Annotated in this window: 47 protein-coding genes, 3 tRNA genes and 1 riboswitch (2 of these 51 cut by a window edge); of the genes, 23 read left to right on the forward strand and 27 right to left on the reverse strand. The window is 63.0% G+C overall.

Annotation, left to right across the window (positions count from 1 at the left end):
- From WIR04_RS04335 to WIR04_RS04345, 3 genes are all read left to right on the forward strand, one after another.
- Positions 1-88 carry the final stretch of a glycosyl hydrolase family 18 protein gene (locus tag WIR04_RS04335; RefSeq protein WP_338890747.1) on the forward strand. It extends 2510 nt beyond the left edge of the window, so 88 of the gene's 2598 nt are visible here — the last part of the coding sequence; the start codon falls outside the window, past its left edge; it ends in the stop codon at positions 86-88.
- Positions 89-397: 309 nt separating this feature from the next.
- A riboswitch (cyclic di-GMP riboswitch) is annotated at positions 398-483 on the forward strand.
- A 370-nt stretch (positions 484-853) separates the two neighbouring features.
- On the forward strand, positions 854-3541 hold the full coding sequence (locus tag WIR04_RS04340; RefSeq protein ID WP_338890749.1) for a PKD domain-containing protein: 2688 nt from the start codon (positions 854-856) through the stop codon (positions 3539-3541).
- A 190-nt stretch (positions 3542-3731) separates the two neighbouring features.
- Entirely contained in the window at positions 3732-6098 is a 2367-nt protein-coding gene (locus tag WIR04_RS04345; protein WP_420883442.1) for a M66 family metalloprotease, read from the forward strand.
- Between the two features lie 81 nt (positions 6099-6179).
- Here the strand turns inward: WIR04_RS04345 and WIR04_RS04350 are convergent, their stop codons facing one another.
- The gene (locus tag WIR04_RS04350; RefSeq protein WP_338890750.1) at positions 6180-6980 is read right to left on the reverse strand and encodes a putative RNA methyltransferase; all 801 of its coding nucleotides are present in this window, start codon (positions 6978-6980) and stop codon (positions 6180-6182) included.
- A gap of 122 nt (positions 6981-7102) precedes the next feature.
- Positions 7103-7741 (reverse strand): cAMP-activated global transcriptional regulator CRP, encoded by a 639-nt coding sequence (crp, locus tag WIR04_RS04355; protein ID WP_025328082.1) that lies wholly within the window; start codon positions 7739-7741, stop codon positions 7103-7105.
- 373 nt (positions 7742-8114) lie between these two features.
- Here crp and WIR04_RS04360 point away from each other — a divergent pair, with 373 nt between their 5' ends.
- Positions 8115-8519: an OsmC family protein gene (locus tag WIR04_RS04360; RefSeq protein WP_025328081.1), complete on the forward strand. Its 405-nt coding sequence runs from the start codon at positions 8115-8117 to the stop codon at positions 8517-8519.
- Positions 8520-8567: 48 nt separating this feature from the next.
- Positions 8568-8867, forward strand: a complete 300-nt coding sequence (locus tag WIR04_RS04365; protein WP_025328080.1) for a hypothetical protein — start codon at positions 8568-8570, stop codon at positions 8865-8867.
- 69 nt (positions 8868-8936) lie between these two features.
- Here the strand turns inward: WIR04_RS04365 and WIR04_RS04370 are convergent, their stop codons facing one another.
- The 3 genes from WIR04_RS04370 to WIR04_RS04380 all read right to left on the reverse strand — a co-directional run bounded on the left by WIR04_RS04370 (position 8937) and on the right by WIR04_RS04380 (position 10858).
- Positions 8937-9470: a DUF4136 domain-containing protein gene (locus WIR04_RS04370; RefSeq protein ID WP_338890752.1), complete on the reverse strand. Its 534-nt coding sequence runs from the start codon at positions 9468-9470 to the stop codon at positions 8937-8939.
- Positions 9471-9485: 15 nt separating this feature from the next.
- The gene (locus tag WIR04_RS04375) at positions 9486-10355 is read right to left on the reverse strand and encodes a phosphoribulokinase (protein WP_005330514.1); all 870 of its coding nucleotides are present in this window, start codon (positions 10353-10355) and stop codon (positions 9486-9488) included.
- Between the two features lie 257 nt (positions 10356-10612).
- Complete coding sequence (locus WIR04_RS04380) at positions 10613-10858, reverse strand: YheU family protein (protein ID WP_111909821.1); 246 nt, start codon at positions 10856-10858, stop codon at positions 10613-10615.
- Positions 10859-10947: 89 nt separating this feature from the next.
- On the opposite strand from WIR04_RS04380, the gene WIR04_RS04385 reads away from it, so the two are divergent.
- Positions 10948-12099: a GGDEF domain-containing protein gene (locus tag WIR04_RS04385; protein ID WP_338890755.1), complete on the forward strand. Its 1152-nt coding sequence runs from the start codon at positions 10948-10950 to the stop codon at positions 12097-12099.
- Here the strand turns inward: WIR04_RS04385 and WIR04_RS04390 are convergent.
- The 3 genes from WIR04_RS04390 to WIR04_RS04400 form a co-directional block, all read right to left on the reverse strand.
- A complete protein-coding gene (locus tag WIR04_RS04390) occupies positions 12081-13064 on the reverse strand; it encodes a hydrolase (protein WP_338890757.1) in 984 nt (327 codons plus the stop codon). The two genes, WIR04_RS04385 and WIR04_RS04390, sit on opposite strands and share 19 nt — an antisense overlap.
- 59 nt (positions 13065-13123) lie before the next feature.
- A complete protein-coding gene (locus WIR04_RS04395; RefSeq protein ID WP_307765867.1) occupies positions 13124-14023 on the reverse strand; it encodes a chemotaxis protein CheV in 900 nt (299 codons plus the stop codon).
- Positions 14024-14174: 151 nt separating this feature from the next.
- Complete coding sequence (locus WIR04_RS04400) at positions 14175-14864, reverse strand: hypothetical protein (RefSeq protein WP_338890759.1); 690 nt, start codon at positions 14862-14864, stop codon at positions 14175-14177.
- Between the two features lie 39 nt (positions 14865-14903).
- Between WIR04_RS04400 and WIR04_RS04405 the strand changes: the two genes are divergently transcribed.
- Together WIR04_RS04405 and WIR04_RS04410 are read left to right on the forward strand one after the other, a co-directional pair.
- Positions 14904-15110 carry a YheV family putative zinc ribbon protein gene (locus WIR04_RS04405; RefSeq protein ID WP_025328073.1) on the forward strand — a complete coding sequence of 69 codons (207 nt, stop codon included), beginning with the start codon at positions 14904-14906 and terminating at the stop codon, positions 15108-15110.
- A gap of 222 nt (positions 15111-15332) precedes the next feature.
- On the forward strand, positions 15333-15965 hold the full coding sequence (locus WIR04_RS04410) for an FKBP-type peptidyl-prolyl cis-trans isomerase (protein WP_005330502.1): 633 nt from the start codon (positions 15333-15335) through the stop codon (positions 15963-15965).
- A 59-nt stretch (positions 15966-16024) separates the two neighbouring features.
- On the opposite strand, the gene WIR04_RS04415 is transcribed toward WIR04_RS04410, so the two are convergent.
- Both WIR04_RS04415 and WIR04_RS04420 read right to left on the reverse strand, forming a co-directional pair.
- On the reverse strand, positions 16025-16240 hold the full coding sequence (locus WIR04_RS04415) for a SlyX family protein (RefSeq protein ID WP_025328072.1): 216 nt from the start codon (positions 16238-16240) through the stop codon (positions 16025-16027).
- 14 nt (positions 16241-16254) lie between these two features.
- Complete coding sequence (locus WIR04_RS04420) at positions 16255-17223, reverse strand: hypothetical protein (protein WP_338890763.1); 969 nt, start codon at positions 17221-17223, stop codon at positions 16255-16257.
- 119 nt (positions 17224-17342) lie between these two features.
- Between WIR04_RS04420 and fkpA the strand changes: the two genes are divergently transcribed.
- On the forward strand, positions 17343-18149 hold the full coding sequence (gene fkpA / locus WIR04_RS04425; RefSeq protein ID WP_202047062.1) for an FKBP-type peptidyl-prolyl cis-trans isomerase: 807 nt from the start codon (positions 17343-17345) through the stop codon (positions 18147-18149).
- 147 nt (positions 18150-18296) lie between these two features.
- Positions 18297-19703 carry a sigma-54-dependent transcriptional regulator gene (locus WIR04_RS04430; RefSeq protein ID WP_025328069.1) on the forward strand — a complete coding sequence of 469 codons (1407 nt, stop codon included), beginning with the start codon at positions 18297-18299 and terminating at the stop codon, positions 19701-19703.
- 80 nt (positions 19704-19783) lie between these two features.
- On the opposite strand, the gene WIR04_RS04435 is transcribed toward WIR04_RS04430, so the two are convergent.
- From WIR04_RS04435 to WIR04_RS04445, 3 genes are all read right to left on the reverse strand, one after another.
- Positions 19784-20647: a hypothetical protein gene (locus WIR04_RS04435; protein WP_338890769.1), complete on the reverse strand. Its 864-nt coding sequence runs from the start codon at positions 20645-20647 to the stop codon at positions 19784-19786.
- 113 nt (positions 20648-20760) lie between these two features.
- Positions 20761-21096: a hypothetical protein gene (locus WIR04_RS04440; RefSeq protein ID WP_338890771.1), complete on the reverse strand. Its 336-nt coding sequence runs from the start codon at positions 21094-21096 to the stop codon at positions 20761-20763.
- A gap of 116 nt (positions 21097-21212) precedes the next feature.
- A complete protein-coding gene (locus tag WIR04_RS04445) occupies positions 21213-21554 on the reverse strand; it encodes a DUF2956 domain-containing protein (protein ID WP_338890772.1) in 342 nt (113 codons plus the stop codon).
- A 254-nt stretch (positions 21555-21808) separates the two neighbouring features.
- On the opposite strand from WIR04_RS04445, the gene ushA reads away from it, so the two are divergent.
- Positions 21809-23479 (forward strand): bifunctional UDP-sugar hydrolase/5'-nucleotidase UshA, encoded by a 1671-nt coding sequence (ushA, locus tag WIR04_RS04450; protein WP_338890774.1) that lies wholly within the window; start codon positions 21809-21811, stop codon positions 23477-23479.
- Between the two features lie 207 nt (positions 23480-23686).
- Here the strand turns inward: ushA and WIR04_RS04455 are convergent, their stop codons facing one another.
- Positions 23687-24538, reverse strand: a complete 852-nt coding sequence (locus WIR04_RS04455) for a Tim44-like domain-containing protein (RefSeq protein WP_338890777.1) — start codon at positions 24536-24538, stop codon at positions 23687-23689.
- A gap of 425 nt (positions 24539-24963) precedes the next feature.
- On the opposite strand from WIR04_RS04455, the gene dnaB reads away from it, so the two are divergent.
- Positions 24964-26358 carry a replicative DNA helicase gene (gene dnaB, locus WIR04_RS04460; RefSeq protein ID WP_005330482.1) on the forward strand — a complete coding sequence of 465 codons (1395 nt, stop codon included), beginning with the start codon at positions 24964-24966 and terminating at the stop codon, positions 26356-26358.
- Positions 26359-26528: 170 nt separating this feature from the next.
- Entirely contained in the window at positions 26529-27602 is a 1074-nt protein-coding gene (alr, locus tag WIR04_RS04465; protein ID WP_338890780.1) for an alanine racemase, read from the forward strand.
- A 184-nt stretch (positions 27603-27786) separates the two neighbouring features.
- Here the strand turns inward: alr and putA are convergent, their stop codons facing one another.
- Positions 27787-31740: a trifunctional transcriptional regulator/proline dehydrogenase/L-glutamate gamma-semialdehyde dehydrogenase gene (gene putA, locus WIR04_RS04470; RefSeq protein ID WP_338890782.1), complete on the reverse strand. Its 3954-nt coding sequence runs from the start codon at positions 31738-31740 to the stop codon at positions 27787-27789.
- A gap of 408 nt (positions 31741-32148) precedes the next feature.
- On the opposite strand from putA, the gene WIR04_RS04475 reads away from it, so the two are divergent.
- The gene (locus WIR04_RS04475) at positions 32149-32586 is read left to right on the forward strand and encodes a VOC family protein (protein ID WP_338890784.1); all 438 of its coding nucleotides are present in this window, start codon (positions 32149-32151) and stop codon (positions 32584-32586) included.
- A gap of 65 nt (positions 32587-32651) precedes the next feature.
- Here WIR04_RS04475 and fumC read toward each other — a convergent pair whose 3' ends face one another.
- The 4 genes from fumC to WIR04_RS04495 form a co-directional block, all read right to left on the reverse strand.
- Complete coding sequence (gene fumC, locus WIR04_RS04480; RefSeq protein ID WP_338890786.1) at positions 32652-34043, reverse strand: class II fumarate hydratase; 1392 nt, start codon at positions 34041-34043, stop codon at positions 32652-32654.
- 98 nt (positions 34044-34141) lie between these two features.
- Positions 34142-34882, reverse strand: a complete 741-nt coding sequence (pepE, locus tag WIR04_RS04485) for a dipeptidase PepE (protein WP_338890787.1) — start codon at positions 34880-34882, stop codon at positions 34142-34144.
- Between the two features lie 136 nt (positions 34883-35018).
- Complete coding sequence (locus WIR04_RS04490; RefSeq protein WP_338890789.1) at positions 35019-35630, reverse strand: response regulator transcription factor; 612 nt, start codon at positions 35628-35630, stop codon at positions 35019-35021.
- Between the two features lies 1 nt (position 35631).
- Positions 35632-37467, reverse strand: a complete 1836-nt coding sequence (locus tag WIR04_RS04495; RefSeq protein WP_420883443.1) for a sensor histidine kinase — start codon at positions 37465-37467, stop codon at positions 35632-35634.
- Between the two features lie 308 nt (positions 37468-37775).
- Here WIR04_RS04495 and dsrO point away from each other — a divergent pair, with 308 nt between their 5' ends.
- The 3 genes from dsrO to WIR04_RS04510 are packed head-to-tail and all read left to right on the forward strand — an operon-like array spanning position 37776 to position 42794.
- On the forward strand, positions 37776-38570 hold the full coding sequence (dsrO, locus tag WIR04_RS04500) for a sulfate reduction electron transfer complex DsrMKJOP subunit DsrO (protein WP_338890791.1): 795 nt from the start codon (positions 37776-37778) through the stop codon (positions 38568-38570).
- The gene (gene nrfD, locus WIR04_RS04505; RefSeq protein ID WP_338890793.1) at positions 38560-39687 is read left to right on the forward strand and encodes an NrfD/PsrC family molybdoenzyme membrane anchor subunit; all 1128 of its coding nucleotides are present in this window, start codon (positions 38560-38562) and stop codon (positions 39685-39687) included. The genes dsrO and nrfD overlap by 11 nt, the downstream gene beginning before the upstream one ends.
- Positions 39687-42794, forward strand: a complete 3108-nt coding sequence (locus tag WIR04_RS04510; RefSeq protein WP_338890795.1) for a tetrathionate reductase subunit A — start codon at positions 39687-39689, stop codon at positions 42792-42794. Before nrfD ends, WIR04_RS04510 begins: the two co-directional genes overlap by 1 nt.
- 61 nt (positions 42795-42855) lie before the next feature.
- On the opposite strand, the gene WIR04_RS04515 is transcribed toward WIR04_RS04510, so the two are convergent.
- The gene (locus WIR04_RS04515; RefSeq protein ID WP_338890797.1) at positions 42856-44229 is read right to left on the reverse strand and encodes an endonuclease/exonuclease/phosphatase family protein; all 1374 of its coding nucleotides are present in this window, start codon (positions 44227-44229) and stop codon (positions 42856-42858) included.
- Between the two features lie 253 nt (positions 44230-44482).
- The gene (locus WIR04_RS04520) at positions 44483-45220 is read right to left on the reverse strand and encodes an EAL domain-containing protein (protein ID WP_338890799.1); all 738 of its coding nucleotides are present in this window, start codon (positions 45218-45220) and stop codon (positions 44483-44485) included.
- Between the two features lie 228 nt (positions 45221-45448).
- On the opposite strand from WIR04_RS04520, the gene WIR04_RS04525 reads away from it, so the two are divergent.
- The 4 genes from WIR04_RS04525 to WIR04_RS04540 all read left to right on the forward strand — a co-directional run bounded on the left by WIR04_RS04525 (position 45449) and on the right by WIR04_RS04540 (position 50401).
- Positions 45449-46168 carry a hypothetical protein gene (locus WIR04_RS04525; RefSeq protein WP_307765848.1) on the forward strand — a complete coding sequence of 240 codons (720 nt, stop codon included), beginning with the start codon at positions 45449-45451 and terminating at the stop codon, positions 46166-46168.
- A 30-nt stretch (positions 46169-46198) separates the two neighbouring features.
- Complete coding sequence (locus tag WIR04_RS04530) at positions 46199-46687, forward strand: CS1 type fimbrial major subunit (RefSeq protein ID WP_202047046.1); 489 nt, start codon at positions 46199-46201, stop codon at positions 46685-46687.
- An 81-nt stretch (positions 46688-46768) separates the two neighbouring features.
- Positions 46769-49216: a fimbrial biogenesis outer membrane usher protein gene (locus WIR04_RS04535; RefSeq protein WP_338890802.1), complete on the forward strand. Its 2448-nt coding sequence runs from the start codon at positions 46769-46771 to the stop codon at positions 49214-49216.
- A gap of 21 nt (positions 49217-49237) precedes the next feature.
- On the forward strand, positions 49238-50401 hold the full coding sequence (locus WIR04_RS04540; protein ID WP_338890803.1) for a hypothetical protein: 1164 nt from the start codon (positions 49238-49240) through the stop codon (positions 50399-50401).
- Positions 50402-50407: 6 nt separating this feature from the next.
- Here WIR04_RS04540 and WIR04_RS04545 read toward each other — a convergent pair whose 3' ends face one another.
- Positions 50408-51043, reverse strand: a complete 636-nt coding sequence (locus WIR04_RS04545; RefSeq protein WP_338890804.1) for a response regulator — start codon at positions 51041-51043, stop codon at positions 50408-50410.
- A 94-nt stretch (positions 51044-51137) separates the two neighbouring features.
- On the opposite strand from WIR04_RS04545, the gene WIR04_RS04550 reads away from it, so the two are divergent.
- A complete protein-coding gene (locus WIR04_RS04550) occupies positions 51138-54587 on the forward strand; it encodes a transporter substrate-binding domain-containing protein (RefSeq protein WP_420883444.1) in 3450 nt (1149 codons plus the stop codon).
- A gap of 7 nt (positions 54588-54594) precedes the next feature.
- Here WIR04_RS04550 and WIR04_RS04555 read toward each other — a convergent pair whose 3' ends face one another.
- The 5 genes from WIR04_RS04555 to WIR04_RS04575 form a co-directional block, all read right to left on the reverse strand.
- Positions 54595-54861, reverse strand: a complete 267-nt coding sequence (locus tag WIR04_RS04555; RefSeq protein ID WP_307765844.1) for a hypothetical protein — start codon at positions 54859-54861, stop codon at positions 54595-54597.
- Between the two features lie 135 nt (positions 54862-54996).
- Positions 54997-55081, reverse strand: a tRNA-Tyr gene (locus WIR04_RS04560).
- 45 nt (positions 55082-55126) lie between these two features.
- Positions 55127-55211, reverse strand: a tRNA-Tyr gene (locus tag WIR04_RS04565).
- Positions 55212-55243: 32 nt separating this feature from the next.
- A tRNA-Tyr gene (locus WIR04_RS04570) sits at positions 55244-55328 on the reverse strand.
- 229 nt (positions 55329-55557) lie between these two features.
- Positions 55558-56646 (reverse strand): ketoacyl-ACP synthase III, encoded by a 1089-nt coding sequence (locus WIR04_RS04575; protein WP_338890805.1) that lies wholly within the window; start codon positions 56644-56646, stop codon positions 55558-55560.
- A gap of 202 nt (positions 56647-56848) precedes the next feature.
- On the opposite strand from WIR04_RS04575, the gene WIR04_RS04580 reads away from it, so the two are divergent.
- On the forward strand, positions 56849-56894 hold the start of the coding sequence (locus WIR04_RS04580) for a LysR family transcriptional regulator (RefSeq protein ID WP_338890806.1). The gene runs 914 nt beyond the window's last position; only the first 46 of its 960 coding nucleotides appear in the window; the start codon lies at positions 56849-56851; its stop codon lies off the right edge, out of view.

Here is a 56894-nt window from a genome sequence, read left to right on the forward strand (position 1 = left end):
CAAGTGGAAGGCCCAGTACTGGACCAAGGGCGATGAGCCCGGCAAGGCCGCCGTCTGGGTGGATCAGGGGGCTGCCAGCTGCAACTGATGGCCATAGGGAATGGGGCCAAGGCCCCATTCCTTTTTCCTGTGGCGCTTTGCGGGCTGACCTCAGTTCGGGGTGGATAAACCGCGAGCCATTTCTAAGGAATTAATCATTTCACCTAAAGTTGAAAAAATATTTTCATCTTGAAATCGCTTTCAAGATAGTGAGTTGGATGGTTGACATCCGTTCTCACGCCGAGCTTAACCCTGCCTTCAGAGGCATTTCTTGATAGAACACCCAGTCAAGATCCCGCTCTGCCATTTGCAGTGACTGCGCCTATAGAGAATAATCGCCACGCACTACTGATTAATTTGTGTATAAGGGCAAACCGGTCAAAAGGCCGGGACGCAAAGCTTCCGGTCTAAGGATCCATGATCTAGGACAGCGGGGCCGCCACAGGTCGTATCGATCCTCTGCCAAGGGGAGATCTTGCACCGTCTGCTGGTTGCCTTGTCCTTATCGTATTGACTAATAACGAAAAAGGATTATTCGCCATGCAAAGTCCACCCCTTCTTACTGTCGACCTGTCTGGTTGGCTCCCTGCTTGCTTCCCCCCTTCGTGTCGCCGCCCCAGGCAAACTCCGCCTCGGCTGGGGTGAAACCCTGTTCGCCATCACCGGGCTCAACCCGCCCGCTCATGCCCTGCCGCTCAAGGTGATCGCTGTCGGTGGCGGCAGGAGAAGAGGGTTGAACCCTGTGCTCATGTCAACGCAATAACAACGACGCCCCTGCCACCGAAGCAGGCGCCAAAAATAGGGAAATCACGGAATGCAGATGAAAAAAAACAAGGTAAATCTGGCGGTGCAGGGGGGCATGCTCGCCCTGCTGGCCGCATGGGGGCCGCAGGCTCTGGCCCAGCAGAACGCCATCACCGGGGAGTGGCGCAAGGATCAGATCAAGCCACGCCTCTACAGCCAGGAGGCCTGGGTCGACGGCTTCGTCCTGCAACTGCCGCTCGGGGCGACCTTCGCCCCCCAGATGACGGCCTGGGACGAGAACGATGGGGATCTCAGTGGCCGCATCAAGCAGCTCAGCGGTGTGAACACCCAGCAGGTCGGCAGCTATCTGGCGAAGTACGAGGTGCGTGATAACGGATTGCCCGGTGGTAATGGATATCTGGGGATGAATGCAGGCACTACCACGTTTTCATTGCCCGTCACCATCTATGATCCCGCAGTGGCGGTGCCGAGTGAGCTCAACAAGCTGGGTAGCCTCTGGCAGGAGAGCCCAGCCACCACAGGTCTCTTGCGTTTTCTCCCCGGCCAGAGCCTGAGCCGAACGATCCGTATCGCCTCAACCGAGCATCCCCTGACTGGGGACGAGCTGGAGATCACGACCTTCAAGGTGCAGGAGGGGATCTGGGGTGGTAGCAACCGTCAGTTCAGCCTGCGCCTCATCGACATCGAGAGCGGCGAGTCTGCCTATGAAGGCAGCGTCCTGCTCGTATCAGGCAAACAGTTGACCCTGCCAGCTCCCATCAAGGTGCGGGTCGATCGGGACTACGAATTCATCCTGACCTATCTGACCGGCCAGTACGAACAGGGTTTTCGCACCAACGAGGAGGGGGAACTCTGGTTGATGGCAGATGGGCAGCAATCGCGCGAGGCAAATCCCTATGCCCAGGTGTTGCCCGATCCTGCCAACCAGCTGGCCTTCGATCCCGGTTTCAACTCTGCCCTGAAACAGAAACTGCTCAGCAGCCGGGGGGAGCAAGAGGCGCTGCTGATCGCCAAGGTACCGGGCCCGCAGCCGGTGGCGCTGAGCTATCGCATCGCCAACCCCGAGCTGGTCAGTCTGCAACTGGTACCCGGAGCGACCCAGGATCGGCTGGTGCTCCAGGGGCTGGCAGAGGGCGAGACCACCCTCGAAATCCTGGCCGATGATCGGCAGGTGGATCAGGTGCGACTGTTTGTTACCGCCCCCAAGGCGGTCAGCCTCTCCTATAGCTACATCGCCTTCCCCGGTGAGCGTCAGAGCCACCTGTGGGACGACGGTGCCATCATCATGGCGGACATGAGCCGACGTTTTGCCCCCTACAACATCCGCCTCAGCTGGGTGGACAACGGCATCTTGGTGCACGAATGGGACAAGAATGGCGATGGTCAGGCCTACGAACCCAGTACTGTTGAGCTAACGGCGCCGCTGCGGGAGGGCTGGATCCCAAACGCGGAACAGGTCTTCTCCAATATCTATGTGCTGCGCGGCTACAAGGATGACAGCAGGACATGCAGCTACCAGGGGAATGGTCTCTCTGTCGGTTTGGGGGCCAAAGACGGGGCGCCGCGCGCGGGCTATCGATACGCCTGCCCCGGCAACGTCACCGTCCATGGGCAGTCGTTGACCCTGAGCCATGAGCTGGGCCACAACCTGGGGCTGTCGCACACGGGAGACGAGCCTTACCGGATGAGCAACATCATGACGGGAGGGCGGCTTGAGGGGGTCTTCTTCGGTTACCAGTGGCGCATCATGCACCAAACCATAGACGCGCGGATCGCGGCCGGTGATGCGGGAGTCAGCGAGGTGGGTACCGAGCCAGAACCACCCCAGCCTGCCATCAATCAGCCCCCCCTGGCCAACGCCGGCGGCGATATGAGTACCACTGGCCCGGCCGAACTGGTACTCGACGGTGCCGCCTCCCGGGATCCGGAGAACGGTGCCCTGCGCTACCAATGGCGCCAGGTCGGCGGTCCGCAGGCATCCCTGAGGGATGCCGAGCAGGCGCGAGCCAGGCTGAGTCTGGGGACCGTCTCTCAGGATACCCAGTTGACATTCGAGCTGACCGTGACCGATGAGCAGGGACTGGCGGGCGCGGATCGTATGGTAGTGACCCACCAGGCACCACCGCCCAACCAGCCACCCGTGCTGACCGCGCTGGCTCCCGCCTCTGTGCAGGCGGGCATGCAGGTGAGCATTACCGCCAGCGCCACAGATCCCGATGGGGATGCGCTCAGCTACCAGTGGACTGTGCCGGCCGGTCTGACCGCCAGCGGCCAGAGCAGCAAGACCCTGGTGCTGGCGGCCCCGAGTGTGGCGGTCAACACGGATTACGATCTGACCGTCACCGTGACAGATGGCGCCCTGGATGTGCAGGGCCAGACCCGGCTCACAGTCACCCCGGCAAGCGGTGGTGGTGAATGCAGTGCCTCCGATCCGGATGCGGCCAGCTGGCCGGCCTGGAGCGCCAGCACCGTCTACAACGCCGATACCAAAGTGAGCCACAACCAGCTGGTGTGGCAGGCCAAGTACTGGACCCAAGGTAACGAGCCGAGCCAGACGGCGGATCAGTGGAAGCTGGTGAGCCAGGTGCAGCTCGGCTGGAATGCCGGTGTGGCCTACAGCGGCGGTGATGTCACCACCCACAATGGCCGCAAGTGGCAGGCCCAGTACTGGACCAGGGGCAACGAGCCAGGCAAGCACGATGTCTGGCTGGATCAGGGAGCAGCCAACTGCAACTGATGACCATCAGGAATGGGGCCTTGGCGTCCCATTCCTTTTTCCACTCCTGTTTCAGGCTGCGGCTATGCCGCTGCGCGACAACCAGACCTTATTCTCAGACCGGGTGTTGGAGCGAGCCTCTGGCGTCCATTTTGTAATGATTCCTGCAACAGGGCATGTGGACATGCCCATCACAATGAGAACCATAACAATGAAAAAAACACAGTTAGCCAGCCTCATCATGGCCGCCCTGGCGAGCGGCCCTCTGTTGGCTGCCGTTCAGGCTCCCACCTCCTTGCCCTTCAACACCCAGCCACCGACCAACGATCTGCAAGGATCCCTGGCGGCGCAGGTTCAATTCGCCCAGAGCCAGATCCTGCCGGCCCATGTCGCAGAAGGGGACCGCCAGCCCAGGTTGACCGCCCTGCGCAAGAGCCTGCTGCTGGTCAGGCCCTTGCAAACCGAGACCGGCGCGACCATGACGGTGACGGCGCGAGATGGCGCCGGACAGACGCTCGGGACGCTCAGCCTCAACCCCCCCGAGCAGTTGCCGAAGACGGCCTATTACCTCGATGGCTCACCGGAGGAGGGGGTCGACTTCACGCCGGGGCCGGGCACCAGTGGCCTCATCAACAGCAGCAGCGAGCTGGCCAAACTGAGCGATCCTGCCGGCGCCTTCCTGCTTGGCAAGTTGCAGCCTCATGCTTTGGTGACCATTCAGACTGCCGACGGACGCTGGGTGCGCGATATTCATCTGCCGGGCGGAGCGGAGTTGGAAGGCAAGATGGTGCGGCTGGCCTCCAACGCCGGCTACAACTCGACCCTTTATTACAGTGGCCGCCAGGTGACCCTCTCCCGCGGTCAGAGCCTGCAGTTCAAGTTCGTGGGCGGTCAGTGGATCCGTGACGGGGAGCTCGAGAACAACGGTATCCGCTATGCGACCGACGCCTGGAGCGCCGTGCTGCCGGCGGACTGGATCCGGCCAGGCCTGGCGCTGCAACTCAGCCAGGGCGGGCTCAGCGGCGAGCTGACGGATCTCGCGATCGGTGCCCCGAGCGAGCTGCTCATCCACACCATAGACCTTGGCATGCTGACCACTCCCCGGGATCAGTTTGCCTTCGCCAGGGATCCCGAAGCTCATCGCGAATATTTCCAGACGGTGCCGACCAGCCGGTTGATCGTCAGCCAGTATGCTCCCCTGTCGCTGCCGGAGGTGATGCTGCCAAACGGCACCCTGCTCACCGATTTCGATCCCGGCCAGGGGGGCTGGCACGAGGGCACCATGCGCCAGCGCATCGGCAAGGAGCTGATCTCCCACGGGATAGACAATGCGAACTACGGCATCAACAGCACGGCTGGCGAGGGGGAGAGCAGCCATCCCTATGTGGTGGCCCAGCTGGCGGCCCACAACAGCCGTGGCAAGTACGCCAACGGCATCCAGGTGCACGGTGGTTCGGGCGGCGGCGGCATAGTCACGCTCGACGCCTCTCTGGGTAACGAATTCAGCCACGAGGTGGGCCACAACTATGGTCTTGGCCACTATGTCGGCGGCTTCCAGGGCTCGGTGCACCGCAGCGCCGAGGCGGTCAATTCGAGCTGGGGCTGGGATGGCGACAAGAACCGCTTCATCCCGAACTTTGGCGCCGCCCGCAGCGGCCAGAGCGCCTGCCTCGACGGCCAGTGCCAGCCGCCTTTCGAGGGACATTCGTTCGGTTTCGATGCCATGGCGGGTGGATCGCCCTTCTCCGGCTTCAACCGCTTTACCCTCTACACCCCGAACTCGGCCGCCATCATCCAGCGTTTCCTCGAGAGCAAGGCGGTGTTCGACGCCGCTTCCCCGACCGGATTCAGCAAATGGGATGCCGCCACCGCCACCATGGTGCCCTACCAGCACAGGGTCGAGCGGCTGGAGCAGATCAGCGCGCCCATCGGCGATCTGAGCGAGGCGAAGCTGGTGGCTCTGCTGGCGGAGTATGATCTGGTCAAGGTAGCCATGTGGGACGGCAACTGGACGCGCAACATCCAGGCGCCGGCTGCCGGAGCCGGGAATGCGGGGCGCATCCTGACTGTGGAGCACGGTGCCGGCTACAACAGCACCCTCTTCATCAATGGCCAGCAGATCACCGTCTCCCGCGGTTTCAAGAAGAGCTATACCTCGGACGGCAGCCGCTGGAACGAAGGGCCTGTGGTGGATACTCGGGTGGCGCGCAAGCCGCAGGCATTCGGGGTGCCGGTGACGACCCTGGTGGGCTATTACGATCCTCGCGGATTGTTGCCGAGCTACCTCTATCCGGCTCTGCACGGCGCTTACGGCTTCAGCTATGGGGATGACGGCGAGGGGATCGGGGCAGAGGATTGCCAGCTGCAGGTGGAGACCCGGGAGGGCTTGCTGCACTTCCGGCTGGCCAATCACCGGCTAAATGCCAACCTGATGAACAAGTTCCATGTCAATGTGCCCACGGCCAGCGAGCCACGGGCCGCCACCGTGATCTGCGCCGCCGGGACCCTGGATCAGAGGCCCGTCTCGGCGCCGGAAGTGGATCTCTCCTTCACCGTCAACGGGCGGCCGCTCGAGTAAGGGGGTCGCTCCTTCATTACCGGGGGAGAGCAGTGGATACGCCAAATAAAAAAGGCCCGAACGGGCCTTTTTTCATGGGGTTCAGAGCGGCTTCTGCCACAGGCTCAGCAGCAGATCCTGTTCAAGTTCGTCCGGCCCCTGGTGGGTGAAGGCGTGACGCTGTTCACCGCCGGCACGCCAGCCGAGGCGACTGGTTTCCAGCACATGGGCACGCAGCCCCTGATCCATGGCCATGGAGAACTGGCAGCGTTGCCGCTCGACGGGGACGAGCCCGGCCAGGGCTGGCCAGCTGAGGGGGTGCTCCATGCTCACCGGGTTGAGGCTGACCCTCAGCTGCCACTGGTGGCGCGGGCCCGGTTGCAGGTGGAGCAGGTAGCCGCCCGGGGTCAGCTGGCTGACCAGCAGCTCTGTCTTGATCTTGAGGTCGTTGACCAGCAGTACCTGGGCTGAGCCGGCCAGCAGCGGCGCCTTGGCCGGATCGGCGATGACGAAATGGCCGTCGGGCTGCGCTTTGTTGGCGGCGAAGATGGCGTTCTTGGCGAGATCGAGGCCGCCAAATTGCCAGCCCGGCAGGCGCTCTGCCAGGGCGCGGCAGTAGTACCCCTCACCACAGCCGAGATGGATCAGCTCGCGCTCGCCGAGTGGAGCCAGCAGGGTCGCCATGGCCTCCACCAGGGGCAGCTGGTGCCCCTGCTCCAGGAAGCGGCGCTTGGCGCGCAGCAGGGCACGGCTGTCGCTGTCCTTGGGATCCTTCTTGCCCGGGATGAGATCCAGATAACCTTCCGGGGCCGGATCGAAATGGTGCTTGTTGTCGCAATAGACCCCGCGGGAGGCTTCATGAAGATGCAGGGGGCTGCGGCACAGGGGACATTGAAGATGCATACACACTCGCTTGGTTGAGGCCGGGGAAGGGCGTGCGGGATTATAGGGGAGGAGATCAGAAAAGGCTGCCGTGGCAGCCTTTTTTATCCAACGGCCCTGTGCTGAGCCGTCGGGGAACCCGGTCAGCGGGTGCCAAACACCACTATGGTCTTGCCGTGGGCCGAGATGAGCTCCTGCTCTTCCAGCATCTTGAGGATGCGGCCGACGGTTTCGCGGGAGCAGCCGACGATCTGGCCTATCTCCTGGCGGGTGATCTTGATCTGCATGCCATCCGGGTGGGTCATGGCGTCCGGCTGCTTGGCCAGGTTCAGCAGGGTCTGGGCAATCCGGCCGGTCACGTCCAGGAAGGCGAGGTTGCCGACCTTCTGGCTGGTGTGCTGCAGGCGCTTGGCCATCTGGCCGGAGAGGCGCAACAGGATGTCCGGGTTGACCTGGATCAGCTGGCGGAACTTCTTGTAGGAGATCTCGGCGACTTCACAGGCGCCTTTGGCACGTACCCAGGCGGAACGCTCCGGATTCTCGTTCTCTTCGAACATCCCCATCTCGCCCAGGAAATCCCCCTGATTCAGGTAGGAGAGGATCATCTCCTTGCCTTCGTCATCCTTGATCAGGACGGCGACTGTACCCTTGACGATGTAGTAGAGGGTTTCCGCTTTTTCACCGGCGTGAATAAGGGTGCTCTTGGCGGGATACTTATGAATGTGGCAATGCGACAAGAACCACTCGAGGGTGGGATCGCTTTGCGGTTTGCCAATGATCATGAGACTTCCTCTGTAGTGTCATTTTTATGGACTGTGCGTCCAGGCAAGTTGCCAAGCTTGCCATTCCTTAGTCTTTGGTCGCAGTAGAATAAGAGCCTTTGTCTGTGCTGACAAGGCTTTGGGACTTTGGTGTCCATCTGTGTGCATCGATCTGCTGCGCCATCTGGGCCATTCTAGGCAAGAAGGGGGGGAGATATGTTGATTTCGATCTATTTCCTTCAGGGTCTGCTGCGGTTTCGGAACAAGTCGCGGCGCCGGGACTCGGCGGTCATGAAACCGGGAGTGGCGCAACGTGACGGGGCATGTGCCACTCGACCCCTGCTTGAGGTATGCTATGGGCGTCAGAACCGTCGTCATTGAGAGGAAATGTGAGATGAAAGCCAAGGTCAGCTGGGTGGAAGGCATGAAGTTTGTGGGCGAGAGCGAGTCCGGTCATCAGGTGACGCTGGACGGCGCCAACCCGGGCGAAGGTGCCAGCCCGATGGAGATGATCCTGCTGGCTGTCGGTGGGTGCAGCTCCATCGACGTGGTCTCCATTCTGGAGAAGGCGCGCCAGAACGTGACCGCCTGTCATGTGGAGCTGGAAGGGGAGCGCGCAGACTCAGTGCCCCGGGTGTTCGAGAAGATCCACCTCAAGTTCGTCGTGACCGGCAAGGGGCTGGCCGAGAAACAGGTTGCCCGCGCGGTCGACTTGTCGATGGAGAAGTATTGTTCGGTTTCCCTGATGTTGGAAAAAGCGGTAGAAATTACCCATAGTTATCAAATCGTTGAAGCTTGATAGTTGTAGTTTGTCCCGTCGATAACGCCATGACATAAGGAAAGTGCGATGAAAAAGATAATGATGTTGCTTCCCCTGTTCGGGCTGGCTGCCTGCAGCATGCCGCAGCCCACTCAGTATCAATACAGCCAGTATCAGTGCGGGGAAGAGTTGTTGGCCATCACCTATGATGCTCAGGCCGACATGGTGCAGTTCCCTTATGCCGGGGTCTATCACAAGCTGGGTCGCATCGAGTCACCCAAAGAGACCGCCAGCTATTCCGATGGGGTGACCACCTTCTCCCACCAGGAAAAACAGGCCACCCTGGTCAAAAACGGCGTGACTCTGCTGACCTGCGAACTGAAGTAATCCTCATGCCGTGCAACGGCGTGTATCCACAACGGCCTGCTTGAAGCAGGCCGTTGTGTTATGGGGCGCTCATTGAGCGGGCAGGGAGTCCAGGAGTTGAGCGGCGAGCTGCTGACTCAGCTGGCTGCGCTCGTCCTCGGCGATGGGCACGTCGCTGGCGAGCTGGATGGCACTGCTCCAGACGCTTTGCTGGGTGCGCCTGTCGATCAGCAGTATGGCCAGGGTGCCCTTGCGGGCATCGGCGGCGGCATTCAGCCCAGGGGTCATGCCGATGCGGGAGAATATCTCCCCATCGCTCATGTCCTGGCTGCCCGCCACCCCGATGGCGACCCAGACGTCGGCCTCATCGAGGGGCACGCTGCGCCAGCCCTTGCCATCGAGCGCCCGGGTGACGGCCTGCTGCACCGGCTCCAGCCAGGGCGCGGCGCTGTTGCCTGCGTACTGGAACTGCTCCGCCAGCGCGTAGCGCGGCGTCGCCCCGTAGGCCCAGTTTTCTGCCGGGCGGACCACCATGGTGCCCGTCTCGACCGTGGGGGCGGCGGGGCCTGTGCTGCAACCGCCCAGCAGGGCTGCCAGTGAGAAAGAGAGAAGTGCACCGCGCATCATAAGCTCCTTGGCTCAGGTGATCTTGCCGGTTTCTAACAGTTGCTGGATCAGGGGACGCAAGATCAGCTCCATCGCGAAACCCATCTTGCCCCCCGGCACCACTATGGTGTTCATCCTGGACATGAAGGCCCCGTCTATCATCGACAGCAGGTAGGGGAAGTCCACCTGCTTGATGCCCCGAAACCGGATCACCAGCATACTCTCGTCCAGGCTGGGTATCACCTTGGCACTGAAGGGGTTGGAGGTGTCCACCGTCGGCACCCGCTGGAAGTTGATGTGGGTGCGGGAGAACTGCGGGGTGATGAAGTTGATGTAGTCATCCATGGAGCGAACGATGGAGTCGGTCACCGCCTCGCGCGAATGCCCGCGCTCCGAGGTGTCGCGAATGAGCTTCTGGATCCACTCCAGGTTGACGATGGGCACCACGCCGATGAGAAAGTCCACGTGCCGGGCCACATTGTGTTCGCCGGTCACCACGCCGCCATGCAGCCCTTCGTAGAACAGCAGGTCCGTCTCCCCCGGCAACGCCTGCCAGGGGGTGAAGGTGCCCGGCATCTGGTTGAAGGGGACTGCCTCGTCGAAGCTGTGCAGGTAGCGTCTGTACTGGCCGCTGCCGCTCTGGCCGTACTCCTGGAAAAAGGATTCCAGCAGGCCGAAGTCGTTGGCCTCGGGGCCGAAGTAGCTGATATGGCGCCCCTGCTCGCGCGCCTTGCGGATCGCCACATCCATCTCGGGCCTTGTATAGCGGTGAAAACTGTCCCCCTCGACCACGGCCGCCTTGTATCCGAGCTGGTGGAACATGGAGCGGAAGGCGTTGGTGGAGGTGGAGGTGCCGGCACCGGACGAACCGGTAACCGCAATGATGGGATGCTTGGCCGACATAGAATTCTCTCTTCCTTGGGAGTTCCGTTATAAAGGCAGGTTCAAAGTGCGGTCAAGTGCGCCTTGCCGCGCGGGCGCCATCATGAGCTCCCCATGGCCCCCGGCGGCAGGTCTCCATCGGCGCCGCGACAGTCGGCGACGGAGGCACAAATAAGCCTGTTTGAAGCACCAGCTTCATCGGACGGACCGCCCATCCCCCCCTGAACCGAACGCCTTTCGTGCTCGGCGGGCCCTGGCCGGACGTTGTTCAGCTTGTGTCATTCTGCCGGAAAGTCGTCGCTCGGCGCATTGCTCAAATGCGTCTTTGGCACGACGTTGACACTCTCGTGCAACTCGCTGTAGACGAGCACGGCACTACCTTGTAGTAATTGTTGTCTGACCTCTTCAACCTTGTCGGCCAGGCTGACATCCTGTTCGCCGTATTCGGTGCCCTCTTGCAGGACGAAATGCTCGAGCAGGTTGTTGAGGGTATCTGGATCCAGTTCTTGCCAGGGGATAATCATGATTTCATCTTCAGTCATAGCGATGCGGATATTGTCGGTGTCTGACCGGCAAGCGCAAGGAGTTTATCTCGGCCTGGGAGAGGGTTCCCATGGCATCAGCTGAACAGCGTCGCCCAAGCAGTGAGTTCGATCAGCACCTTCAGGATGCGCGCCAGCGCGCCCTGAGCGCGGGGTTGCGCTGGTTCTGGGCCATCAATCAGCTGGCGATCCTCTATCTGCTGGCGCGTTTCTATCTCTATCAGGATGCCCGGCCGGTGGCGATCGAGGGGTTGCCCTGGCGCTATGAGTGGCAGATAGGCCTGGTGCTGCTGGCGAGCGTGCTGCCTCCTCTGGGTTGGCGCTGGTTCTCTCGCCAGGGCAGGCCAGGGTGGCAGCCCTGGCTCTGGTGCTGCGTCCTGCTGTGGGGTCTGGCCTGGGCGATGACGGCCTATGCCATTGCCACCATAGAACTCAGAGGGGGGTTCAGCCTGGCATTCAACATCGTCAGCCTGTTGCTGCTGACGGCCCTGATCGCCTTCTACTGCGAGTGGCGCATCTTCTATGGCCTGAGTGCCCCACCCCTGATCTTCCTGCTGTTCGAGGAGCACTGGGTGATGGTGCCATCCGTCACAGTGCACTGGCTGGCGGCCGGGAGCTTGTTGATTGTCCTGGAGACGGGTCGGCGGATGCTCAACGGCTGGTTCGAGCTGGCGGTGTCGCGCGAGTATGACAACCTGATGCTGGCACGCAAGATGGATGCGATGGCTAATAAGGATCCCTTGACCGGGCTCGCCAACCGCCGGCACTTCGATCAGGTCTGCAAGCGCGCCATCGCACAGGGCACGACGCTGGAGACACCGCTCACCCTGATCCTGCTGGATGTGGATTTCTTCAAGCGATACAACGACCACTACGGCCATCAGGCGGGGGATGAGTGCCTGATCCTGGTGGCCGAGTGTCTGGAAGAGGGGGTCCGGGAGCCCGGTGATCTGGTGGCCCGTTACGGTGGGGAGGAGTTCGTGGTGTTGCTGCAGGAGACGGACCTGGCCGCTGGCGAGCGGGTCGCGCAGCGCATTCGCACAACCCTGGCCGCCCGGGCGCTGCCCCACGAAGCCTCAGACGTGGCTCCCCATCTCACCCTGAGCCAGGGGATTGCCCAGTGGCGTCCGGGGGAGAGCCTGGTCATGCTGCTCGAGCGGGTGGACGGCGCCCTCTATGAAGCCAAGGGCGCAGGGCGCAACTGCTACCGCCTGGCGTCCTGAGTCTGCTCCCGCAGCCACTGGCTGATGCGCTCCTCCAGCCAGAAGCGGGGGCGCCAGGGAGTGCCGTGCAGGAAGCCCACGTGGCCACCACGGCGGCTCAGCTCGTAGCGCACCATGGGTGAGAGCTGCTCCGGCCTGGGGATCACGGCCCCGGTCATGAAGGGATCGTCGGCGGCGTGGATGATCAGGGTCGGGATGGTGATGCGGGCCAGGAGATCAAGGCCGGAGCAGGTTTGATAGTAGTGATCGGCGCTGTCGAAGCCATGGAGCGGGGCTGTGACCTGCTCGTCGAAGTCGCGCAGGGTGGCGATGCGGCTCACCTGCTCCGGTTGCCAGCGTGCCCGGGCCGCGGCCTGATGACGGATCTTGCTCTGCAGGTTGGCGCGCATGGTGCGCAGCAGGTAGCTCTGATAGACCCGTGAAAATCCCTGATTGACCCGATCGGCGCAGCTGGCCAGTTGCAGCGGCGCCGAGATCACCACGGCGGCGCTCAATTCGGCAGGGCAGCCGCGCGCCAGCAGATTCACCAGCATGTTGCCCCCCAGGGAGTAGCCGATGGCGACCAGTGGCTTGCCGGGAAAACGGCGGCCCAGCTCGGCGATCAGCGCCTGGGCATCTTCGATGGCGCCGGAGTGATAGGCCCGCAGCAGCCGGTTCGGCTCGCCGCTGCAACCGCGAAAATGCATCAGTACCGCCTCGTTCCCCTGTTGCTGCAGGTGGGCAAACAGCCCCTTGGCATAGTGGGAGTGGATGCTGCCCTCCAGACCGTGAAACAGCACCAGCAGCGGCCGCTCATCCGGGCTGATGTCCCCGCTCCAGGCGAGGTCGACGAAGTCCCCGTCTGCCAGTTCGAACCGTTCCGGGATGAAGCGGGCCGGCGTCCGGCGCAGCCATTTGGGCAAGATGGTTTGCAGGTGGGCATTGCGGGCCCACCAGGGGGCGTGGAAGTGGCTTTCTGTCAGCATGCAACGACTCGGGACAGCAGAAGAGGAAAGGGGCGGCGAGCCCATGGCCCGCCGCGGTATCAGGCGGGCAGGCGGTCGTGGTGTTCGGCGCCGCGCAGCATGGCCTGGATCAGCTCGTTGGCTTCAAACTTGGTCAGTGCCTCGTGGGCGCCGACCTGATGGGCCCGCTCCACGCTGATCTCGCTGGAGAGGGAGGTGTGCAGAATGATGTAGGCCTCCGCCAACCTGGGATCGCTCTGCACCTCGAAGGCCAGCTCGTAACCGTCCAGCCCCGGCATCTCTATGTCGCTCACCAGTATGTCTATCCGGCTGCCCTGAGCGACCCTGGCCTGCATCAGGCTGAGGGCATCGCGCCCGTTGGTGCACACCTCGTAGGGAATGTTGATGTAATCGAGGGCCGCCATCAGCTGGCGGCGGGCGACGGAGGAGTCGTCCACCAGCAGGATCCGCATCGGCTTGAGCCGCTCGCGCTGCACATCTGTCAGCACGGGGTAGAGGTGGCTGGGATCGTCCGGATAGACCCGGGACAGGATCAGCTCCACGTCCAGCAGCTGGATCAGCTGATCACCGACCTTGGTCACCCCGGTGACGAAGACGTTCTGACCGAGGGAAGGGGGCGGCGGCTCTATGTCACGCCAGTTGCACTCGGTGATCTTGTCGATGCCCCGTACCAGGAAGCCCACCAGGGTGCGGCGGCAATCCGTGATGATGATGAAGCAGTTGGGCATCTCCTCCCGGCTGATCGGGCGATAGCCCACCGCCATCGCCATGTCGATCACGGGGATGGTGGTGCCTCTCATGCTGGCCGCCCCGAGTACGGTCGGGTGCGAATGGGGCAGGGCGGTGAGCTGGGTGTAGGGGACTATCTCCTTCACCTTGAGGGTGCCGATGGCGAAGGATTGCCTGGCAGAGAGGTGAAACAGCAACATGCCCTGGGATTGGTTGGCCTTGCTCGTCATGGCGGATGTCCTGTTGATCTAATCGGTGACGGTCAATCTGGTGTTCAGCATAGAGGATGGTGACCAGGATGAGCCCTTGTTATTAACGGTTATTAACGACCGCGAGCCGCAAAACTGGACCCTGTCACCATCATTTATTTTCTCGCCCGGTTCATTGGGTGGAGGCCACCGCCTCCAGCGTCAGCCCGAGCCAGTGCTGGCACGCCTGCGCCAAAGCCTGTTCATCCCGGTAACCGAGCTTTGCCACCACCTGGGCCGGCTTGCTGCCACTTCTGAGCAGGCGAACCCCCTGCAGCAGCTGCCACTGGGCACCGAGCGCATCGGGCGCCAGGGCGGGATCCTCGATGCCCCGCTGGGTGAGGCAAGCCTGCCAGGCCGCGGCGCTGCCTTCAGACTGACCGGCCAGGGCACGCCAGGCGGCTTGTAGCGGCTGATCTGCCTGCGCCAGGATGGCACAAGCCTGCAACTCGTCCCCCATGACCCGCAGACGGTGGCCATAGGCCTCCTGCCAGTCACGGGGCCGGGACCAGCTGGCCAGGCTGTCCAGCAGGGCGTCCATCAGCGGTGTTGGTTGCAACCAGCCTGCCTGGGCCGGTTGCACCACCCGCACCGAGCAGGTCAGCCGATCATGCTGACAACCCGCCAGGGGAGTGAAGGCGGCGAGGGCATCGGCACACAGCCAGAAGTGGCTGCCCGCCGTCAGCAACAGCTCATGGGAGCCGAGTCTCAGCAGTGCCGCACCCCGGGTGACGCGCAGCAGCTGACCCAGAGGGGAGCGTTTGCGGGGGCCGACCTGCAGGCAAGGAGTGGAAAAATGCTGATATTCGATGGCGTGATGCATGTAAAAACCCTGATATGATGCTGCCTGGAGGTAACAAAAATGGAAACCAGACGTAAAAAGCGCTTCATTGCCGGTGCGGTTTGCCCGGCGTGCGGCAAGATGGACACCATGATGCTGTATATGGAGCATGGAGTCGAGAAGGTGACCTGTGTCGACTGCGGGGATACCCAGGTGCAGACCCAGGCCGAGGTGGACAAGGCGACCCGCGAGGCCGAACAGGTCATAGGAGTCTTCAGTCCCGAATGACGTACCGCCGGATGGCCTGGGTGGACCAGACCATCCGCGAGGTCGCACCGCTTATAAAGGTGTTTCGCCTCGAGTGAGAGGCCTCTTGATAATACCCGGGTGAGACGAGGCTCGTTCTGGACTGCCGGCTTTTTCGGCATGGCGGAGCGGGGCAGATCATATGCTTGGCCACCTTTTTAAGGTATTCTGGGCCCGTTTTTTTCTATCCGCAGGATCCCTGACATGAAAGTAGCTCCCCTGAGCGTGGTTACGCTGGAATACACGGTCACCGACGAACACGGTGAAGTCATCGACACCACTGTCGGTAAAGAGCCTCTGGTGTATCTGCACGGTACCCGTTATCTGGTCTCCGGCCTCGAAGCCGAACTGGAAGGCCGCAGCGTGGGCGAGGCGTTCGACGTCACCCTGACGCCGAGCCAGGCCTATGGCGAGTATGACGAGAACCTGGTGCAAGAAGTGCCCGGCGAGCTGTTCGATGGCATGGAAGTGTCTGAAGGGGATACTTTTGTGGCCGAGACCGACGATGGCCACCGTCCGGTGACCGTCATCGAAGTCTCCGAAGAGTTCATCAAGGTGGATGGCAACCATCCCCTGGCTGGTGTGACCCTGGGCTTCAAGGTCGAGATCAAGGACGTGCGTGCCGCCACCGCCGAAGAGCTGGCTCACGGCCACGTGCACGGTGCTGGTGGTTGCGGTCACGATCATGGTCATGACCACGGTCACGATCACGACCATGACCACGGCGGTTGCTGCGGCGGTCACGGCCACGATCACGGTCATGACCACGGCGACGAGCAGGGTCACGGCGGTTGCTGTGGCGGCGGTGGTTGCGGTGGCAAGGGCCATCACCACTGATCTGCCGACTGGCAAGATGAAAAAACCCGCTGCGTGCGGGTTTTTTTATGGCGGCGCACTCAGTAGTGCGGGGGGGGCGTCTCTTCGGCCATGCTGGCGATCTGGCTTGGCTGCACGCTCTGCAGCTTGTCCACCAGCAGCTGGATCTGATGCTTGAGCCGGTCGAGTTCGCGGCCCTGGGTGGTCACCTCTTCGTTGAGCTGCTCCACCGTGTATTCGGCATAGGCGAGACGGCTTTCCAGGGTCTCGAGACGATCGTTAAGTTGCTGACTCATGGGCCTCTTGGTCCTTACTTGATAGTCCAGATTTCGGCCAGGCCACTGGAGCTGGCGCTGACGAGGTGGCCATTGTCGCGCAAAGCCACGCCATAGACCACTGCGCTCGGTGGTTTCACCTTGGGATGGGGAGAGACGCGCCAGCTTTGCAGCAGGCTGCCATCGCTCACCCGCCACAGGGAGAGCTGACGGGAGGGGGCGCCGGTGACGAGCCAGTCGCCATCCTTGACGAACCGGGCGCTGGTGTAGACCTCGAAGCGGTGATCGAACTGCAGCCGGCTCATCTCCTTGCCGGTCTTGAGATCCCAGATGCTGGCCTGACGGCTGTCGGCGGTGAAGGCGAAGCGCCCCGCCGGATCCAGTCTCGCCATCACCACCCGGCCACCATGGTTGAAACGCCACACCACCTGTCCGCTGCGGGTATCCCACAGATAGGCGCTGTAGTCGTTGCCGCCGGTGAGGGCGTAGCGGCCATTGGCGGAGAGATCCACCGTATTGACCTGCTCGGTATGGCCGAGGAACTGCAGCCTTCGCCCGGTGAGGGTGTCCACCAGCTCCGCCTTGCCATCTTCGCGGCCGATCAGCACCAGGCGACCATCGGCCGAGAGTGCCGCATCCCTCAGGCTGGATTCAGGAAGTGAATAGTAGCCTTGGGAGCGACCATCTTGCAGGCGCCAGATGGCAAAGGTGCGCTGGGTGGCCGTGATGGCGTGGCTGTCGCCCGGGGAGAAGCGGGTGAGGGTGACGAACTCTTCCTGGTCCTCGCTCTGGCGCCAGCGCCAGCGCTCCTTGCCCTGTTCCAGATCCCAGACCACTGTGCCCTGGCTCAGGCTGGAGACGATGGCCTGTTTGCCGGAGCTGGCGAGATCCGCACTCAGCAAGCCCTGGTTGGCGAGGCGGATCTGCTGGCCGGGAAGTGAGCTCTGTTCGCACCCTGTCAGCATCAGGCAAATACCGATGAGATAAATGGCACTTTTGATCATTTTTCCTGTCTCATGCTTTCGTTACCTGCGATCACGGCGTTAGTATAAGGCGCTTATCACGATAAACCTCTCATTTCACGAAGGAACCGAGAGCGGTATTTAGAGTTTTGGAGAAACTGATGAACAATTTTCTGAAGGTGTCCCTGTTGGCTGCGGCCGTTGCCGTGAGTCTGACTGCTTGCCAAAAAGATGAGAAGCCTGCTGCCAATACCGCAGAGGTCAAGGCAGAAGCCAGCAAGCCGGCAGAGGCCCCCAAGGCAGCAGCCAAGAGCTTTGAAGAGCAATCCGGCTATGCGATCGGCCTCTCCATGGGTCGTTATATCGCCAATACCCTGGAACGTCAGCAGGAACTCGGCATCAAGCTGGACAACAGCGTCATCCTCAAGGGTGTGACCGACGGTCTGGGCAAGGAAGCCAGCATGACTGACGAGGAGATCCAGAAAGTTCTGCAGGAATACGACGCCAAGATCAACGAGTTGACCAAGGCCAAGGCTGACAAGGATGCGGTGGAAAACCTGAAGAAGGGTGAAGAGTACCTGGCCGCCAACGCCAAGAAAGAGGGCGTGAAGAGCACCGAATCCGGCCTGCAGTATCAGGTCGAGAAGCTGGGTGACGGCGCCAAGCCCAAGGCCACCGACATCGTCAAGGTACACTACACCGGCACCCTGACCGATGGCACCAAGTTCGACAGCTCCGTCGATCGCGGCGAGCCGGCTACCTTCCCGCTCAACCAGGTGATCCCGGGCTGGACCGAAGGCGTGCAGCTGATGCCGGTCGGTTCCAAGTTCAAGTTCTTCCTGCCGTCCAAGCTGGCCTATGGCGAGCACGGTGCAGGCTCCATCCCGGCCAACGCCGTGCTGGTATTTGACGTCGAGCTGCTGGCCATCGAAAAGCCGGCTGCCGATGGCGCCGATGCGAAGAAATAAGCAGTCAATGCGATAAAAACGGCTCCTCAGGGAGCCGTTTTTACTGGTGTCGCGCCAGGATAGGCCGGAGAAAGCAGGGGCCCGTCTTGAGTGTGTGGCGGCTAGCCCCCAGAATAGACAACAAAATCAATCGCAAGGATGGATCTCGTGGCTGAAAGCAAACCCCGTGTCCTGCTGGTGGAAGATACCCGCAGTCTGGCCGTCGTCTATGAGCAGTACCTGGTTCAGGATGGCTATGAGGTGCTGCTGGCCGATTGCGGCCAGCAGGCACTGGCGCAGTTGCTGGCCAGCCCGCCCCCCGTGGTGCTGCTCGACCTCGAACTGCCCGACATGTCCGGCATGGCCATATTGCAGCAGATCACCGAGCAGCAACTGCCCTGCTCAGTGGTGGTGATCACCGCCCACGGCTCGGTGGACGTGGCGGTGGAGGCGATGCGCTGCGGTGCCTTCGACTTCCTGACCAAGCCGTTCGACGGCAAGCGGCTGTGCGCCACCGCCCGCAACGCCTTCAAGCATCAGCAGCTCAGCTCGCTGGTGGCCCAGTACAGGGAGAACTTCGAGCGTAGCTCCTTTGCGGGCTTCATCGGCGCCTCCATGGCGATGCAGGCGGTCTATCGCATCATAGAGAGCGCGGCACCGAGCAAGGCGACCGTCTTCATCACGGGGGAGAGCGGCACCGGCAAGGAGGTCTGTGCCGAGGCCATCCACCAGTGCAGCCCGCGCCGGGATCAGCCCTTCATCGCGCTCAACTGCGCCGCCATTCCCCACGATCTGATGGAGAGCGAGATCTTCGGCCATGTGAAGGGATCCTTTACCGGTGCTCAGGGGGATCGCAAGGGGGCAGCCAGCCTGGCGGACGGCGGCACCCTCTTCCTCGACGAGATCTGCGAGATGGATCTCGACCTGCAAAGCAAGCTGCTGCGCTTCATCCAGACCGGCACCCTGCAGCGGGTCGGCAGCGGCAAGGTGGAGACGGTGGACGTGCGTTTCGTCTGCGCCACCAACCGGGATCCCCTGGCGGAGGTGAAGGCGGGGCGCTTTCGCGAGGATCTTTACTACCGGCTGCACGTGATCCCGCTCCCCCTGCCCCCCCTGCGCGAGCGCGGTGAAGACATACTGCTGCTGGCGCGCGACCTCTTGCTGCGATATGCCAAGGAGGAGCACAAGCGCTTCCGGGATTTCGATGCCGACACAGTGCGGGTGCTGCTCGATTACCCCTGGCCCGGCAACGTGCGCGAGCTGCAGAACGTGGTGCGCAACATAGTGGTGCTCAACGATCGCGAGCTGGTGAGCAAGGATATACTGCCGCCGCCACTCAACGGCGGCCGTGCGCTCCCGATGCCTGCCCCTGCCGAGGAAACCCCCGAGATCCTGGCCGATCCCATGTCGACCCCGCTGCCGGTACGCCCGCTCTGGCTGGTGGAGAAGGAGGCCATCGAGCAGGCCATCGCCAGCTGTGACGGCAACATCCCCAAGGCGGCGGCACTGCTGGAGATCAGCCCCTCGACCATTTATCGCAAGAAGCAGGGTTGGGAAGAGGCGAGCCTAGCCTGACGTGGGGGGATGGCATCCATCATCCTGGGCAGATGCGTTGGTGAGCGGGGCGGCCAATTGGCCGCCCCGCTCTGTTATGGCTAGAGCTTGGCGAGGCGTTTGAGCCTGGCCAGCCGCTCCGCCTCGTTGGCCTGCAGCCAGCCATCCCGCGAGAGCAGGAACCAGGCCCGGGCGAAGTATTCTGGGGCGGCCGGATCGTCCAGCATCAGGCCGTTCTCCCCCAGCTCCTCGAACAGGTAGCCATCTTCCGGCGCGCTGGCCTCGGCCATGTCGGCTTTCAGCTGGATCAGCTCGGCCATCGCCTGTTCGTGCAATCCCTGGGCCCGGCTCAGCCGTGCCAGGCTCCAGCGGGCGATAAAGGCCTTGCCCTGATTGTTGTGCCGCTGGTGCCAGGCCAGGCACTTCTGCTGGCAGGCCCTGGCCTCCTCCAGGCGTCCCAGTTCGAACAGGGTCCAGCCCTGATTGTTGTAGAGGCTGGGCAGCCAGCCACGCACCTTATCATCGGCACTGCGCTCGGCCAGGGTCATCGCCAGCTGATGCCAGCGGCTCTGCTCCTCCAGCGGGGCGGCGATGGCTACCATGTGGGCCGCGTCTATGGCGAGCCCTGTCTCCCCCAGCTTGAGCCCGAGTTGCCACCCCTGCTCGAACAGCGTCCTGGCGCTGGCCTTGTCGCCGGCCGAGTTGAACGTCCGCCCCCGCTCCAGCAAGGCGCGCAGCCGTGCTCGCGGGGTGGCGTCGGTGAGGCGGGGTTCTATCTCGTCGAGCAACTGGTGGGCCTCGACAAACTGGCGCTGCAGTGAGTGGGTGCGGGCCAGCTGCGTCAGCAGCTCCAGCTCGTATTGCAGGTCGTGGTGCGCCTCTTCGAGCAGGCGTCGAAAACGCAGGGCAGTGGCGGCGGGATCCTGATAATCCCACTGCGCCATGAAATCGGGCTGATTGTCCATCTGGCCTCCTGGCTGGTTACCCTCTCACCAAGATGCCTATCGCCCATTGTTTGTACAAGGGGCGCCCGTCACAGGGCGCCCCTCAGGTCATGAAAAAGCCCGTGCAAACGCAATCAATAGACCATGGCCAGGCTCATCAGCATCAGGCCCAGGGCGGCGAAGGCACCCTCCTTGATGGCCAGGCGCGGCACCAGCGCCTTGGGCAGTGCCGGGAACAGGCAGAGCGCGAAGCCAAGCCCCGGCATCAGCCAGTGAAAGCCGGGACTGCGCAGGCTAGGGTCTGCCGCCCCGTTGATGATGATCAGCAGGATAAACAGGGTGAAGGCGGGCAGGATAAACCAGCGGGCGTTGCCGACGGCGACTGCTCGCAGGGGCGAGATGCGATAGAGCACCAGGGTCACGATAAAGAGTACGAGGGGAGCCAGCAGATAGAGAGGGGCCGGATTCATGATGGGGGTCTCCAGACAACGGGGGGAAGAGTGTAAGCAGCAGGGGCGAGGGATGACCAGCACCCCGGCCCCGGGCTGTGAGGCCGATCCCAGGGCAAAGGTTTGCCAGGCAAGGGTCAGCGCAGCCAGATCCAGGCACAGCCAAATGCCAGCCAGCTCAGCACCAGCAATGCCCAGGGCAACGGGTGCTGGCGGCTGATCTCGACAAGCTCTATCTCCTGGGCCTCTTCCTCCTGCCCGCCCTGCTGTGGCTGTTTGGTCCTGGCTTGCTGCTTCTTCTGGCGGCTCGCCTCCCGGGCCCGCGCCTTCATCTGTTTCTTGTACTCGTCTATGCCCTTCTGGATCCCCTGGGCGATCAGCTGGGTCTGCTCCTTGGTCTGCCCCGGCTTCTGGTTGGCGCGGGCTACCTTCATCGCCTCCTGCTGGGTCTCGGGGGAAATCTTGTCGTACTTTGCCATTCACGGCTCTCCTTGGCATCGATTGGCGGGAAGTATGCCATAACTGTTTCCGGCAGGCTGCCATCCCTGGGGTGGAAATCAGGTGGCAGGAGATTGGCTAGTGATGGAAATATGAGGAGAGAGGTTGCGTTGGTGATCACATTTGGCGGAATTTGTGAGTCACCGATGAAAAAGCGTCACATGTTGTTTGTTATATTAACGCCCGACCTAATGGCTTGGGTCGTCCAATAACAAAATAACAAGGTGATATGGAAATGAATTATAAATTTGTCAAAGGAAGTATCGCGCTGGCTGTGCTCGCCGCGCTGAGTGGCTGTAATACCTCACAAAATGAAAGTGTCGCCCCCTGCAGCGAAAATGTCTGCAAGCTGACCATTTTGCACACCAATGATACCCACGGTCGTTTCTGGCACAACGACAAGGGTGAATATGGCATGGCCGCCCAGAAGACCCTGGTCGAGCGCCTGCGTGGGGAAGCCAAGGCGGCGGGCAGCGAGGTGCTGGTGCTCTCCGGTGGCGACGTGAACACAGGGGTGCCGGAGTCGGATCTGCAGGATGCCGAGCCGGACTTCATGGCCATGAACAGCATCCGCTACGATGCCATGGCGGTGGGCAACCACGAATTTGACAACCCTTTGACTATCTTGGAAAAACAGCGTGAGTGGGCCAAGTTCCCCATGATCTCCGCCAACATCTACGACAAGGCCAGCGGCAAGCGCTACTTCGACCCCTACAAGGTGTTCAAGCTGGAGAGCGGCCTCAAGGTCGCGGTGCTGGGCCTGACCACCGAAGACACCGCCCAGCTGGTGGATCCCAACAACGTCCAGACCCTGGAGTTCCGCGATCCGACCACGGAAGCGGCCAAGCTCGGCAAGCAGATCCGCGACAGCAAGGAGGCAAACCTGGTCCTGGCCATCACCCACATGGGTCACTACGAGAATGGCCAGCACGGCAGCAATGCCCCGGGGGATGTGGAGATGGCGCGCGCGCTGCCGGCCGGCACCCTGGACGCCATCATTGGCGGTCACTCCCAGAACCCGGTCTGCATGGAGCCGGGCACGCCCGACAAATACGCCGACTTCAAGCCGGGTGACGACTGCCTGCCGGATCAGCAGAACGGCACCTGGATCATGCAGGCCCACGAGTGGGGCAAGTATGTGGGCCGCGCCCAGTTTGATTACCAGAACGGCAAGCTGACCCTGACCCAGTACGACCTGATCCCGGTCAATCTGAAAGACAGCAAGGGGGCCTTCATTCAGGAAGAGATCACCAAGGATCCCGAGCTCTACAACACCCTGCTCACCTATCAGGAGAAGGGGCAGCAGGAGCTGGGCGTAGTGATAGGCTCCACCGACGGCGTGCTGGACGGCGAGCGTGCCAACGTGCGCAACAAGCAGACCAACCTGGGTCGCCTGATCACCACGGCCACCGCCGAGAAGCTGAGCACCGACTTCGGCATCGTCAACTCCGGCGGTGTGCGTGCCTCCATCGCGGCTGGCGACATCAGCTATCGTGACGTGCTGACCGTGCATCCGTTCGGCAACACCGTCAACAAGGCGACCATGAGCGGCAGCGAGCTGGAGACCTATCTGGGCCAGGTAGCGACCAAGACGGTCAACACCGGCGGCTATGCCCAGTTTGGTGGCATCAACATGGCGGTGGACTGCCAGGCCAAGAGCGTGACCATCACCAGCGTGGGCGGCAAGGCCTTCGATCCGGCGGCCAGCTACAGCTTCTCCATCCCGAGCTTCAGCGCGGCCGGTGGCGACGGTTATCCGAAGATCAACACCATCAACGCCGGTCTGGTGGATGCCGGGGTGTTGAAGGATTATATAGCGGCGAAGAAGACCATACAGGTGGCCGATTATCAGCCGGCCGGCGAGGTCAGCTATGTTAATTCCGCCTCGACTGATGGCTGCAAATAATCCAGCGGCCTTGGGCCAATAACAAAAGAGAGGCAGCCATGGCTGCCTCTCTTTTTTATTTTCGAGATCATCAACAGGGGCTGATGGCGATTATTCTCGGCCCCTCACAAGGAGCAGGGAATATTCCATGGCCAGCTGTGATGAGTGTGATGGCAATAAAAAGGCGACCCTGGGGTCGCCTTTATCATGCTTGCCGGACGGGCGTGCTTAGAGCTGCTCGATACCGACGATGTGCCAGGGGGCATTGTCCTTGGCCAGGTTGCGCTCGAGGTGCCACACCTCCTTGATGTCCTCCTCGACCTGCTCCTGACGGTCCATGTAGCGACCGCTGAAGCGCACGCTGACCTGGGCCCAGTCGCTGCCGTAGTCGGCACGCACCAGCTGGGTGTCCACATACATCACTTCGGTGTGCTGCTCGCCGGTCAGTTCGGCGCGCTCGGTCTGGAGGTGCTGGAACAGTTCCGGGCTCACGTACTCGCGTACCTTCTCCAGATCGTTCTTGTTCCAGGCTTCTTGCAGGGTGCGATAGTGATCGCGGGCACCGGACAGGAAACCGTTCATGTCAAAGCCTGGCGGCAGGCGGAAGGGGACGTCGCTGTCGGCAAAGCCGGTCGCCTGCGGGGCGCCGTTGCTCTGCTCGAACTGCTGCGGCGCCGACGGTGGCTGATAGCCCGCATAGGCCGTCTGTGGCGGGGTCGCAGCCGCCTTGTTCTTGCGCAGGGCGCGGATCAGGAACACGGCACCGAGCGCCAGCAGGGCGATCAGCAGGAAGTCCATGCCCTGCAGACCTTCGAAGGCGCCGCTGCCCAGCAGGTAGGCGAACAGGCCACCGGCCAGCAGGCCGCCCAGCAGGCCACCCATCATGCCGCTCTTCTTGGGTGCCGCAGCCAGGGTCGGGTTCTTGCCATTCACGGGAGCAGCAGTAGGTGCCGGTTGGGCCGGTGCCGTCTTGTAGCTCTTGCCAAAGGATTTGCCGCCACCAAATTTCTTGGCCTCGGCGATGGGTGCCCCAAGGCCAATGGCCAGGATCACGGCAAACAGGGTCAGCATCTTTTTCATTTTGACTCTTTCACTCTCATGTAGGTGGGGGCATGCTCTGCTTGTGCAAGCTCAGCGAGGCGCATGGCAGGCTGCCGGTCCCTTTTTGTGTTGCAGCTTGCGGGTATGATTAACATGTCTGGCATGAATTATTCATGAACAGATTGCCCTCCCGGGGGCGCCAAGGAGGATGCCCATGAGAAACAGACGACCGAGTCGTTCGGTGCGCAGGCTGCGCAACAAGCTCAAATCCAAGGCGAAGGATCAGACCCTGGTCTGGCCCTTCCTCGTGCTGTGAGGGGCAAGGAGGGCCCCAAGACCCGATGAGCCGGCCACCTGGGAGGAGGCAGGCCACCGGATGAGGTGAATAGCGCGCATTAGCGCTCGCGATGGCGGGGTTTCTTTTGTAAAATTCCCGTCCCCTTCCCGCTGCGGTTTTTATGTGTATGGCAGAGCAAGTGACGGCGAAAAAAGACGCCAAGACACAACAGCTGAAAGTTCCCCCCCACTCTTTTGAGGCCGAGCAGTCCGTACTGGGCGGCCTGATGCTGGATAACGAGGCCTGGGATCGGGTGGCCGAGCGGGTGATCGACAAGGATTTCTACAGCCGTCCCCACCGCCTGATCTTCCAGGCCATGACCCGCCTCTCCAACGCGGGCAACCCCATCGATCTCATCACCCTGCAGGAGGAGCTGGAGCGCTCCGAGCAGTTGGAAGAGTCCGGTGGCTTCGCCTATCTGGTGGAGATCGCCAAGAACACCCCGAGCGCCGCCAACATCAATGCCTACGCCGAGATAGTGCGTGAGCGGGCCGTGGTGCGAGAGATGATCTCGGTCGCCAACGAGATAGTCGAAGCGGGTTACGAGCCCCAGGGCCGCACCTCAGGCGATCTGCTGGATCTTGCCGAGAGCAAGGTGTTCCAGATTGCCGAGCAGCGCTCCAGCGCCAACGAGGGCCCGCAGCCCCTGAAGCTGATCCTGGAGCAGACGGTCGACAAGATTGAGGAGCTGTTCAAGACCCCCCACAACGGGGTGACCGGGGTCTCAAGCGGTTACGGGGATCTCGACAAGATGACCGCCGGTCTGCAGCGCTCGGACCTCATCATAGTCGCGGCCCGTCCCTCCATGGGCAAGACCACCTTTGCCATGAACCTGTGCGAGCACGCGGCCCTCACCGCCGACAAGCCGGTGCTTATCTTCTCCCTGGAGATGCCCTCCGAGCAGATCATCATGCGTATGCTCGCCTCGGTGGGACGCATCGACCAGACCAAGGTGCGGACCGGCCAGCTCGACGACGAAGATTGGGCGCGCCTCTCCTCCACCATGGGACTCTTGCTGGAGAAGGGCAAGATGTACATAGATGACGCCTCCGGCCTGACCCCGACCGACGTGCGCTCCCGTGCCCGGCGCATCGCCCGCGAGCACGGCGGCCTCTCGATGATCATGATCGACTACCTGCAGCTGATGCGGGTGCCGGCGCTGTCTGACAACAGAACCCTGGAAATCGGTGAAATCTCCCGCTCCCTCAAGGCCTTGGCGAAAGAGCTGCAATGCCCGGTAGTGGCGCTCTCCCAGCTGAACCGAAGCCTGGAGCAGCGGGCCGACAAGCGCCCGGTCAACTCGGATCTTCGTGAATCCGGCTCCATCGAGCAGGACGCGGATTTGATCATGTTCATCTACCGTGACGAGGTGTATCACGACGACAGTCCCGACAAGGGGATTGCCGAGATCATCATCGGCAAGCAGCGTAACGGCCCTATCGGAAGAGTACGGCTTACCTTCCAGGGTCAGTTCTCCCGGTTCGACAACTATGCCGGTCCGGCGTTTGATGACGATTACTAAGTAGGGGCCGGTCTGCGCACTCATATCTGTGCGTAAGACCCCCAGATTCCAGACACAGTTTTCCCGGTTCGACAATTCTGCCGGTCCGGCCTTAGACGATGACTACCAAGGGATGACACCACTCGGTGCCTGGCGCAGGTGCGCCATCATGCCCTCGTAAGGGAAAACAGATGAAAGCGGCTATTGCCCAAATCGATACCTCGGCCCTGCGCCACAACCTCGCCGTGGTCAAGCGCCACGCCCCTTCCTGCAAGATCATCGCCGTGGTCAAGGCCAACGCCTATGGCCATGGCCTGCTGCCGGTGGCCCGCACCCTGGTGGATGCGGACGCCTATGCGGTGGCCCGCATCGAGGAGGCGCTGATGCTGCGCTCCTGCGCCGTGGTCAAACCCATAGTGCTGCTGGAAGGCTTCTTCTCGAGCGCCGATCTGCCGGTGCTGGCGGCCAACAACCTGCAGACGGCGGTGCACACCTGGGAGCAGCTCGAGGCCCTGGAGCAGGCCGAGTTGCCGGCTCCCGTGGTGGCCTGGCTCAAGCTCGACACCGGCATGCACCGGCTCGGGGTGCGCGCCGATGAGATGCCCGCCTTTATCGCGCGCCTCGCCAAGTGCAAGAACGTGGTGCAGCCGTTCAACATCATGACCCACTTCAGCCGCTCCGATGAGCTCGAACAAGCCACCACTCGCGAGCAGATCGAGCTGTTCAGCAAATTGACCGCCCCGCTGGCGGGCGAGCGGGCCATGGCGAACTCGGCGGGGATCCTGGCCTGGCCCGATTCGCATTGCGACTGGGTGCGCCCCGGCGTCATCCTGTATGGCGTATCCCCCTTCCCCAATACGGTGGCGGCGGATTACGACCTGCAACCCGTGATGACCTTGAAGACCCAGCTCATCGCGGTGCGGGATCACAAGGCGGGCGAACCTGTGGGCTACGGTGCCAACTGGGTGTCTGACCGGGATACCCGGCTCGGCGTCATCGCCATCGGCTACGGCGATGGCTACCCGCGCATGGCGCCCAACGGCACCTCTGTGCTGGTCAATGGCCGCATAGTCCCCCTGGTGGGCCGGGTCTCCATGGACATGACCACAGTGGATCTCGGCCCAGGTGCCACCGACAAGGCCGGCGACGAGGCCGTGCTCTGGGGCGAGGGGCTGCCGGTGGAACGAGTCGCCGAGGAGATTGGCACCATTCCCTATGAGCTGATCACCAAGCTCACTTCCCGCGTCTTCATGGAATATGTGTAGGTTCGAATAGCGAAGCGTATTCGGACATTCGAGTGACGCGGCGTCATCAGACGGCAAGCCTCACCGAATCAACAAAAAGGCCGTTCGTGCGATGTCACGAACGGCCTTTTTGTTTCTGTGCGCAAGGCTCTGCAAAAACAAGCCCCGCGTCAGCGGGGCTTGAGTCTCTGTCACGGCGGGACGCTTAGCCTATGGTCATCAGGCTGGCGTTGCCACCGGCGGCGGCGGTGTTGACCGAGAGGGCGTGCTCGATCAGCAGGCGCTCCAGGGGGATGTCAGTCTCGCCACGGTGCAGGCCGTGCACACCGACGATGGCGCCAGCACGGGCGGCGGCAAGTTTGGCCACTTCCCGCAGCTGATCCGAGTCGCCGTGGTGCAGCAGGGCATCGAAGCCGATGTCGCTGTTGGCCCAGTCTGCCACCAGCTGGATACGCCCTTGTACCTCGCTGGGCAGGCTGCTCAGCAGGGTGCGGTTCTGGGCATTGTCCTGCCACAGCACCTCTGTCCCGACGGCCAGACAGGCCGCCAGCTGGGCCAGCAGATCTGTTTTGGCTTCTTGATCGTCGGCGGCCAGACAGAGCACCCGCTCCCGGGGCAGCAGGCTGTAGCTGTTGCGCTCGCCGGTGGGGCCGACCAGCAGCTGGGTCAGGCCGCTCAGCGCCAGCTCGCCGTAGCGATCGCACAGGGTCACCAGTGCCGGGGCCTGCTTGCTCGCCCAGCCGCGCAAGGCCAGCAGTGCCGGTTTGGCGGCTTCGGCTTGCGAGGTTGACCCCTGCTCCTGGCGAAGCTGGCTGGTCACCGCCTCCTGAGGACGAGCCCCGAGCAGACGGTACATGTAGAGCGGACCACCCGCCTTGGGACCTGTGCCGGAGAGACCTTCGCCGCCGAACGGCTGCACCCCGACCACGGCGCCCACTATGTTGCGGTTGACGTAGAGGTTGCCGACCTTGGCGGTGTTGACCACCTGGGCTATGGTCTCGTCGATGCGGGTATGGACCCCCAGGGTCAGGCCGTAGCCGCTGTCGTTGATCTGCGCGAGCAGCTCGCCGAGCTTGGCGCGGGGGTAGCGCACCAGGTGCAGCACCGGGCCGAACACCTCCGGGCCCAGCTCATCCAGGCTGTCGAGTTCGATCAGGGTCGGCAGCACGAAGGTGCCGCGGTTGCAGGCGCCCTCCTGCGTGCGGGCAATCTGGTGCACCCGACGACCCTTGTCTCCCATCGCCTTGATATGGCGCTCTATGTTGGCCTTGGCCTCGGCGTCGATGACAGGGCCTATGTCGGTGGAGAGGTGCTCGGGGCTGCCGACCTTGTACTCGGCCATGGCCCCCTTGAGCATGCGGATCACCCGCTCGGCCACATCGTCCTGCACGCACAGCACCCGCAGGGCGGAGCAGCGCTGACCGGCGCTGTCGAATGCCGAGGAGATGACGTCCATCACCACCTGTTCGGTCAGGGCGGAGGAGTCGACGATCATGGCGTTCTGGCCGCCGGTCTCGGCGATGAGCGGTATGGTGCGGCCCTGGGCGTCGAGGCGACCGGCCAGGTTGCGGGAGATGATGCCCGCCACCTCGGTGGAGCCGGTGAACATGACGCCACGGACCCGCTCGTCGCTGATCAGCGCCGCGCCCACTGTTTCACCGCGGCCCGGCAGCAGTTGCACCGCACCGGCGGGGACGCCGGCCTCACGCAGGATGCGCACCGCCTGGGCGGCGATGAGCGGGGTCTGCTCCGCCGGTTTCGCCAGCACAGTGTTGCCGGCGGCCAGGGCCGCGCAGACCTGGCCGCTGAAGATGGCCAGCGGGAAGTTCCAGGGGCTGATGCAGACCACGGGGCCGAGCGGTCTGTGGCTCTCGTTGGCGAAGTGGTTGCGCGCCTGGGCGGCGTAGTAGCGCAGGAAGTCCACCGCCTCGCGCACCTCGGCGATGGCGTTGGCGAAGGTCTTGCCGGATTCGCGCACCAGCAGGCCCATCAGGGGTTGCAGCTCGGATTCCATCAGATCGGCGGCGCGCTCCAGCACGGCGGCCCGTTCGGCCGGCGGGGTCGATTGCCAGATCTGGCCGCTGGAGAGAGCACAGGCGAGGGCCTTGTCCACCAGCTCTACCGTGGCTTCGCTCACCTGACCGACGACGTCGCGGTGATCCGCCGGGTTGACGACGTGCTGGAACTGGGTCGGCGCCTCGGTGTCGCAGCCCAGCATGGGCAGGGCCTGATAGGCGGTGTTGGTGCTGGCGAGCAGGGCGGCTGACAGCGACCCCAGACGGTGCTCGTTCGCGAGATCCAGGCCGGCGGAGTTCGGGCGGGCTTCGCCGTACAGCTCACGGGGCAGGGGGATGCGCGGGTGGGGCAGACCCAGGCTGCCTTCACGGGCGGCCATCTGCTCGATCTGCTGTACCGGATCCTGCACCAGATCCTGCAGGGAGATGCTGTTGTCCGCGATGCGGTTGACGAAGGAGGTGTTGGCCCCGTTCTCCAGCAGGCGGCGCACTAGGTAGGCGAGCAGGGTCTCGTGGCTGCCGACCGGCGCATAGATGCGGCAGGGGCGACCCAGCTTGCCGTCGGCGACCTTGCCGACCACCTGTTCGTAGAGCGGCTCACCCATGCCGTGCAGGCACTGGAACTCGTACTGGCCCGGGTAGTAGTTCTGCCCCGCCAGCTGGTAGATGGCCGACAGGGAATGGGCGTTGTGGGTGGCGAACTGGGGATAGATGGACTCGGGCACCGCCAGCAGCTTGCGGGCGCAGGCCAGATAGGAGACATCAGTGTAGGGCTTGCGGGTATAGACGGGGTAACCCTCCAGGCCATCCTGCTGGGCGCGCTTGATCTCGCTGTCCCAGTAGGCGCCCTTCACCAGCCGGATCATCAGGCGGTGACGGCTGCGCTTGGCGAGATCGATGACGTAGTCGATCACATAGGGGCAGCGCTTCTGATAGGCCTGGATGACGAAGCCGATGCCGTTCCAGTCCGCGAGAGACGGGTCGAAGCAGAGCTTCTCCAGCAGGTCGAGGGAGATCTCCAGCCGATCGGCCTCCTCGGCGTCGATGTTGATGCCGATGTCGTACTGCCTGGCGAGCAGGGTCAGGCCCAGCAGGGTGGGGTAGAGCTCTTCCATGACGCGATCGTACTGGGCGCGGCTGTAGCGCGGGTGCAGGGCGGAGAGCTTGATGGAGATGCCCGGGCCCTCATAGATGCCACGGCCGTGGGAGGCCTTGCCGATGGCGTGGATGGCCTGCTCGTAGGAGGCGAGATAGCGCTTGGCATCCTCCTCGGTGAGGGCCGCTTCCCCCAGCATGTCGTAGGAGTAGCGGAAGCCCCTGTTTTCCATGTTGCCCGCATTTGCCAGCGCCTCGGCGATGGTCTCGCCGGTGACGAACTGCTCCCCCATCAGGCGCATCGCCATGTCCACACTCTTGCGGATCAGCGGCTCGCCGCCCTTGCCGATCAGCCCCTTGAGGGAGCTGTTGAGGCCAGCCTCGTTGTGGGTGGCCACCAGTTTGCCGGTGATGAGCAGGCCCCAGGAGGCGGCGTTGACGAACAGGGAGGCGCTCTGGCCCAGGTGCTGGCTCCAGTTGCCACCGCTTATCTTGTCGCGGATCAGGGCATCGCGGGTCGCCTTGTCGGGGATGCGCAGCAGCGCCTCCGCCAGACACATCAGGGCCACCCCTTCCTGGGAGGAGAGGGAGAACTCCTGCAGCAGACCCTGCACCAGGCCCTGACGGCCGCTGGCGCTCTTCTGGTTGCGCAGCTTCTCGGCGATGCTTAAGGCGAGCTTCTGGGTCGCCTCGGCCTTCTCCTTGGGCAGGCGGGCCTGCTCCAGCAGCATGGGCACGGCCTCTGTCTCGGGGCGGCGATAGGCGGAGGTGATGGCGGCGCGCAGCACGGACTGCGGCAAGATGCTCTCGGCAAACTCGAGGAAGACCTGGATCCCCTGCTCGGTCAGGGTCTCGATGGCCTCTTCCCCGGCGGCAGCGGCCAAACCGGACTGCTCGGGTGGGGTCAGGCCCCGCTCCAGCTGCTCCAGATAGGTGAAGATCGCCTGCTTGATCAGCCAGTGGGGAGTGCGATCCAGGGTTTGGGCGGCCTGCTTGAGACGGTCGCGGGTCGCTTCATCGAGTTTAACGCCGAGGGTGGTAGTGGCCATGGGACTTCCTGTGTCTAGAAGGTAACAATATTACCGGACGGTTAAATTTTGCCGAGAATGGCGCAACCAGGTGCAACCTTCAAGCAAGAAATTTTAATGTCCTGGCTACATTGTTGAATTTTCCTATGGCAAATGACTCGGTGGATTGATCCCGTAAATAGGACTCGATACAGCTTTTCACCGAAATATTAATGGGTTGTATACATGTTCTCGGGATGGGTAACGAGGTGCAACCCTCGGCGGGGTCGGGTTGCTCTTTTTTCATGAAATATCAGCCAGGTACTCATGGGGAAACGAGGGAAACCACCACTTAGGACTCACTGGTGTAGTGAACGACAGGGGTGGCGTTGGCTCTTCTATGCTGATAGCTGGCCTCGAAATCCGCTATCAATGACCAAGGAGCTCATCATGGCGCGTGTCAGTACCTATCTCAATTTTGCCCGGGAGACGGAGGCGGCCTTCCTCTTCTACCGCGAGGTGTTCGGCGGCGAGTTCAACGGCCCCATCCACAGATTCAAGGAGTCCCCCGGCTGCCCGGGTCAGCCGCCCCTGTCACAGGAAGATGGCGATCTGGTGATGCATGTGGAGCTGGCGATCCTGGGCGGCCACGTGCTGATGGGCACGGACGCCCCCGCTAGCATGGGATTCACCCTGGTGCAGGGCAACAACAGCTACCTCAACCTGGAGCCGGACAGCCGGGCCGAGACCGACCGCCTGTTTGCGGCCCTGGGGGAGGGCGGCCAGGTGGAGATGCCGTTGCAGGAGATGTTCTGGGGTGACTATTTCGGCTCTCTGGTGGACAAGTTCGGCACCCGCTGGATGTTCAACTGCCAGAGCAAGACATGATCTCGGGTTTGTCATGAAAAAGGGCGCTATGGCGCCCTTTTTGCCTATTTGTACGGCCAAAAGCCTTATTTGCTGCGCCCCACCATATCAGCGGGCACCACCCAGGCATCGAACTGCTGGGCCGTGAGGTGGCCCGAGGCGATGGCCGCCTCCCGCAGCGTCAGTCCCTGGTGGTGGGCCAGTTTGGCGATCTCGGCGGCCTTGTCATAGCCGATGTGGGGGTTGAGGGCCGTCACCAGCATCAGGGAGCGGGCCAGCAGCTCGTCGATGCGCGCCCGGTTCGCAGCTATGCCGAGGGCGCAGTGATCGTGGAAGCTCTGCATGCCGTCCGCCAAGAGCCGCACGCTCTGCAGGAAGTTATGGGCGATCATGGGCCTGAACACGTTCAGCTCAAAGTTGCCGCTGGCGCCGCCGATGTTGATGGCCACGTCGTTGCCCATCACCTGGGCGCAGAGCATGGTGAGCGCCTCGCTCTGGGTCGGGTTGACCTTGCCCGGCATGATGGAGGAGCCGGGTTCGTTCTCCGGGATGCTGAGCTCCCCCAGCCCGCTGCGGGGGCCGCTCGCCAGCCAGCGCACGTCGTTGGCGATCTTCATGAGAGAAGCCGCGAGCGTCTTGAGGGCGCCATGGGCATGGACCTGGGCATCGCTCGCCGCCAGGGCCTCGAACTTGTTGGGGGCGCTCACCAGGGGCAGGCCGGTCTGCTCGGCGAGGGTGCTTGCCACCGCCTCGGCAAAGCCGGGCGGGCAGTTGAGACCGGTGCCGACCGCGGTGCCGCCGAGGGCCAGCTCACACAGATGGGGCAGGGCGGCATTCAGGTGGCGCTCCCCCTGAGCGAGCTGGGCGACCCAGCCGGAGATCTCCTGACCCAGGGTGAGGGGGGTGGCATCCTGCAGGTGGGTGCGGCCAATTTTGACGAGGTCGTCGAAGGCGGCGGCCTTGTCGGCGAGGGTGTTTTTCAGGGTAACGAGAGCCGGCAGCAACTGGCCGGTGATGGCGGTGATGGCCGCCAGGTTCATGGCGCTCGGGAAGACATCGTTGCTGGACTGGCTCTTGTTCACCTCGTCGTTGGGGTGCACCAGCCGCGCCTCTCCCCGTTCGCCGCCAAGCAGTTCGCTGGCCCGGTTCGCCAGCACCTCGTTGAGGTTCATGTTGGTCTGGGTGCCTGAGCCGGTCTGCCACACCATTAGGGGAAACTCGGCGTCGTGCAGGCCGCACAGCACCTCGTCGGCGGCGGCCATGATGGCCTGGGCTTTGCGGGCGGGCAGCAGCCCCAGGGCGTGGTTCACCCTGGCGCAGGCGGACTTGATGCGGGCGAGGGCATGGATGATCTCCATCGGCTGGCGCTCCCCCGAGATGTTGAAATGGTGCAGGGAGCGCTGGGTCTGGGCCCCCCAGAGCCGCGCCGCCGGGACTTCGATATCACCGAAGCTGTCGTGTTCGATCCTTACTGTCATGGCCTTCTCCCATCGAAAAACAAGGAGCAAGGGATACCCCTTGCTCCCACAGCATGGCAAATCCCGTGATCGCTCACATAGGTTCGTCTGTCATGGTGTCAGTCGCGAGGCTGAAACGGCGTCAGCGCGGCCAATGGCCGGGCGTTCTCATACTCCTGGGTCGTCTCGCCGTGCTTGAAGATCTTGAAGCCTTCGCCGCGCACGCTCCAGTACTCGATGGTCTCGCCGCTGCTCTCGCCGCTGATCTGCAACAGGCTGGCCTCGCGCAGGGCCACCACTGATTCGCTCGGGTTGATGGCGCAGAACTCGGCGAGCCGCTCGTCCCGGGTCTCCCCCATGTGGCCGCTGATGCTGGCATCCAGATAGTGGGGATTGATCTGCAGCGGGAACAGGCCCAGGGCCGGCAGCACGGCGGCGCTGCACACTGGCATGTCGTTGGTGGTGCGGATGCTCGGGGTCGCCACGTTGCAACCGGCGCTCCAGCCCACATAAGGCACGCCCCGTTCACGCACGGCGCGCTGTATGGGCACGATGAGGCCGTATTCGTGCAGCAGCTGGTTCAGGCGCCAGGTGTTGCCGCCGCTGATGAAGATGGCGTCTGCCTGGTTGATGGCGTCCACCGGATCGTCGAACTGGTGAATGCTGATGGCCTCCACCCCCAGGCTCTCGGTGAGATCCTGGGCACGGGCATCCCAGTCGCTGCGGATCACCGCATAGGGGATGAGCAGGATGCGCTTGACCTGTTTGCGGGCGAGCAGGGCCTGCACCCGGTCGCGGGCCCAGCCGAGCAGGCCCGGGTGTTCGGTGGTTTTGCCATTGCTGAGCAGAAGCAGTTCCATGATGTCTCCTCGAATTAATGCGCAGGACCTCGGTCTGTCCTGATAAAGGGAAGGGGCTACTCTACCCCCAAGGCGGCGCCAAGTGTGTGATCTCGCCGCGTTTTGTGTCCCGGGGTCTGCCCATGGTGTGAGCCATTCAGGGCTGCCCATTGACAGCCGCATAGCGCAGCATCAGCTCGGCCAGGGAGTCGACCTCGAGCCGCCTCATCAGGCTGGCGCGGCACACCTCGACGGTGCGCACCGAGATGCAGAGATCCTGCGCTATCTGCTGGTTCTTGTGGCCTTGGGCGATGAGCTGCAACAGCTGGTGCTCGCGGGGGGTGAGCCGCTCGAAAGCGTGCTGATGGGCAAGCCGCGCCGCCGCGGTCAGGGTTGCCTGCTCGGCCCGCGCTATGGCGGCGAGCAGGGGGGCCAGTTGCACCGGCTTTTGCAAGAAATCCACCGCCCCCTGCTTGAGGGACTCCACCGCCAGGGGCACCTCGCCGTGACCGGTGAGAAACAGTATGGCGATGGGGCTCTGGGCAGCCTTCAGCCGCTGCTGCACCTCGGGGCCCGACAGCCCCGGCATGCGGCAATCCAGGATGAGGCAGGCGGGCAGGCGCAGATCGACCTCTTCCAGGAAGCGCTCGCCGTCGGCAAAGCAGCGCAGCTGCCGCTCGTCGCAGCTCTCCAGCATGAAGCGCAGGGAGTCGAGCACGGCCTGATCGTCATCGACCAGGTAGAGGGGAGGGCGGTCACTGGACTGCATGTCAGCTCCTTGGATTGAAATCGGAAACGGCCTCAAGCCCTTGCTGAGGGGCGGGCAGGGTCACCCGGGCCAGGCAGCCATGGGGGCTCAGGTTGCTCAAGGCGAGCTGGCCGCGATGAGACTCGACCACGTCCCGGCAGATGGCGAGCCCCAGCCCCATGCCATCGTCCTTGTCGCTGTGAAACGCCTGCTGCAGCCAGGCCTGTGGCATCCTCAGGCCGGGGCCGTTGTCGCGGATCTCCAGGATCAATAGCGCCGCCTCGAAGCAGACAAGCAGCTCGACCCGGCCCGGCTCAGCCCTTTGCGCCGCAGGGCCGCCCGTTCGGGCCGCGCTCTCGGCGCCATTCTTGATGAGGTTCATCAGCAACTGCTCCACCCCGGTGCCATCCAGGGGGAGCAGGCGCGGCTGCCCCTGCCAGCGCAGTGTGAAGGTGACGCCGAGGGGGGCAAGCATCTGACCGAGCAGGGGTTGCAGGCCCTCCACCAGGGCGACCAGATCCGTGGGCTCGGCTTGGCGGGGGCGCTTTTGCAGCCGGGCTCTCAGCCGGTTGACTGTCTGGGTGATGCGCTGGACCTGCAGGCCAATCTGCTCCAGGGCCTGGCGCAGGGGTTCCTGTGATGCGGCCGTGGCCGGATCCTGCCCCTGCCTCGCGAGGCGCAGCAGGGCACCCTGGCTGTAGTTGGCGATGGCGGTGAGGGGCTGGTTGATCTCGTGGGCCACGTTGGCGCCGAGTTCGCCGAGCTCGGCGAGGCGTCTGGCCTGCTCGAGCTGGCGTCCCTTCTCCTCGAGTTGCTGGCGGGTGGCGATCAGTCGGCGCTGGCTGCGGTTGAACAGGTATTGCAGCAGCAGGTGGTGGCCGCCGAGCAGCAGCACCAGCGCCAGGGCGCCCCAGCCCCACTGCTGATGCTGGCGCAGCCAGTGCCAGGCCGATTGCCACCAGGGGCCCTGCAGGGGGTGGCGATCCAGCGCCTTGAGCAGGCGGTCGATGCCAAGCTGGCTGGTGGGCACTGTCCAGCCCGCCGAATCGGCGGCCATGGCCGCCTCGCTGTCTGCTGGCAGGTCGAACAGGGCTCGCGTCACCGCCAGAGCAAGCGCAGGGGAGGCCTGCTCCGTCTGGGCGAAGGCCCAGTTCGGGTAGAGCCGGGTCGAGCTCTGGCAGCCAAAGCCCGCCGGCGCCTGGTTGTCCAGCACCCGAAAATCCGAGTCGGCGACCTTGCCCTCCCGCACCATGCGCTCCAGCTGGCAGACCGGCACTATGGCGGCGGCCACCTCTTCCGCCGCCAGCTGCTCGATGAGCCTGTCCAGGGGGAAGCCGCTGAAGCGCACGGCGGAGAAGAAGCGCTCCAGCCTGACCCCCTGCTCGTCCGCCTCGAAGCGGTAGGCGAGGTAGCCACCAAAGGCGTTTTCCGACACGGCGGCGACCGGCTGCCCCTCGAGATCCTGCCAGTGCCGGTAGGGGGCATGGGCGCGCACCACCAGGGCGGCGCCTATGGCGAGGTTGTCACCCCCCGCCGGGCTCTTGAGGGTGGCGAGCCAGGCCAGCGGATACTGGCGCGCCAGGCTGACCGACTGGCCCGGGTTGGTGATGACAAAGTCGAGCCTGTTCTGTGCGACGGCCTCGGCCAGCCTGTCGAGCTCCAGGGGCACCAGCGCGAAGCGCCGCTCTGGCACCCGCTCGTCCAGCCAGCCCATCAGCGGCTGCCACTGGGTCTTCGCAAGCGCCAGGCCGCGGGTCGCCAGCACGCCTATTCGGACCGGCTCGCTCTGGACCTGCTCCGGTTCGGTCGATTGGGGTACAGGCCCGGCCAGGGCGGGGGCGACGCTGAGCCAGAGCAACAGGGCCAGCAGGGACTTGCGGGCGAGCGACGAGGGGGCGTGACGGAACAGGGCGCTCTCCTTGGGCGGCAGATGGGGGGGGAGGCCAGTCTATCACCGGGGCATCGCCCTGGGCCCGCCTAGGCGCGGTAATGGGGCGGCGAATGGGGCTTAGGTCACAGTTTGGCGGTTATGGGGCCGGTTTTATTGCGCTGGATCAACCCGGCTCCCGGTATGTGGAAAACCACAATAGAGGCGACTTGCTGCGTTGCGGACAATCGGCTCACCCCCCTCTTGGGGGAAGCCAGCTCAGCAGAAGGAATGAAGCCATGGAGCTCAGCAAGCGCCGATTGTTATCCGGGATCGCCGCCCTCACCGCAGGGGCGGCCCTGATCCCCGTGACTCAGGCCCAAGTTCAGGCCCAGTCCGTCCCCGTTCCCCGCAATGGGCGGGCGGCCATCAGCCGGGGGGATGGCCGCAAGCGCTACGGCATGCTGATCGACCTGCGCCGCTGCGTCGGTTGTCAGGCCTGCACAGTGGCCTGCACCATCGAAAACCAGCCCCCTCTCGGCCAGTTTCGCACCACTGTAAGCCAGTACGAGGTGAGCGACCTGGCGGCACTCGATGCCCCCGCCTCCCTCTTGATGTTGCCGAGGCTTTGCAACCACTGCGCCGAGCCTGCCTGCCTCGATGTCTGCCCCACCGGTGCCACCTTCCAGCGCGACGACGGCATAGTGGTGGTCAACAACGACTGGTGCGTCGGCTGCGGCTACTGCGTGCAGGCCTGCCCCTACGACGCCCGCTTCATCAACCACGAGACCAACACCGCCGACAAGTGCACCTTCTGCGCCCATCGGCTGGAGGCGGGGCTCTTGCCCGCCTGCGTGGAGAGCTGCGTCGGCGAGGCGCGCATCATAGGGGACTTGAACGATCCCAAGAGCCAGATAAGCCGACTGCTGCGCGAACATGAGCCTGCCCTCAAGGTGCTCAAGCCCGAGGCCCATACTCAGCCGCGGGTCTTCTATCTCGGCATGGATGAGGCCTTCGTCAGCAAGATAGAAGGCCATCCGGCGCAGCGCACCCTGCTCGGCGACGACGGCAAGGAGATAGCCCATGACCATTAACGAACTGCTGGCCCCGGATCAGCCCATCACCTGGCTGCCCTGGGCGGTGCAATATTTCTTCCTCATCGGCCTCGCCTATGGGGCCCTCTGGCTCGGTGCCGCCGATCTGTGGCACAAGGCACCGGATCGGCGGCTGCAGACCCTGGCCGCCGTGCTGATGATGGGGGCCGGTCTGGTGGCGCCCATCGCCCTGACGGCGGATCTGCACCAGCCGGCCCGGGCCTGGCACTTCTACGCCCAGACCCGCTTCACCTCCGTCATGTGGTATGGCGCCTACCTGCTGCCCCTGTTCAGCCTGCTCTCCATGCTGCTGGGCTGGCTGCTGCTCAGGCCGAATCTGGCCCGGCGCGGCGAGGAGCATGACAGGGTCGCCGCCCTGGCGCGGCTGCTCTGCCTGGGACATTGGCCCGGCGACCCCTGGCTCAAACCGCTGGCTTTGATGGCGGCTTTGAGCGGGCTCAGTATCGCCCTCTACACCGGGCTCGAGACCATGGCGGTAGCGGCGCGGCCCCTCTGGCACAGCCCTTGGCTCCCCTGGCTGCTGGCGCTGAGCGCCCTGCTGGCGGCCCAGAGCGCCCTGCTGCTGCTCAACCGCATGCTGGCGGGCTGGCAGCAACGTACGGAGGCGGGGCTGCTACGCCAGATCCGCCCGACCCTGGCGCTGCTCGCCCTCTCCCTGCTGGGCTGGGCCCTCTTTGGGGGCGACTCGGCGGCGGAGGCGAGTGCCCTCTATCGGCTGGATCCCAGCTGGCGGCTGGCGGCCCACTGGCTGCTGCTGACCCTGGGCCTGCTCGGCCTGCTGCTGTTGGCGGGGCCCAGACTCTCTGCGAGCCTGCAAACCTGGGGCCTGGGGCTGCTGGCACTGCACCTGGTGTGGGGCCTGCGCTGGCTGGTGCTCATTCAGGGGCAGCTGGTCCCGAAATACGGGGCCGGCGTCTATCTCTACCAGATAGCCTGGGGGCCGGCCGGTGTGCTCGGCATCCTCGGCACCTTCGGCCTGCTGCTGGCCCTGCTGGTGGCGCTCTCCGAGCTGGTGCGCGCCCCGGCTCTGCCATCCGTCACACACTCATCTGCCACCCAGGCAGCCACCACCCATTCCGCTCGCGAGGCACTCTGATGGATCACAGCAAACGCAAGTTTCTCAAAGGGGCCGCCATTGCCGGGGGCACAGGGCTCTTCGTGGCCGGTTACAGCGACACCCTCAAGCAGGTGGCGAGCGGAGTGGCCACCGGCAGCTCGGGCAAGCCGACCCGGGATCCCATCCACGGCAACTCGCTCCCGGTGGAGTACAGGGTCGATGGGCAGGGGGAGCTTCACCCCAACCCGGCGCAGCGCCTCGCCAACACCATGTGCCTCGGCTGCTGGACCCTGTGCGGGGTGCGGGCCCGCATCGACAACGAGAGCGACAAGATAGTGCGTATCCTCGGCAACCCCTATCACCCCCTCTCGGCCCTGCACCACATCGATTTCAAGACGCCGGTCAAGCAGGCGCTGATCGCTACCAGCGGTTATCAGGAAGGGGGGCTGGAGGGACGCTCCACCGCCTGCGCCCGGGGCAACGCCATGCTGGAGCAGCTCGACAGCCCCCACAGGGTCACCCGCTGCCTCAAGCGGCTGGGCCCCCGCGGCAGCGGCCGCTGGCAGAGCATCCCCTTCGAGCAGCTGATCGAGGAGGTGGTGGAGGGGGGCGATCTGTTCGGGGAGGGCCAGGTTGAAGGGCTCAGAGCCATCCGCAACCTGGCCGAGCCGCTCGATCCCGCCAACCCGGAGTACGGCCCCAAGGCCAACCAGCTGCTGGTGAGCAACGCCTCGGACGAGGGGCGCGACGCCTTCATCAAGCGCTTCACCTTCAACAGCTTCGGCACCCGCAACTTCGCCAACCACGGCGCCTACTGCGGCCTGTCGTTCCGGGTCGGGGCCGGCGCCCTGCTGGACGATCTGGAGAAGAACGCCCACCTCAAGCCCGACTGGGACGAGAGCGACTTCCTGCTGTTCATGGGCACCTCTCCCCAGCAGTCCGGCAACCCCTTCAAACGCCAGTCCCGCCAGCTGGCGGCGGGGCGGGCACGGCAGGGCAAGCCGTTCTCCTACGTGGTGGTGGCCCCCAGCCTGCCGAACACGGTGAACCTGCCCTCCGCCCCCGCCAACCGCTGGTTGCCCATCAGGCCCGCCACCGACTCGGCGCTGGCCATGGCCATGCTGCGCTGGATCATCGACAACGAGCGCTACGCCGAGCCCTTCCTGGCGGCCCCCAATGCCGAGGCCGCCGAGCGGGCCGGCTATCGCGGCTTTTGCAACGCCAGCCACCTGGTGATCTGCGACGAATCCCACCCCCGCTTCGGCCAGATGTTGCGGGCAAGCGATCTCGGCTTGCCCTTTGAGGGCGAGGCCTATGGCGAGGGGGATGCCGTGCTGGTGGTCGAAGAGGGGAGTGACGAGCTGACACCGACCGGCCGCTGCGAGCGGGCCCGACTCTGGGTGGCTCGCAGCATTTCGACCCCGGGCGGGGCGCTGGCGGTCAAGAGCAGCTTCCAGCTGCTGGCCGAGGCGAGTCGGGAGCACAGCCTCGAGCAATACAGTGCCGAGTGCGCCGTGCCGGTGGCCGACATCGAGGCCCTTGCCCGGGAGTTCACCAGCCACGGCACCCGGGCGGCGGTGATCACCCACGGCGGCACCATGAGCGCCAACGGCTTCTACACGGCCTGGGCCATCATGATGCTCAACGCCATGATAGGAAACCTCAATGCCAGAGGCGGCGCCGTGGCGAGCGGCGGCAAGTTCGACCCCTTCGGCGCCGGGCCGCGCTACGATCTGGCGAGCTTCCCGGGCATGGTCAAACCCGCCGGAGTCTTTCTGTCGCGATCCAAGTTCCCCTACGAGAAGACCTCGGAATATCGCCGCAAGCGCGAGGCGGGTCAGAACCCCTATCCGGCTCACGAGCCCTGGTTCCCCATCTCGGGGCCCCTGCTCGGCGAGCACCTGACCGCGGCGGTGAGCGGTTATCCCTACCGTGCCAAGGCCTGGATCAACCACATGGGCAATCCCCTCTATGGTCAGGCCGGGCTCGCCAAGGCCATAGGTCCGCAGCTCAAAGATCCGAGCGTGTTGCCGCTCTTTATCAGCATCGACAGCTTCATCAACGAATCCTCGGCGCTGTCTGACTACATAGTGCCTGACACCCTGACCTACGAGTCCTGGGGTTGGGCTACCGCCTGGCACGGCGTCATGACCAAGGTCTCCACCGGCCGCTGGCCTGTGGTGGAGCCTCGCGTCGTCAAGACCGCCGAGGGGGATCCCGTCTGCATGGAGTCCTTCTTTATCGCTGTGGCGAAACGTCTCGGCCTGCCGGGCTTTGGCGAGGGGGCGGTCAAGGGGGGGGACGGCAGCCTGCATGCCCTCAATCGGGCGGCAGATTTCTCCCTCTACGGGGCGGCCAACGTCGCCTATCTCGGTGAGCCGGTGCCCGCCATAGAGCCGGAGGATCTCGCCTGGTCCGGGGTGGAGCGCATCATGCCGGTGCTCAACGCCACCCTGAGCGCCGAAGAGGCGAGTCGCGCCGCCTACCTCTTCGCCAGGGGCGGGCGCTTCGAGCCGGTGGCCAAGGGGCGCGATGAGGCGGGGCAGCCGAGCAAGCGCTGGCCCAAGCCGCTGATGCTGTGGAACCCGGCGGTGGGCAGCCGCCGTCACAGCCAGAGCGGCCAATACTTAAGCGGTACCCCGCGCTTCTTCCGGCCCCAGCTGGCAGATGGCATGCCGCTCAGCGAGGCGTTCAAACCGACCCAGTGGCCCTTGCTGCTCACCAGCTACAAGTCCCACACCATGAGCTCCATGAGCATAAGCTCGGATCGCCTGCGTCAGGTGCACCCCAGCAACGGGGTGCGACTCAACGCCCAGACGGCGGCGCGCTTAGGGATTGAAAGCGGGGACAGGGTGCGGGTCAGCACCCCGGATGGCAGCGTGATCGGACTGGCCGAGTGCGTGGCCGGGGTTCAGGAAGATGCCATCGCCATCGAGCACGGCTTCGGTCACAAGGAGCTGGGGGCGCGGGCACACTGGGTAGACGGCAAGGAGGTGGCGGCCAGTGCCCTGCGCGGAGCAGGGGTGAACCTCAACGATCTGGCGGTGCTGGATCCCAGTCGCCACGGCCGCTATCCCCTGGTGGACTGGGCCATCGGCTCCTCGGCGCGCCAGGGGCTGCCGGCCCGGGTGGAGAAGCTGGTCTAGCGCCAGCTGCAAAAAAAGCGGGGCCATGATGGCCCCGCTTTTCATCGAGTGATCCTGAACATCAGTTGTCCAGTTCGACGTCCACCCACACCAGGCGGTGATCCGAGCTCACCCCCTTGGCGATGCCGAGCTGTGGGTCATACACCAGGTGGTAGCCGGGTTCGAAGCTGGCGGGCCAGAACACCCCCGAGGCCACCGCATTGAGGTTGGCGGAGGGGATCAGGTGATCGAGTTGCAGGCCGCTGCTGCTGGTGATGCGCTCCGGGGTCGGCCTGTTGTTGTTGCGCTTGCACTGATCCGGCTGGCTGGCGAGGCACTCGGGGCCCCCCTGGCTCACCGGGATCAGGGCGCCATTGGTGACCGCCTGATTGACCAGCACATGGTTGTGCAGATCCTGAATGGCACTGAGATCCCCGTCACCCGCTTGCGGGTCTGCGTTGAGATCCCCGGCGATGATGAAGCGGGCACCCGCCGGCAGACCGCCGGCCTTGCCCGTGTCGTCCACCATGTAGCTCGCCGCTTCCACATAGTCCTGCCAGAAGGCGACCTCGGCCCTGTTGTGCTTGACGTTGTGGCGCGCCGCATTGCCGAAGATGGGGGGCGTGGGGTGGGAGACGAGGAAGTGGATCACCTCCTCCCCCTTGGCGGTCTTGACCCGCACCGGCACGTCCGCGTGGTTCTTGGAGGAGAGCGGGAACTGTTCCCAGGCGGCGGCGTCATACCAGGGCTCGCCGCACTGGCGGCCGGCCGGGATCGGCGCCCTGGGGTTGTTGCAGTCGTCGATGACGGGGTTGGTCTCGCCCGGCATGTCCTTCCACTTGAAGTGCTGGAAGGTGCGGATCCCCTTGGTGTCGATGGGATATTGCGACATCACCGCGAAGGCGTACTGGCCGTGGTAGTTGCCAAAGCCCCAGGCGTCGTCCGGCCCGCTGTTGCGCTTTCCGTCCAGGTTGAGGTCATGACCGCTCATCAGGCCGGTATTGGTGGCGAAATTCTGCATCACAGGGTAGCTGATGGCCTGCACTTCGCCGTGCTGGGCGTGGGCCAGGTAGTTGTCGTTGAACGCCTTGAGATCCGTTGTGCTCTCCCCCTTGCCGTCGTTGTCGAACTCGTTCAGCAGGAAGACGTCCGGGCGGGTGCGCTGCACTATCTCGGCGATATTGCGGATCTGCTGCACGTTTTTGGCCTGGGTGACCTCGGCCTTGCCGAGGCTGCTGTCGCCCTCCTGGTAGCGGGCCAGCAGGGCATCCTGGGCGGCTCGGTCCAGCGCCAGTTCGCCGGAGAGCATGCCGGGGGCGGTGCGATCGAAGGAGAGGTTGAAAGTCGCGAAGCGAACCATGGGATCTGGGGCCTTGGAGTCATTGTTGCTGTGACAGCCTGCCATCAATCCGAGGGAAATGGCAGCGGCGAGCAGGGTCTTGTGGCTATTTTTCATTGTAATATTCCGTAGCATCAACAGGTTATGCCAGGGCATCGAAGAGGCCCAGGCGGGCCCATTATAGAGAGGCAGGTCTGAAACGGGCTCTGAATGAGCCAAAGTGTGAGTCCATTCACAGCCTGAAGAAGAGGAAGGCGGCGGGATGAGCTAGCAACCTTGCCCTGACAGCTGGATGCTGGCCCGGGCCTGTGTCGTTCTGGGCAAGTGCGAGGGCAAGAGGAGCACCGGTTGACCCTCTGGTCCCGGGCGCCTAGGACCAGCGGGAGAGGGGGGAGGGCATGGCGTAGGCATAGCCCTGCTGATAGTCGCAGCCGAGGCGGTTCGCTATCTCGATATGGGTCTGGGTCTCCACCCCTTCGCACACCACGGCCATGCCGAGTCGCTGCAGGTAGGTCACCAGACCCACCAGCATCTTGAAGGCGTGAGAGGTGCGCGCCGCCTGCAGCAGCAGGGAGCGGTCCAGCTTGACTACCTCGTAGGGCAGGGCCATCAGGCGCTGAAAGTTGCACTCCCGGGAGCCGAAGTCATCGCAGGCGATGTGGGCGCCATGGGCGCGCAGCACCTCAATCAGCGCCCTGTACCGGCTCCCCAGCCGGGCGTATTCCAGCACCTCGAACCAGATGTCGATCCCCACCTTGCGTGCCTGCACCAGCACCAGCAGCAACAGGTTCTGATAGGTCGGGCTGGAGAGCGCCGGGTTGAGGTTGATGGAGAGCGTATAGGGCCCCCCCTTCGCCAGGACAGGCAGATCCCTCATGATGGCCCTGAGCATGACGATATCCAGATGCAGGGATTCGTCCTGGCTGAGGGAGGCAAAATCGATGCCTTTGTAACACTGGGCCACCGGATCCCAGCGCCTGGCCAGCGCCTCATAGCCCTTGACCTGACGGTCCCGACCTATGATCGGCTGGTAAAAGGGAACTGCGACATCTGCCATGGCCATCGTTGCCATGGCACTCATCGGATACTCTTCTTTGAACGCAAACATGGCTCTCACCTGATGGAGATGGATGGCTGCGCATAATACAGGGCGCAGCCACCCGGCAGCTGTAGGAATTATCTGATAATGAGCCTGCCGCCTGAAATTCAATATAGGATTATTCCGATTAACATCTCCCGGCAGGCTGCATAAACTGGCCCCAGTGATATTCGAGTGGCTCGTTAATAGCTTGTTCAAGAAAAAATAGTGCCGCAATAAAACCAGTCTGGAATAAAGATGAGAAATATATTTTTTATTGTGTTGCTGATGCTCAGCGGCAACGTATTGGCATCGGCCGAAATCAGCATAGGTACCCTTTTTGATTATATGGCCGGTCAGCAGGGAACCTATTTGAAGCGGATCCGAAATCAGGGCGATACCACCGCCTTCGTCAAGGTGGCCATTCACGAAATAACCTACGACGGCGCCGGCCAGCCCCGTGAGTCAGCGGAGCTGACCGAAGGCAACCGGGCCCTGATCGCCAGCCCGTCGCGCCTGATCATCCCGGCCAAAGGGGTACAGGCTACCCGCTTGCTCTATATGGGGGTGCGAGACAAGGAACGCTATTTCAGGGTTCGCTTTATTCCCGTGCTGCCCAGGAAAGAGGATGGATTCGATATGGATGACCAGAGTATTGATGGCCAGCAGCAAGTCTCTGCCGGCGTAAATATATTGACCGGATTCGGCGCCATTATTTTTGTCATGCCTAAAGAGACCCGCTTTGATACGAAATTGATAGAGACCGACACCATGACCACTGTCGTGAATAACGGCAATGCCACCATAGTGCTGGACTTTTTCGAGGAGTGTGATGGACGTGCAAAAAACTGTTCAACACCAGGAAAAATTCATCTGTTGCCGAACATGAAGAAGCAACTTGTGAAGCAGAAAGATCACCTCTATCGCTTTGTGCTGATTGAGGGTGACCAGAGTAGAAACATGGTGATTGGACACTGATGTTTCTTGTTTATGACCGAGGAGAGAGTAATGAAAGTATGGATTGTTGCGCCCCTGGCGATGCTGGTATCGGCCCATCTGATGGCGGCAGAACGCATTGAACATCAGGTCACAGTGACCGCCCAGATCCCGAGCGAGGCCTTCTATGTGCAGCCGACCGGTGGTGACAACTGGATGAGCACGCCGCAGAAGCTGGCCTACAACCCCTACACCAAGAAGCTGGACACGCTGAGCAAGCAGCTGGATGCCAAGAGCACCATAGGCGCCATCACCGGCTACCTGACCAACCCGGCCGTGATGGCCAGCGGCAACGACAACATTCCCCTGACCGTCAAGGTGGGTGGTGTCGCCCTGTCGACCACCTCCGTCGAGGTGATGAAGGCAGAGGATGCCAAGACAGGCAAGTTGCTGGGACTGGAAGTGATCCCCGCCGACGCCCCTGTGGCCGGCTATCAGCCCGGCAACTATCAGGGCGTGGTGAACATGATGTTTGAATCGGAAGCGCCCAAAAAGCCCTAAGCAAATGACGGCGATTAAGTTCGGCTCCCTGTATCGGGGGAGCCTTTTTTGTTTGCGCTGATGCCAAGAGTGAGATGACCCGTGCCCTATTTCTCTTTCCTGCTGGCGCTGGCCCTGCTGGCCCTGCTGGGCCTGCCTGTCTGGGCGACTGAGGGTCGCGCCACCCAGCCCCTCGATGTATTGCAACAAGCCCAGGACTTGCCTGATGGCTTTGCCGATCACTTCTTCGACGTTCCGCTGGCGGTGCGCATCCTGGTGGATGGGCAACTGCTGGGGGAGGGCGAGATAGTGCTGGGCAAAGACACCAGCGTGCAACTGCTGACCCTGACCGACGGCCACGAGAGTGAGCTGGACGAGCGCACACGCCAGCGCTGGGTCGAGGTGCTGGCCGTGCCTCACCGTCTGGGCCCGTGCCAGAGCGAATGCGCCAATGGCGTGCTGGCCCTGGAGTACAGCCTGGAAAACTCCCAGCTCTCGGTGCTGACTACCCGGGTGGAGAGCGGATCACAGCAGGCCCGCTACCACCAGCTGCCTGCCGCGGGCAGCTATGGCGCCCTGATGCGCCATCAGCTGAACCTGACCCTGGGGGAGGAAGAGCAGCGCAGCGGCCGCTACAACCTTACGGCCCAGGGCAGCCTCGGCCAGTGGACCCCCTTGCTGGAAGGGGAGCTGAGCCAGTTTTCCGGCCAGCCTGCCCAGCACCATGTGCAGCAGCTCTATGCCGAGCATGAGGGGGAGGGGCGCTTCTACCGGCTGGGCTATTTCTCCCCCTATGCCCAGGGGCTGGTGCGCCAGCCTGCCCAGTTTGGCGGCGGTACGCCGACCGTGCTCGGGGTCATGCTGGGGGATTCGGACACCCTGCTGGTGGAGCAGGGCAAGGCCAGCACAGTCCCGCTCTATGTCACCCCGAGTCGGCCCGGCATGGTCGAGATCTACAAGGATGGGTTGCTCATCAACTCCCAGCAGGTGGGCTCGGGGCTGCAGGCCCTGGATACCCGGGTGCTGCCCACCGGCATCTACGAGGTGGAGCTGCGGGTGCTGGAAGATGGCCAGGTCACGGAGCGGCGGCGGGAGATGATCTACAAGCCGGGCAACTGGCAAAACCCGGAGGAGACCTGGCGCTTCAACCTGTTTATGGGCCAGCAGACCCGGCTGCTCAGCGACCGGGACGAGAAGCGCCCCGAGAGCACGAGTGGCGGCGTCATGCTCAACCACCTGCTCACCCCCTCGGTGATCCTGGGGGCGTCCAGCCAGTACATAGACCAGCGCTGGCAGCACGGTCTCTCGGCGGACTGGAGCCCGGGCAACCAGTGGCGGCTGTTTGGCAACCTGATGGCGACCCAGGGGGTGGGCACCGGCTTCGATCTGCAGGCGCTCTATCACTATGGGGATGGCAGCCTGGTGCTCAGTCATCAGCAGCAGCGCTATCAGGGGCTGCGGGAGGGGGAGGCGCGTGACCTTGCCCAGAGCAACCTGTCGTTGCAGCAGCGGCTCGATGAGCACCACTCCGCCAACCTCTATCTGGCGCATCGGGAGGGGCAGGGGCTGGGGGCCGATCTGGGCTGGCGTTACAACGGCGAGCTGCTCGGCCAGGGGGTGAGCTGGAACCTGACGGTGTTTGACCGCCCGGGCAGCATCAGCACCGACAATGCGCGGGACAGGGGCAGCATGCTCTCCCTGAGCATGAACCTGGGGGGAGAGCGCAGCCAGCTTGCCATCGGCATTGGCAGCCGGACCTCCCGCTCCGGCGGGCAGGAGCGCAATGCCTCCCTCGGTTACCAGCAGTGGCTGGAGTGGGGCGCCTTGCAGAGTGTCGGGGCCAACCTGACCACAGACAGCTATGGGGTCGGGATGGCGGGCTATGCCCGCTTTCAGGGGGCGCTCGCCAGTGGCGACGCCCACCTGCTCTCTTCTTCCTACAACCGGGCCCTGAGCGGCGGGCTCAACCTCGACAGCACCCTGGCCTTTGGCGATGAGGGCAGCCTGACCCTGACCGGTCAATCCCAGGGGTATGAGGCGGGCATGATAGTGGATCTGGAGTCCGACCTTCCCGAGCTGGCCCTGCGCGCCTATGACGATCAGGGGGGGAATGTGATGCTGAGGCCCGGCCGCAACCTGGTGCCGGTCACTGCCTATCGCGGTGGTGCCGTGCAGCTGGACATGGCGGGTGCCGGAGCGCCGTCGGTGACCATTCGCCCCAACCTGCTGCCCTATCACCTCAACAAGGGGGGAGTGGCCTATCACAGGGTGCGGGTGATGAAGACGGTGACAGTGATAGGTCGCCTGCTGGATGGGCAGGGAACGCCGCTCAAGGGGGCCATGGTGGTCAACCACGCGGGGCGTACCGTCAGCGAGGCCGATGGCTTCTTTGCGGTGGAGATGAGCGAGCGAAACCCCAGCTTGCAGGTGGAATTCCATGGTGCGCAGCAGTGCGATCTGGCGCTGGATACGGCCCGTACCGAACGTCAGCAGGATCTGTTGTTGCTGGGGGATCTGGTGTGCAGCCCCGAGATTTGGGCCAGCCAATAGGCCCTCGAACAGGAGTCGAAGATGAGAGTAAAGATGATGCTGTGGTGGTGGCTGGCCCTGTTGTTTGGGGGGGGCGCCCAGGGCGCCACCCTGAATGTGACGGCGGAATATAACCCGGCGGCCTATGAGGCGGGGGGAGCCAAGTTTATCAACACCACCCCCTGCACCCAGTTTCCGGACTCGCCCGGTTTCTGGTGCAGCACCACTGCCACTGTGGAGACGCCCCAGGCCGTTCGGTTCGATGCCAATATCAAGCGAAAGGTGAAGGAGAGCGGCGACAGCCGGGAGGGGGTGCACTATCTCGGTTTCCCGGGCGCCCGTGACGTGACCCTGGTCAAGCAGGGGGGAGGCGCATCCTACAATCTCAAATTTATCGTGACGGCTGTCGGTTCCGAGATGAATGTGGGCTCGGTGCCTGCAGACACCACTATCTCGGAAAAAGGGGATTGTGCTTACGCCAGTGCATGGAAGAACAACTCGTCTCTGTTCGTCTATCGCAACGTCAAAGAGTCCACCAGCGCATCCGGTGGCCGCTGCCATGGACAAAACGCGGGCTCGGTAGGCAAGGATCTCACTATCAGTTCGATTTACCTGGGGTATAAGTTGAAAGCCCCCAATCCACTGGCGATGGAAAATGGCACCTATACCGGCAAGCTGACATTATCCATGGGGCATAACCTGGACTTCGATTTCGGCGCCGGCACTTATACGGACACTCAGCTGACCGTTAATTTCACCATCAAGGTTCGCCATCAGATCAAGGTTGATTTTCCGGCTAGCGGGAATCGCGTCGTCTTGCAGCCCCCGGGAGGATGGTTTCACTGGATTTATCGTACCCCTGATTATCTGGATGCCGTGCTGCCGGCGCGCTTCTGGGTCGCAGTGCCTTATCGTGTCAGCCTGAGTTGCCAATATTTGAATGCGCGAGGGGATGGCTGTCAGATAAAGAATGACAAGAGTGACCATAAAGTACCAGTCAAGGTGTATGGCACCGGCATTCGAAATCAGGAATGGCCTGTCTATGCTGGAAAAACCGATATATATGCATACCATAAAGTATTGTCTGACATTAATAGACCATTCAGATTCGTCGTGGAAAAGCAATCCGTGCAAGAGATGATGAAATATCCTGGCAGTACCTATAGAGGTGATATCACCATCATCATCGATGTGACCATCAATTAACCCTTATTACAGTCCCATCTCTTTTGCATAGTGAAACAGGGCGCTATCGCTTTGCAGGCCGAGCCGCAGCATGGCGCTCTTTTTCTGGGTGCTGATGGTCTTGACGCTGCGGTTGAGGTACTCCGCCACCTGAGTGACCGACATGCCGCTGGCAAGCAGGCGTACCACCTCGTTCTCCCTGGGGGTGAGCTGCACCGCGGGGGGCTGGTGAAGCAATCCGGCCTCGGCCAGCACGGTGTTGACCGAGTTGCCTATGTAGTGCCGGCCTGTCTTTATCTGGCGAATGGCGTCCGTCAACTCATTGAGCACGGCCTTCTTGAGAATGATGCCGCGCACCCCCGACTGGGCAAGTGATTGCAAGATACCGGCGTTGTGTATCTGGGTCAGCACTATAATGGGCAGCTCGGGATATTCCCGCCGCAATTGCTGGATCATGGCCAGACCATCGCAGCGTTCATCCCCCGGCATGCTGAAATCGGTGATCAGCAGATCGCAGTCATGTTGCTGCAATGTTTTCAATAATTCAGAAACCTGATGGGCTTCGGCAACAATATCGCAACCGATGTGACTCTGGGTAATGAGGCTGCGGATCCCGGCCAGTATCAATGGGTGATCATCGGCGAGAATGATTTTGAAAGACATGATTGAGCCTCATATAAATCAATGAATAATATTCAGGGTGTTAAACATGTGGATTATATAATACTTTATGTGCCGATTTTTTCCGAGCAATAAAATGAAACATGTTTTCCAGCTTGCTGACAGGGTGAAGTGTTACCCATCGATTTTATTCAGACTTGCCACCTTAGCACTGCTATTTAATTTCATCATATATTGCCACTCTGCTATTGCCGCCAGCAAGCTCCCTTTGCAAGTGATAAAGGTGGGGGTGCTGAAGGGTGGCTGGGGGCCATTTCAGCAATGGGATGGAAATAATGGCAGCGGCTTCAGTGTGGAGCTTATGGCCTTATTGGCCAAGAATCTTGACTATCGCATCGAATGGAAAGTCTATTCGGACTGGCGTCATCTATATAAGGCGAGCTGTCGCGGTGATGTCGATATTTTGCTGGATGCCTTTCGCGCCGACGAGCGCAAGTGTATCTCCTACAGCCGCCCCTACTATTCATCCCCGACCGTGGTCGTGGTTCGCCACGACAGCCCTCTCTTTCGGGATGTCAGCGGCCTGAGCCAGGCTAGGATCGCCATCGAGATCGGGTTTCTGACGGACAAGCTGGTCCGGCTGCACTATCCGTCGGTTTCCCGCATCCTGTTTTCCGATTCGAGCTCGGCCCTGCGCGCCGTGTTGGAGGGGAAGGCCGATGCCTATATTGGCAATCTGCATGTCACCAACGAGTTCATCGGGCAGCACCCTGAGCTGGCCGTGGTGGCCCAGTCCCCCCTCTTGATGGAGAGCCTCCATCTGGGAGTCAGCAGGCATAAACCCAGTCTGGGGGTGCGGCTCGACACCGCCATCCAGGCCCTGACGGTGGAGGAGCGCACCGAGCTTGAACGGCGCTGGCTGGGGGGTAGCCGCCTGAGTTTTCAAGGTCATAGCGGCTTCTTGCTGCGACCGGATGAGCGGGAGTGGCTCGCTCAGTTGCCCCCGCTCAGAGTCGGCCTGCTCGAGGGTTGGGCGCCCTTCTCGTTTTTGGACAGCCAGGGGCGGGTAAGCGGGCTCATCGGCGACTACCTCGGCCTGTTCAAGGAAAAACTGGGTCTGGCCTATCGCCATCGAACGGACCCAAGCCGTTCGGCTCTGTTGCAGGCGCAGCTCCACCAGGAGGTGGACCTGATAGTGTTGCCCCTTCGCGTCAGCCAGCGGCTCACCGGCTGGCAGGTGAGCCAGCCTATCGCCTCCTTCCCCGTGGTCATCGCCACTGCGCGGGGCAACCACAGCATAGGGGGCTTTGCCGAGCTGGCGGGCAAGCAGCTGATCGTGACCGATCGCATGCTGGTGGCCGAGCTGAAGGCACGTATCCCCCATGTCATCGTCACTGTGGTGTCCGGCCCTGAGGAGGGGCTGGCGATGGTGGCCGCCGGTCGTGGGGATGCCTATATGGGCAACCTGGCCGTGCTCTCCCGGGTGATTGATGAGCGCTTCGGCGACAACCTGCACATAGTCGCCCCCACCCCGTTTCGGGACGAGCTGGTGGTGGCGGTGCGCGAGTCCTATGCCCCCCTGCTGCCCCTGATCAACCGGGTGCTGGCGAGCATGAGCGACAAGGAGAAGCAGCAGATCCGCAATACCTGGCTGGCCTTGAACTACAGCGAAGGTATCCCGTGGCAGAAGCTGCTGCGCACCCTGATCCCCATCGGGGCCGGCGTCCTGCTCGCCATCCTCATCCTCAGCATCGCCTACTGGCGTCTGCATCGGGAGATAAGGCGCCGCCGCGAGGTGGAGGCGGCACTCGCCCATGCCAAGGAGCTGGCGGAGCGGGCCGCCAGCAAGAAAGCCGAGTTTCTGGCGACCATGAGCCACGAGATCCGCACCCCCATGAACGGCATCCTCGGCATGGCGGAGCAGTTGAGTTTTACCCCGCTGGATCTCGAGCAGCGCCAGATGGTCGCCATCATCAACCAGGGGGCCGAGGGGCTGCTGCAGCTCATCGGCAATGTGCTGGATTACGCCAAGCTGGATGCGGGCAAGATGCAGCTGGCGCCCACCTCCTTCCTGTTGCGGGAGCTGGCCGACAATGTGCTCACCATGATCAGCAGCGAGGTGGAGCGCAAGGGGCTGCAGATCTATCTGCGGGTGGATGATGAGGTGGGGGCGCGCTTCAACGGGGATGTACTCAGGCTCAAGCAAATCTTGTTCAATCTGGTGAGCAATGCGGTCAAGTTCACAGAGCGTGGTTTTATCGAGCTGTCGATAAGCCAGGAGTGGCAGAGTGCCGGTGAACAGCGGCTGCTGTTCGGGGTGCAGGACACCGGCATCGGCATGAGTGCCGAGGTGCAGGCCCGCATCTTCAATGCGTTTGAACAGGCCGACGGTGCCACCACCCGCAATCATGGCGGCACCGGGCTTGGGCTCAGCATCAGCCATACCCTGGCGGAGTTGATGGGGGGGACGCTCAGGCTGGAGAGTGCCCCCGGGGTGGGGACCTTCATCGGCCTCTCGGTCACCCTGGTGCTCGAACGACAGAAGGAGTGTGATCCTCTTCTGGCCGGATTGCGGGCCTTCCTGGCCGTGGACGATGAGAGGTTGCGTCATACCCTGCGCCAGCACCTGTTGTCACTGGGGGTGCAGATGTGGGAGGAACCGGGAGGGGCCGATCTCATCTTCGGCGAGGCGGGCGATCTGCCGGACAACGGCATCTGCATCGCCCCCCTTGGCAATGTGCTGGGCTATCAGCGGCGAGACGGAGTCTACTGGCTCAACAGCAATCCCCTGACCTGGCAGGCGGTGCGGGAGGTCTGTCATCGTCATCTCGCCCTGGGTGAAGTGGCGCCCTTGCCTGCGGCTTCGCCCCTGACAGAGGCCTCCCTGCCGCTGCCCGCTCGCGTGCTGGTGGTGGAAGACAATCCCCTCAACCAGACCCTGATCCGGCGTCAGCTCAGGCAGCTGGATCTGGGGTGCGATCTGGCTGAACATGGCGGGCAGGCACTCCTCATGCTGGAGCAGCAGCCATATGAACTCATCCTGTGCGACTGCCAGATGCCGGTGATGGATGGCTACGACTTTACCCGCAGGGTGCGCGCCACCCGGGACCTGGCTTCCCTTCCCATCATCGCCATGACCGCCAATGTGATGCCGGAGCAGGCGCAGCGTTGTCTGGCCGCGGGGATGAACGATGTGCTGGGCAAGCCGGTGCTGCTGGAGGGGCTGCGCGGCATGCTGACGAAATGGCACCTGCTGCCGTCCCCCGGTCTGCTGGATGTGGCCGCGTTGCAGCGCCTGTTCGGGACGGGTGAACCCTTAGCGCAGATGCTGGGCCAGTTTTGCGAGGAGCTGGCGCAATCCCTGGCACAGGTGCAGGAGGACGACAAGGGATTGGCAGACTGGGTGCATCGCCAGGCGGGCACCATCTCCATGATGATGGTCGAGGATCTGGCGCAGCAGGCCTGGCATCTGGAGGAGAAGATCCGTCGGCAGGGGGCGAGGGCGTGCGAAGCCGAACTGAGGGAATTCAGGGCGCTGCTGGGGCAGATCCTCGATGAACTGAGGGCTATCCTCCCTCGCGCCTGAGGCGGCCTCAGCGGGCCGCCATGGCCTGCTGGGTTTGCTGGCTCGGAACGGCGTGCATGGCCTGGGCCAGCCACTCCCAGTCCAGTGGCGGTGTACCCGCCTTGAAGCGCTGGTAGGCCTGGCCCTGATGGATGGTCAGGAACAGGGTCGTCGACAGGCCGAGGCGGTTGAGATAGCGCACCATGACGTCACCCTGATAGTTGTGCAGGCGTTGCTGCAGTTGGGGCAGGCTCAAGCCCTGCTCCTGGCCGGTTTCATCCCAGATTGCAAACATGCGAGGCGGCTCCTGACGGTGAGGAGTCCACTGTTTCGAAAAACGCGGGGCGGGGCAATTGTCAGATCTGACAGTGCCAAATGGCATCTTTCCAGAAAAGCGAAAACCCGGCGCCAGGCCGGGTTCTCTGAAGGATGGTGGAGGGAGAAGGATTCGAACCTTCGAAGGCAGAGCCGTCAGATTTACAGTCTGATCCCTTTGGCCGCTCGGGAACCCCTCCACAGGGGTACTACTTTTTACAGGCCTGTCACGCAATGCAAGAAGATGGTGGAGGGAGAAGGATTCGAACCTTCGAAGGCAGAGCCGTCAGATTTACAGTCTGATCCCTTTGGCCGCTCGGGAACCCCTCCACGGGGTATTTTCCTGATTGTTCGCACTTGAATGGTGGAGGGAGAAGGATTCGAACCTTCGAAGGCAGAGCCGTCAGATTTACAGTCTGATCCCTTTGGCCGCTCGGGAACCCCTCCCCAAGTGCGAGGCCGCATACTACCAGATCCGGCAAGGTTGTGAACCCCTTGGCCGCATTCTGACGACAAAAAAGTGTCAACTGGTTGTTTTTTGATATGTTTCGCTCAAAATTTACGCTTTTCAATGACTTTTATGTCGATGTCCGAGAAGGCCGGCAGGGAGGGCATAAAAAGAGGAGCCACGATGGGCTCCTCTTTTTTATGCGGGAAAGGGTGGCAGTGGCGAGGCTCAGGCGTCTGAGGTGCGTGCCTGCTGGCAGCCCTGAACCGCGTGGGCGATGAGCTCGAGGGCGCTCTGCTCGCAGGGGGGCAGCTCCTCGTCGCATTGGCCGAGCGGGGTGATGCGAGGGCCCCATTTGATGAGGGCGGCGCCCCAGGTCAGACCGGCCCCGAAGGCGGCGGTCAGCAGATAGTTGTCCGGCTTGACCCGACCCTGCTCCAGCGCTTCGCACAGGGCGATGGGCACTGTGGCGGCGGAGGTGTTGCCGTACTGCTCTATGTTGACCATCACCTTCTCCATGGGGGCGTTCATCCGCTTGGCCAGGGTCTCTATGATGCGCACGTTGGCCTGGTGCGGGACTATGAGGTCGATCTGCTCGGGGGCTATGCCGGCCTGGGCCAGTACGGCACCGGTGGCCTCGCCCATGCCGCGCACGGCGCGCTTGAAGATCTCCTGCCCCTCGAAGTTGAAGGTGAAGAGGCCGTCGATGTCGGCGAAACGCACCCGATCAGTCCCGAAGTTCGGCACGTGCAGTATCTCCCGCGCCTCGCTGTCACAGCCGAGCTTGCTGGCAATCAGGCCGCTCTTCTGCTCGCTCGCCTCTATCACCACGGCGCCCGCGCCGTCGCCAAACAGCACTGCGGTGTCGCGCTTGGCCCAGTCCAGCAGCTGAATGAGACGCTCGGCGCCTATCACCAGCACCTTCTGCATCATGCCGGTCTGCACCAGGGAGGTGGCGACCGAGAGCGCATAGACGAAACCGGTACAGGCGGCATTGAGGTCAAACACAGCCGCCTTGTGGGCGCCCAGGGCCTGCTGCACGGCAGAGGCGCAGTTCGGGACTAGCGTGCCCGGGGTGGCGGTGGCCAGTATGATGCCATCGAGTTCACCGGCGTCCAGACCGGCGCAGGCCAGGGCGCGGCGGGCGGCCAGGGTGGCGAGCGCCTGGGTGCTGACGTGGGAGACCCGACGGGCCTTGATGCCGGTACGCGGATAGATCCACTCATCCGAGGTATCCATGATGGTGCTGAGGTCATCGTTGGTCAGCACTGCGGGGGGGAGGCATTTGCCCCAGCCGGTGATATTGGCGTATTTCATCTTGTTATCGCTTCTTGTTGTGGATCGCCCGCGGGCGGAAAAGTGCGCAATTATGTCGTACAGGCTTTCCAGTGTCATCCCGCGGGGAGGGGAGCGCAAGGGGGCGCAGGGAGAACAAGGTGGTGATTTTGCTTAAATTCCTGCTTCTCCATGTCTTAAGATGAGAGCCCGACCCAGGCTCTCCCTTTCCGAGGTGTTGTCAGTGCACAAAGCGAATCTCAACCTCTTGCCCACCCTCAAGGTGTTGC

Source organism: Aeromonas rivipollensis (assembly GCF_037811135.1).
GTDB classification, from domain to species: Bacteria; Pseudomonadota; Gammaproteobacteria; order Enterobacterales; family Aeromonadaceae; genus Aeromonas; species Aeromonas rivipollensis.

Excerpts from the sequence above, each read along its gene's own strand:
- WIR04_RS04340 (WP_338890749.1), top strand. The coding sequence starts at position 854 with ATGCAGATGAAAAAAAACAAGGTAAATCTGGCGGTGCAGGGGGGCATG.
- WIR04_RS04345 (WP_420883442.1), top strand. The coding sequence starts at position 3,732 with ATGAAAAAAACACAGTTAGCCAGCCTCATCATGGCCGCCCTGGCGAGC.
- WIR04_RS04350 (WP_338890750.1), bottom strand. The coding sequence starts at position 6,980 with ATGCATCTTCAATGTCCCCTGTGCCGCAGCCCCCTGCATCTTCATGAA.
- crp (WP_025328082.1), bottom strand. The coding sequence starts at position 7,741 with ATGATCATTGGCAAACCGCAAAGCGATCCCACCCTCGAGTGGTTCTTG.
- WIR04_RS04360 (WP_025328081.1), top strand. The coding sequence starts at position 8,115 with ATGAAAGCCAAGGTCAGCTGGGTGGAAGGCATGAAGTTTGTGGGCGAG.
- WIR04_RS04365 (WP_025328080.1), top strand. The coding sequence starts at position 8,568 with ATGAAAAAGATAATGATGTTGCTTCCCCTGTTCGGGCTGGCTGCCTGC.
- WIR04_RS04370 (WP_338890752.1), bottom strand. The coding sequence starts at position 9,470 with ATGCGCGGTGCACTTCTCTCTTTCTCACTGGCAGCCCTGCTGGGCGGT.
- WIR04_RS04375 (WP_005330514.1), bottom strand. The coding sequence starts at position 10,355 with ATGTCGGCCAAGCATCCCATCATTGCGGTTACCGGTTCGTCCGGTGCC.
- WIR04_RS04380 (WP_111909821.1), bottom strand. The coding sequence starts at position 10,858 with ATGATTATCCCCTGGCAAGAACTGGATCCAGATACCCTCAACAACCTG.
- WIR04_RS04385 (WP_338890755.1), top strand. The coding sequence starts at position 10,948 with ATGGCATCAGCTGAACAGCGTCGCCCAAGCAGTGAGTTCGATCAGCAC.
- WIR04_RS04390 (WP_338890757.1), bottom strand. The coding sequence starts at position 13,064 with ATGCTGACAGAAAGCCACTTCCACGCCCCCTGGTGGGCCCGCAATGCC.
- WIR04_RS04395 (WP_307765867.1), bottom strand. The coding sequence starts at position 14,023 with ATGACGAGCAAGGCCAACCAATCCCAGGGCATGTTGCTGTTTCACCTC.
- WIR04_RS04400 (WP_338890759.1), bottom strand. The coding sequence starts at position 14,864 with ATGCATCACGCCATCGAATATCAGCATTTTTCCACTCCTTGCCTGCAG.
- WIR04_RS04405 (WP_025328073.1), top strand. The coding sequence starts at position 14,904 with ATGGAAACCAGACGTAAAAAGCGCTTCATTGCCGGTGCGGTTTGCCCG.
- WIR04_RS04410 (WP_005330502.1), top strand. The coding sequence starts at position 15,333 with ATGAAAGTAGCTCCCCTGAGCGTGGTTACGCTGGAATACACGGTCACC.
- WIR04_RS04415 (WP_025328072.1), bottom strand. The coding sequence starts at position 16,240 with ATGAGTCAGCAACTTAACGATCGTCTCGAGACCCTGGAAAGCCGTCTC.
- WIR04_RS04420 (WP_338890763.1), bottom strand. The coding sequence starts at position 17,223 with ATGATCAAAAGTGCCATTTATCTCATCGGTATTTGCCTGATGCTGACA.
- fkpA (WP_202047062.1), top strand. The coding sequence starts at position 17,343 with ATGAACAATTTTCTGAAGGTGTCCCTGTTGGCTGCGGCCGTTGCCGTG.
- WIR04_RS04435 (WP_338890769.1), bottom strand. The coding sequence starts at position 20,647 with ATGGACAATCAGCCCGATTTCATGGCGCAGTGGGATTATCAGGATCCC.
- WIR04_RS04440 (WP_338890771.1), bottom strand. The coding sequence starts at position 21,096 with ATGAATCCGGCCCCTCTCTATCTGCTGGCTCCCCTCGTACTCTTTATC.
- WIR04_RS04445 (WP_338890772.1), bottom strand. The coding sequence starts at position 21,554 with ATGGCAAAGTACGACAAGATTTCCCCCGAGACCCAGCAGGAGGCGATG.
- ushA (WP_338890774.1), top strand. The coding sequence starts at position 21,809 with ATGAATTATAAATTTGTCAAAGGAAGTATCGCGCTGGCTGTGCTCGCC.
- WIR04_RS04455 (WP_338890777.1), bottom strand. The coding sequence starts at position 24,538 with ATGAAAAAGATGCTGACCCTGTTTGCCGTGATCCTGGCCATTGGCCTT.
- dnaB (WP_005330482.1), top strand. The coding sequence starts at position 24,964 with ATGGCAGAGCAAGTGACGGCGAAAAAAGACGCCAAGACACAACAGCTG.
- alr (WP_338890780.1), top strand. The coding sequence starts at position 26,529 with ATGAAAGCGGCTATTGCCCAAATCGATACCTCGGCCCTGCGCCACAAC.
- putA (WP_338890782.1), bottom strand. The coding sequence starts at position 31,740 with ATGGCCACTACCACCCTCGGCGTTAAACTCGATGAAGCGACCCGCGAC.
- WIR04_RS04475 (WP_338890784.1), top strand. The coding sequence starts at position 32,149 with ATGGCGCGTGTCAGTACCTATCTCAATTTTGCCCGGGAGACGGAGGCG.
- fumC (WP_338890786.1), bottom strand. The coding sequence starts at position 34,043 with ATGACAGTAAGGATCGAACACGACAGCTTCGGTGATATCGAAGTCCCG.
- pepE (WP_338890787.1), bottom strand. The coding sequence starts at position 34,882 with ATGGAACTGCTTCTGCTCAGCAATGGCAAAACCACCGAACACCCGGGC.
- WIR04_RS04490 (WP_338890789.1), bottom strand. The coding sequence starts at position 35,630 with ATGCAGTCCAGTGACCGCCCTCCCCTCTACCTGGTCGATGACGATCAG.
- dsrO (WP_338890791.1), top strand. The coding sequence starts at position 37,776 with ATGGAGCTCAGCAAGCGCCGATTGTTATCCGGGATCGCCGCCCTCACC.
- nrfD (WP_338890793.1), top strand. The coding sequence starts at position 38,560 with ATGACCATTAACGAACTGCTGGCCCCGGATCAGCCCATCACCTGGCTG.
- WIR04_RS04510 (WP_338890795.1), top strand. The coding sequence starts at position 39,687 with ATGGATCACAGCAAACGCAAGTTTCTCAAAGGGGCCGCCATTGCCGGG.
- WIR04_RS04515 (WP_338890797.1), bottom strand. The coding sequence starts at position 44,229 with ATGAAAAATAGCCACAAGACCCTGCTCGCCGCTGCCATTTCCCTCGGA.
- WIR04_RS04520 (WP_338890799.1), bottom strand. The coding sequence starts at position 45,220 with ATGTTTGCGTTCAAAGAAGAGTATCCGATGAGTGCCATGGCAACGATG.
- WIR04_RS04525 (WP_307765848.1), top strand. The coding sequence starts at position 45,449 with ATGAGAAATATATTTTTTATTGTGTTGCTGATGCTCAGCGGCAACGTA.
- WIR04_RS04530 (WP_202047046.1), top strand. The coding sequence starts at position 46,199 with ATGAAAGTATGGATTGTTGCGCCCCTGGCGATGCTGGTATCGGCCCAT.
- WIR04_RS04540 (WP_338890803.1), top strand. The coding sequence starts at position 49,238 with ATGAGAGTAAAGATGATGCTGTGGTGGTGGCTGGCCCTGTTGTTTGGG.
- WIR04_RS04545 (WP_338890804.1), bottom strand. The coding sequence starts at position 51,043 with ATGTCTTTCAAAATCATTCTCGCCGATGATCACCCATTGATACTGGCC.
- WIR04_RS04550 (WP_420883444.1), top strand. The coding sequence starts at position 51,138 with ATGAAACATGTTTTCCAGCTTGCTGACAGGGTGAAGTGTTACCCATCG.
- WIR04_RS04555 (WP_307765844.1), bottom strand. The coding sequence starts at position 54,861 with ATGTTTGCAATCTGGGATGAAACCGGCCAGGAGCAGGGCTTGAGCCTG.
- WIR04_RS04575 (WP_338890805.1), bottom strand. The coding sequence starts at position 56,646 with ATGAAATACGCCAATATCACCGGCTGGGGCAAATGCCTCCCCCCCGCA.